Source organism: Streptomyces sp. NPDC013187, assembly GCF_042899705.1.
Lineage (GTDB): Bacteria > Actinomycetota > Actinomycetes > Streptomycetales > Streptomycetaceae > Streptomyces > Streptomyces hawaiiensis_A.
In genome coordinates, this window is the sequence record NZ_JBIBAF010000002.1 from 1 (window position 1) to 55,866 (window position 55,866).

At 70.9% G+C, this 55,866-nt stretch carries 50 protein-coding genes and 6 pseudogenes (1 of these 56 only partly in view); 33 read left to right on the top strand and 23 right to left on the bottom strand.

Going from position 1 to position 55,866, the window contains the following annotated elements:
* Positions 1–113: 113 nt before the first annotated feature.
* A complete protein-coding gene (gene ppdK, locus ACFY5B_RS03170; protein ID WP_389963721.1) occupies positions 114–2,861 on the bottom strand; it encodes a pyruvate, phosphate dikinase in 2,748 nt (915 codons plus the stop codon).
* Positions 2,862–3,267: 406 nt separating this feature from the next.
* Positions 3,268–4,494, bottom strand: coding sequence for an ROK family protein (locus tag ACFY5B_RS03175; protein ID WP_389963724.1), 1,227 nt, complete (start codon positions 4,492–4,494; stop codon positions 3,268–3,270).
* A gap of 121 nt (positions 4,495–4,615) precedes the next feature.
* On the opposite strand from ACFY5B_RS03175, the gene ACFY5B_RS03180 reads away from it, so the two are divergent.
* From ACFY5B_RS03180 to ACFY5B_RS03190, 3 genes are all read left to right on the top strand, one after another.
* Positions 4,616–6,046, top strand: coding sequence for a hypothetical protein (locus ACFY5B_RS03180; protein ID WP_389963727.1), 1,431 nt, complete (start codon positions 4,616–4,618; stop codon positions 6,044–6,046).
* Positions 6,046–7,983 (top strand): glycogen debranching N-terminal domain-containing protein, encoded by a 1,938-nt coding sequence (locus ACFY5B_RS03185; protein WP_389963730.1) that lies wholly within the window; start codon positions 6,046–6,048, stop codon positions 7,981–7,983. Before ACFY5B_RS03180 ends, ACFY5B_RS03185 begins: the two co-directional genes overlap by 1 nt.
* A gap of 153 nt (positions 7,984–8,136) precedes the next feature.
* Positions 8,137–9,966 (top strand): sulfatase-like hydrolase/transferase, encoded by a 1,830-nt coding sequence (locus ACFY5B_RS03190; protein WP_389963733.1) that lies wholly within the window; start codon positions 8,137–8,139, stop codon positions 9,964–9,966.
* A gap of 28 nt (positions 9,967–9,994) precedes the next feature.
* Here ACFY5B_RS03190 and dusB read toward each other — a convergent pair whose 3' ends face one another.
* A complete protein-coding gene (gene dusB / locus ACFY5B_RS03195; RefSeq protein WP_389963736.1) occupies positions 9,995–11,128 on the bottom strand; it encodes a tRNA dihydrouridine synthase DusB in 1,134 nt (377 codons plus the stop codon).
* Positions 11,129–11,206: 78 nt separating this feature from the next.
* Between dusB and ACFY5B_RS03200 the strand changes: the two are divergent.
* The 3 genes and pseudogenes from ACFY5B_RS03200 (at position 11,207) to ACFY5B_RS03210 (ending at position 13,212) form a co-directional block, all read left to right on the top strand.
* Positions 11,207–12,652: pseudogene (locus ACFY5B_RS03200) on the top strand (MFS transporter).
* A complete protein-coding gene (locus tag ACFY5B_RS03205; RefSeq protein ID WP_389963739.1) occupies positions 12,645–12,875 on the top strand; it encodes a hypothetical protein in 231 nt (76 codons plus the stop codon). The pseudogene ACFY5B_RS03200 and the gene ACFY5B_RS03205 overlap by 8 nt, the downstream one beginning before the upstream one ends.
* A gap of 115 nt (positions 12,876–12,990) precedes the next feature.
* Complete coding sequence (locus ACFY5B_RS03210; RefSeq protein ID WP_389963742.1) at positions 12,991–13,212, top strand: hypothetical protein; 222 nt, start codon at positions 12,991–12,993, stop codon at positions 13,210–13,212.
* 179 nt (positions 13,213–13,391) lie between these two features.
* Here ACFY5B_RS03210 and ACFY5B_RS03215 read toward each other — a convergent pair whose 3' ends face one another.
* The 4 genes from ACFY5B_RS03215 to ACFY5B_RS03230 all read right to left on the bottom strand — a co-directional run bounded on the left by ACFY5B_RS03215 (position 13,392) and on the right by ACFY5B_RS03230 (position 18,127).
* Positions 13,392–15,467, bottom strand: a complete 2,076-nt coding sequence (locus tag ACFY5B_RS03215; RefSeq protein ID WP_389963745.1) for a PA14 domain-containing protein — start codon at positions 15,465–15,467, stop codon at positions 13,392–13,394.
* A gap of 320 nt (positions 15,468–15,787) precedes the next feature.
* On the bottom strand, positions 15,788–16,381 hold the full coding sequence (locus ACFY5B_RS03220) for a TetR family transcriptional regulator (protein ID WP_389963748.1): 594 nt from the start codon (positions 16,379–16,381) through the stop codon (positions 15,788–15,790).
* Positions 16,382–16,406: 25 nt separating this feature from the next.
* Entirely contained in the window at positions 16,407–17,411 is a 1,005-nt protein-coding gene (locus ACFY5B_RS03225) for an aldo/keto reductase (RefSeq protein WP_389963751.1), read from the bottom strand.
* A gap of 98 nt (positions 17,412–17,509) precedes the next feature.
* Positions 17,510–18,127, bottom strand: a complete 618-nt coding sequence (locus ACFY5B_RS03230) for a LysE family translocator (RefSeq protein ID WP_389963754.1) — start codon at positions 18,125–18,127, stop codon at positions 17,510–17,512.
* 242 nt (positions 18,128–18,369) lie between these two features.
* Here ACFY5B_RS03230 and ACFY5B_RS03235 point away from each other — a divergent pair, with 242 nt between their 5' ends.
* On the top strand, positions 18,370–19,473 hold the full coding sequence (locus ACFY5B_RS03235; RefSeq protein WP_389963757.1) for an endonuclease/exonuclease/phosphatase family protein: 1,104 nt from the start codon (positions 18,370–18,372) through the stop codon (positions 19,471–19,473).
* 69 nt (positions 19,474–19,542) lie between these two features.
* Here the strand turns inward: ACFY5B_RS03235 and ACFY5B_RS03240 are convergent, their stop codons facing one another.
* A complete protein-coding gene (locus ACFY5B_RS03240) occupies positions 19,543–20,925 on the bottom strand; it encodes a glycine--tRNA ligase (protein WP_389963760.1) in 1,383 nt (460 codons plus the stop codon).
* Between the two features lie 228 nt (positions 20,926–21,153).
* Between ACFY5B_RS03240 and ACFY5B_RS03245 the strand changes: the two genes are divergently transcribed.
* The 5 genes from ACFY5B_RS03245 to ACFY5B_RS03265 all read left to right on the top strand — a co-directional run bounded on the left by ACFY5B_RS03245 (position 21,154) and on the right by ACFY5B_RS03265 (position 24,651).
* Entirely contained in the window at positions 21,154–22,116 is a 963-nt protein-coding gene (locus ACFY5B_RS03245) for a metal ABC transporter substrate-binding protein (protein WP_389963763.1), read from the top strand.
* A 20-nt stretch (positions 22,117–22,136) separates the two neighbouring features.
* On the top strand, positions 22,137–22,904 hold the full coding sequence (locus ACFY5B_RS03250) for a metal ABC transporter ATP-binding protein (protein WP_389963766.1): 768 nt from the start codon (positions 22,137–22,139) through the stop codon (positions 22,902–22,904).
* Complete coding sequence (locus tag ACFY5B_RS03255) at positions 22,904–23,806, top strand: metal ABC transporter permease (protein WP_389963768.1); 903 nt, start codon at positions 22,904–22,906, stop codon at positions 23,804–23,806. Before ACFY5B_RS03250 ends, ACFY5B_RS03255 begins: the two co-directional genes overlap by 1 nt.
* 58 nt (positions 23,807–23,864) lie before the next feature.
* The gene (locus ACFY5B_RS03260; RefSeq protein ID WP_389963771.1) at positions 23,865–24,284 is read left to right on the top strand and encodes a Fur family transcriptional regulator; all 420 of its coding nucleotides are present in this window, start codon (positions 23,865–23,867) and stop codon (positions 24,282–24,284) included.
* A 142-nt stretch (positions 24,285–24,426) separates the two neighbouring features.
* Complete coding sequence (locus ACFY5B_RS03265; RefSeq protein WP_389965174.1) at positions 24,427–24,651, top strand: hypothetical protein; 225 nt, start codon at positions 24,427–24,429, stop codon at positions 24,649–24,651.
* A gap of 143 nt (positions 24,652–24,794) precedes the next feature.
* Here ACFY5B_RS03265 and ACFY5B_RS03270 read toward each other — a convergent pair.
* From ACFY5B_RS03270 to ACFY5B_RS03290, 5 genes and pseudogenes are all read right to left on the bottom strand, one after another.
* A pseudogene (locus ACFY5B_RS03270) lies at positions 24,795–25,163 on the bottom strand (MFS transporter); the annotation flags it as partial.
* Positions 25,164–25,211: 48 nt separating this feature from the next.
* Positions 25,212–26,045 (bottom strand): isoprenyl transferase, encoded by an 834-nt coding sequence (locus ACFY5B_RS03275; protein WP_389963774.1) that lies wholly within the window; start codon positions 26,043–26,045, stop codon positions 25,212–25,214.
* Positions 26,046–26,106: 61 nt separating this feature from the next.
* Positions 26,107–26,853, bottom strand: a complete 747-nt coding sequence (gene recO / locus ACFY5B_RS03280) for a DNA repair protein RecO (protein ID WP_003990109.1) — start codon at positions 26,851–26,853, stop codon at positions 26,107–26,109.
* Positions 26,854–26,879: 26 nt separating this feature from the next.
* Positions 26,880–27,095, bottom strand: a complete 216-nt coding sequence (locus ACFY5B_RS03285; protein ID WP_030836519.1) for a hypothetical protein — start codon at positions 27,093–27,095, stop codon at positions 26,880–26,882.
* Positions 27,092–27,298 carry a hypothetical protein gene (locus tag ACFY5B_RS03290; RefSeq protein WP_389963777.1) on the bottom strand — a complete coding sequence of 69 codons (207 nt, stop codon included), beginning with the start codon at positions 27,296–27,298 and terminating at the stop codon, positions 27,092–27,094. The genes ACFY5B_RS03285 and ACFY5B_RS03290 overlap by 4 nt, the downstream gene beginning before the upstream one ends.
* 115 nt (positions 27,299–27,413) lie before the next feature.
* Between ACFY5B_RS03290 and ACFY5B_RS03295 the strand changes: the two are divergent.
* From ACFY5B_RS03295 to ACFY5B_RS03310, 4 genes and pseudogenes are all read left to right on the top strand, one after another.
* Positions 27,414–27,935: pseudogene (locus ACFY5B_RS03295) on the top strand (Scr1 family TA system antitoxin-like transcriptional regulator).
* Positions 27,917–28,122, top strand: a pseudogene (locus ACFY5B_RS03300) (DUF397 domain-containing protein). The pseudogenes ACFY5B_RS03295 and ACFY5B_RS03300 overlap by 19 nt, the downstream one beginning before the upstream one ends.
* Entirely contained in the window at positions 28,119–28,598 is a 480-nt protein-coding gene (locus ACFY5B_RS03305) for a GNAT family N-acetyltransferase (RefSeq protein WP_389963780.1), read from the top strand. Before ACFY5B_RS03300 ends, ACFY5B_RS03305 begins: the two are co-directional and overlap by 4 nt.
* A gap of 157 nt (positions 28,599–28,755) precedes the next feature.
* Positions 28,756–30,234, top strand: coding sequence for an alpha/beta hydrolase (locus ACFY5B_RS03310; protein ID WP_389963783.1), 1,479 nt, complete (start codon positions 28,756–28,758; stop codon positions 30,232–30,234).
* Between the two features lie 120 nt (positions 30,235–30,354).
* Here ACFY5B_RS03310 and ACFY5B_RS03315 read toward each other — a convergent pair whose 3' ends face one another.
* Positions 30,355–30,792, bottom strand: a complete 438-nt coding sequence (locus ACFY5B_RS03315; protein ID WP_389963787.1) for a protein phosphatase — start codon at positions 30,790–30,792, stop codon at positions 30,355–30,357.
* Between the two features lie 293 nt (positions 30,793–31,085).
* Here ACFY5B_RS03315 and ACFY5B_RS03320 point away from each other — a divergent pair, with 293 nt between their 5' ends.
* From ACFY5B_RS03320 to ACFY5B_RS03345, 6 genes are all read left to right on the top strand, one after another.
* Complete coding sequence (locus ACFY5B_RS03320) at positions 31,086–32,714, top strand: ABC transporter substrate-binding protein (protein ID WP_389963790.1); 1,629 nt, start codon at positions 31,086–31,088, stop codon at positions 32,712–32,714.
* 4 nt (positions 32,715–32,718) lie between these two features.
* Positions 32,719–33,681 (top strand): ABC transporter permease, encoded by a 963-nt coding sequence (locus ACFY5B_RS03325; protein ID WP_389963793.1) that lies wholly within the window; start codon positions 32,719–32,721, stop codon positions 33,679–33,681.
* A complete protein-coding gene (locus ACFY5B_RS03330) occupies positions 33,678–35,651 on the top strand; it encodes a dipeptide/oligopeptide/nickel ABC transporter permease/ATP-binding protein (protein ID WP_389963796.1) in 1,974 nt (657 codons plus the stop codon). The genes ACFY5B_RS03325 and ACFY5B_RS03330 overlap by 4 nt, the downstream gene beginning before the upstream one ends.
* Complete coding sequence (locus tag ACFY5B_RS03335; protein ID WP_389963799.1) at positions 35,648–36,667, top strand: oligopeptide/dipeptide ABC transporter ATP-binding protein; 1,020 nt, start codon at positions 35,648–35,650, stop codon at positions 36,665–36,667. The genes ACFY5B_RS03330 and ACFY5B_RS03335 overlap by 4 nt, the downstream gene beginning before the upstream one ends.
* Entirely contained in the window at positions 36,664–37,596 is a 933-nt protein-coding gene (locus tag ACFY5B_RS03340; protein WP_389963801.1) for a dihydrodipicolinate synthase family protein, read from the top strand. Before ACFY5B_RS03335 ends, ACFY5B_RS03340 begins: the two co-directional genes overlap by 4 nt.
* A 180-nt stretch (positions 37,597–37,776) precedes the next feature.
* Positions 37,777–38,415, top strand: coding sequence for a flavin reductase family protein (locus ACFY5B_RS03345; protein ID WP_389963804.1), 639 nt, complete (start codon positions 37,777–37,779; stop codon positions 38,413–38,415).
* 109 nt (positions 38,416–38,524) lie between these two features.
* Here the strand turns inward: ACFY5B_RS03345 and ACFY5B_RS03350 are convergent.
* The 3 genes and pseudogenes from ACFY5B_RS03350 to leuA form a co-directional block, all read right to left on the bottom strand.
* Positions 38,525–38,782, bottom strand: a pseudogene (locus tag ACFY5B_RS03350) (response regulator transcription factor); the annotation flags it as partial.
* A 261-nt stretch (positions 38,783–39,043) separates the two neighbouring features.
* Entirely contained in the window at positions 39,044–39,739 is a 696-nt protein-coding gene (locus ACFY5B_RS03355) for a TerB family tellurite resistance protein (RefSeq protein ID WP_104780667.1), read from the bottom strand.
* 211 nt (positions 39,740–39,950) lie between these two features.
* The gene (leuA, locus tag ACFY5B_RS03360; protein ID WP_389963807.1) at positions 39,951–41,672 is read right to left on the bottom strand and encodes a 2-isopropylmalate synthase; all 1,722 of its coding nucleotides are present in this window, start codon (positions 41,670–41,672) and stop codon (positions 39,951–39,953) included.
* 335 nt (positions 41,673–42,007) lie between these two features.
* On the opposite strand from leuA, the gene ACFY5B_RS03365 reads away from it, so the two are divergent.
* From ACFY5B_RS03365 to ACFY5B_RS03375, 3 genes are all read left to right on the top strand, one after another.
* A complete protein-coding gene (locus tag ACFY5B_RS03365) occupies positions 42,008–43,069 on the top strand; it encodes a M4 family metallopeptidase (protein ID WP_389963810.1) in 1,062 nt (353 codons plus the stop codon).
* 20 nt (positions 43,070–43,089) lie between these two features.
* A complete protein-coding gene (locus ACFY5B_RS03370) occupies positions 43,090–43,356 on the top strand; it encodes a protealysin inhibitor emfourin (RefSeq protein ID WP_389963813.1) in 267 nt (88 codons plus the stop codon).
* Between the two features lie 120 nt (positions 43,357–43,476).
* Positions 43,477–44,811: a GH1 family beta-glucosidase gene (locus ACFY5B_RS03375; protein ID WP_389963816.1), complete on the top strand. Its 1,335-nt coding sequence runs from the start codon at positions 43,477–43,479 to the stop codon at positions 44,809–44,811.
* Positions 44,812–44,827: 16 nt separating this feature from the next.
* Here the strand turns inward: ACFY5B_RS03375 and ACFY5B_RS03380 are convergent.
* Positions 44,828–45,054 (bottom strand): annotated as a pseudogene (locus ACFY5B_RS03380) (Scr1 family TA system antitoxin-like transcriptional regulator); the annotation flags it as partial.
* Positions 45,055–45,237: 183 nt separating this feature from the next.
* Here ACFY5B_RS03380 and ACFY5B_RS03385 point away from each other — a divergent pair.
* The 6 genes from ACFY5B_RS03385 (at position 45,238) to ACFY5B_RS03410 (ending at position 50,492) form a co-directional block, all read left to right on the top strand.
* Complete coding sequence (locus ACFY5B_RS03385) at positions 45,238–45,690, top strand: ATP-binding protein (protein ID WP_389963819.1); 453 nt, start codon at positions 45,238–45,240, stop codon at positions 45,688–45,690.
* A 137-nt stretch (positions 45,691–45,827) separates the two neighbouring features.
* On the top strand, positions 45,828–45,941 hold the full coding sequence (locus ACFY5B_RS03390; RefSeq protein WP_107092234.1) for a keywimysin-related RiPP: 114 nt from the start codon (positions 45,828–45,830) through the stop codon (positions 45,939–45,941).
* Between the two features lie 109 nt (positions 45,942–46,050).
* Positions 46,051–47,886 carry a lasso peptide isopeptide bond-forming cyclase gene (locus tag ACFY5B_RS03395; RefSeq protein WP_389963823.1) on the top strand — a complete coding sequence of 612 codons (1,836 nt, stop codon included), beginning with the start codon at positions 46,051–46,053 and terminating at the stop codon, positions 47,884–47,886.
* Positions 47,887–47,900: 14 nt separating this feature from the next.
* On the top strand, positions 47,901–48,239 hold the full coding sequence (locus ACFY5B_RS03400; RefSeq protein ID WP_389963826.1) for a lasso peptide biosynthesis PqqD family chaperone: 339 nt from the start codon (positions 47,901–47,903) through the stop codon (positions 48,237–48,239).
* A complete protein-coding gene (locus ACFY5B_RS03405; protein ID WP_389963829.1) occupies positions 48,236–48,709 on the top strand; it encodes a lasso peptide biosynthesis B2 protein in 474 nt (157 codons plus the stop codon). Before ACFY5B_RS03400 ends, ACFY5B_RS03405 begins: the two co-directional genes overlap by 4 nt.
* Complete coding sequence (locus ACFY5B_RS03410; protein WP_389963832.1) at positions 48,687–50,492, top strand: ABC transporter ATP-binding protein; 1,806 nt, start codon at positions 48,687–48,689, stop codon at positions 50,490–50,492. The genes ACFY5B_RS03405 and ACFY5B_RS03410 overlap by 23 nt, the downstream gene beginning before the upstream one ends.
* Before the next feature lie 8 nt (positions 50,493–50,500).
* Here the strand turns inward: ACFY5B_RS03410 and era are convergent, their stop codons facing one another.
* Positions 50,501–51,463: a GTPase Era gene (era, locus tag ACFY5B_RS03415; protein WP_107092233.1), complete on the bottom strand. Its 963-nt coding sequence runs from the start codon at positions 51,461–51,463 to the stop codon at positions 50,501–50,503.
* A gap of 153 nt (positions 51,464–51,616) precedes the next feature.
* On the opposite strand from era, the gene ACFY5B_RS03420 reads away from it, so the two are divergent.
* Together ACFY5B_RS03420 and ACFY5B_RS03425 are read left to right on the top strand one after the other, a co-directional pair.
* Entirely contained in the window at positions 51,617–52,927 is a 1,311-nt protein-coding gene (locus ACFY5B_RS03420; protein ID WP_389963836.1) for an ammonium transporter, read from the top strand.
* Positions 52,924–53,262, top strand: coding sequence for a P-II family nitrogen regulator (locus ACFY5B_RS03425; RefSeq protein WP_389963839.1), 339 nt, complete (start codon positions 52,924–52,926; stop codon positions 53,260–53,262). The genes ACFY5B_RS03420 and ACFY5B_RS03425 overlap by 4 nt, the downstream gene beginning before the upstream one ends.
* Before the next feature lie 26 nt (positions 53,263–53,288).
* Here the strand turns inward: ACFY5B_RS03425 and ACFY5B_RS03430 are convergent, their stop codons facing one another.
* The 4 genes from ACFY5B_RS03430 to ACFY5B_RS03445 all read right to left on the bottom strand — a co-directional run.
* A complete protein-coding gene (locus ACFY5B_RS03430; RefSeq protein WP_389963842.1) occupies positions 53,289–53,765 on the bottom strand; it encodes a hypothetical protein in 477 nt (158 codons plus the stop codon).
* Between the two features lie 171 nt (positions 53,766–53,936).
* Complete coding sequence (locus tag ACFY5B_RS03435; RefSeq protein ID WP_389963845.1) at positions 53,937–54,290, bottom strand: cytidine deaminase; 354 nt, start codon at positions 54,288–54,290, stop codon at positions 53,937–53,939.
* A gap of 20 nt (positions 54,291–54,310) precedes the next feature.
* A complete protein-coding gene (locus ACFY5B_RS03440) occupies positions 54,311–54,670 on the bottom strand; it encodes an MmcQ/YjbR family DNA-binding protein (RefSeq protein ID WP_389963848.1) in 360 nt (119 codons plus the stop codon).
* Positions 54,667–55,866: the 3' portion of a hemolysin family protein gene (locus tag ACFY5B_RS03445; protein ID WP_389963851.1), read on the bottom strand. The gene runs 108 nt beyond the window's last position; 1,200 of the gene's 1,308 nt are visible here — the last part of the coding sequence; its start codon lies beyond the right edge, outside the window; its stop codon occupies positions 54,667–54,669. Before ACFY5B_RS03445 ends, ACFY5B_RS03440 begins: the two co-directional genes overlap by 4 nt.

The window sequence follows — 55,866 nt, forward strand, 5'->3', positions numbered from 1 at the left end:
GACCCCCATCGCGTTGACGCCCTCCTCCGCCTTGCATCTGCACGCACCACGCCCCGCTCGGGTCGGCCGAGAGGCGCTGTCACTCCCGGCCGACCCGATCCAAACGACAGGCCCTAGCGGTGGTCGCTGCCCTGGGACTGGACCGCCGCCCGGCCCGCTTCCAGGCGGGCCACCGGGATGCGGAACGGGGAGCAGGAGACGTAGTCGAGTCCGACCTCGTGGAAGAAGTGGACCGACTCGGGGTCGCCGCCGTGCTCGCCGCAGACACCGAGCTTGAGGTCGGGGCGGGTCTCGCGGCCGGCCTTGGCGGCCAGCTTCACCAGCGAGCCGACACCGTCCTTGTCGATCGTCTCGAACGGGGAGACCCCGAAGATGCCCTTCTCCAGGTACGCCGTGAAGAACGAGGCCTCCACGTCGTCCCGGCTGAAGCCCCACACCGTCTGGGTCAGGTCGTTCGTGCCGAAGGAGAAGAACTGCGCGGCCTCGGCGATCTGACCGGCGGTCAGCGCGGCGCGCGGCAGCTCGATCATCGTGCCGATGGACAGCTTCAGCTGCGCGCCCGAGGCCGCCTCGACCTCGGCGATGACCGCGTCGGCTTCCTCGCGCACGATCTCCAGCTCCTGCACCGTGCCCACGAGCGGGATCATGATCTCGGCGCGCGGGTCGCCCTTGGCGGCCTTGCGCTCGGCCGCGGCCTCGGCGATCGCCCGGACCTGCATGGTGAACAGGCCGGGGATGACCAGGCCGAGACGGACACCGCGCAGACCCAGCATCGGGTTCTGCTCGTGCAGCCGGTGCACGGCCTGGAGGAGGCGCAGCTCGTTCTCGTGCGGCTCCTGGCGGGACTCGGCGAGGGCCACGCGGACGGACAGCTCGGTGATGTCCGGCAGGAACTCGTGCAGCGGCGGGTCGAGCAGGCGGATGGTGACCGGAAGGCCGTCCATCGACTCGAAGAGCTGCACGAAGTCCTGCTTCTGCAACGGCAGCAGCTGCTTGAGGGATTCCTCGCGCTCGGCGTCCGTGTCGGCCAGGATCAGCCGCTCCACCAGCTCGCGCCGGTCGCCGAGGAACATGTGCTCGGTGCGGCACAGGCCGATGCCCTGGGCGCCGAAGCGGCGGGCGCGCAGCGCGTCCTCGGCGTTGTCGGCGTTGGCGCGCACCCGCAGGCGGCGCTTGCGGTCGGCGAAGGCCATCATGCGGTGCACGGCCTCGACCAGCTCGTCGGCGTCGTCGGCGCCCGGGTGCATCCGGCCCTCGAAGTACTCCACGACCGGCGACGGCACGACGGGTACCTCACCGAGGTAGACCTTGCCGGAGGAGCCGTCGATGGAGACGACGTCGCCCTCCTCGACGACGTGCCCGCCCGGGACGGTCATCCGGCGGCGCTTGGTGTCGACCTCCAGCTCCTCGGCGCCGCAGACACAGGTCTTGCCCATGCCGCGCGCGACGACGGCCGCGTGGGAGGTCTTGCCGCCGCGGGAGGTGAGGATGCCCTCGGCGGCGATCATGCCGTCCAGGTCGTCGGGGTTGGTCTCACGGCGGATCAGGATGACCTTCTCGCCGGAGCGGGACCACTTGACGGCCGTGTAGGAGTCGAAGACGGCCTTGCCGACGGCCGCGCCAGGGGAGGCGGCGATGCCGCGGCCGACCTGCGAGACCTTCGCGTCCTCGTCGAAGCGCGGGAACATCAGCTGCGCGAGCTGGGCGCCGTTGACGCGGGTGAGTGCCTCGGCCTCGTCGATCAGGCCCTGGTCGACCAGCTGCGTCGCGATGCGGAAGGCGGCGCCCGCGGTGCGCTTGCCGACGCGGGTCTGGAGCATCCAGAGCACACCGCGCTCGATGGTGAACTCGATGTCGCAGAGATCCTTGTAGTGGTTCTCCAGCGTCTCCATGATCTGCATCAGCTGGTCGTACGACTTCTTGTCGATCTGCTCCAGCTCCGCGAGCGGCACGGTGTTGCGGATGCCCGCGACGACGTCCTCGCCCTGCGCGTTCTGCAGGTAGTCGCCGTAGACGCCCTGGTGGCCGGAGGCGGGGTCGCGGGTGAAGGCGACGCCGGTGCCGGAGTCGGGGCCGAGGTTGCCGAAGACCATGGAGCAGACGTTGACGGCCGTGCCGAGGTCGCCGGGGATGCGCTCCTGGCGGCGGTAGAGCTTGGCGCGGTCGGTGTTCCAGGAGTCGAAGACCGCGTGGATGGCGAGGTCCATCTGCTCGCGCGGGTCCTGCGGGAAGTCCCGGCCGGCCTCGGTCTTGACGATCTTCTTGAACTTGGTGACGAGCTTCTTGAGGTCGGCGGCCTCCAGCTCGGTGTCGACCGTGACCTTCTTGGCCGCCTTGGCCGCCTCCAGCGCGTCCTCGAACAGCTCGCCGTCGACGCCCAGGACGGTCTTGCCGAACATCTGGATGAGGCGGCGGTAGGAGTCCCACGCGAACCGGTCGTCGCCGGCCTGCTTGGCGAGGCCCTGGACCGACTTGTCGGAGAGGCCGATGTTGAGGACGGTGTCCATCATGCCGGGCATGGAGAACTTGGCGCCCGAGCGCACCGACACCAGCAGCGGGTCGTCGGCCTGGCCGAGCTTCTTGCCCATGCGGGCCTCGAGGGCGTCGAGGTGGGCGCTCACCTCGTCACGCAGTGCCGCCGGTTCCTCGCCGCTGTCGAGGTAGACCTTGCAGGCCTCGGTGGTGATGGTGAACCCGGGCGGGACCGGAAGGCCCAGGTTCGTCATCTCGGCGAGGTTCGCGCCCTTGCCACCGAGGAGGTCCTTGAGGTCCTTGTTGCCCTCGGTGAAGTCGTAGACGAACTTCACGCCCTCAACGCTCGCGGCCTGCTCGGCTACCGGGAGATCTTTGTTTTCCGACACGGGTCTCGACTCCTCGAGGACGCGGTGGCTGCCCTGACGGGCAGGAACATACCCAGATCAAAGGCGCCTGGGTACGTCCACTTGTGCGTCATGCGCCTGTAACCACTCGTCCGCCAGCGGATCGAAAGTCAAGGCTGAGCAAGCGATCGCAGCCGCATGTTTTCACTTCTTGAACGCAAGAACCTCCTTGAGGCCCTCCGAGCGCTCATATGAGCGGAGTTTCCGCACATTTGATTTCGCTCGATGAACGATCAAAGGGTGGCACTCAGTGCCACCCTTTGGAGAAGTGCAGTCGCTCAAGATCCGCTCATCTGAGCGCAGCCCTTATCAGGGGTGGCGAGAATCACGCTGCCACAGGCGCCGGGATTTCACCATGCGGACGTGTCCCGGGACCGAAACGCGGCCGTCACACCCCGAGCGCGCGCAGCCGCTCCTCGGCCCGCTCGGGCGCGTAGAGGTGCTCCACGACCATCGCACCGGCTCCGACCAGCGCGGCCCGCTCGCCCAGCCGTGCGGTCACGACATCCAGGTGGGCGGTCGAGCGGGGCAGCGCCCGCTGGTACAGCAGTTCGCGCACACCTGTCAGGAAGGGAGTTCCGGCCAGATCCCCGGCGATCATCAGGACACCGGGGTTGAGCAGTGTCACGACCGTCGCGAGGACCTCGCCGACGCGGCGCCCGGCCTCCCGGGCGAGCCCGACCGCCTCCGGATGCCCGGCCGCCAGCAGATCCCGTACGTCCGAGCCGGAGGCCGCCGGCACCCCGGCCTCCGCAAGCCGCCGGGCCACGGCGCCACCGCTCGCGACGGCGGCCAGACAGCCGTAGGAACCGCACCGGCACAGCGCCCCCGCGCCCTCCGGCACCCGGATGTGCCCGAGGTCGCCGGCGCCGCCGTCGACGCCGCGGAACACCGAGCCGTCCACCACGACCCCGGCGCCGATGCCGGTGGAGACCTTGATCAGCACGAAGGCGGAGCAGTCGGGATAGGCGGTGCGCTGCTCGCCGTACGCCATGAGGTTGGCGTCGTTGTCCACCAGCACCGGCACCTCCGCGGTGCCGGCGTGCTCGGTGAGCGCCCGGGACAGCCGGCCCCTTATGTCGTAGCCGTCCCAGCCGGGCATGATCGGCGGCTGGACGACGCGGCCGGTCTCGGTGTCGACCGGCCCGGGCACCGCGAGCCCGACCCCGCAGACCGCCTCCGCCCCCGGCCCGGCCTTCTCCAGCAACTCGGCGAACCAGCGGCCGAGTTCGCCGAGGGCGGTGTCCGGCCCGTCCTCGATGACGAGGGTGCCGGAGTGCTCGGCGAGGATCTCGCCGCTCAACGACAGGACCGCCGCCCGGGCATGCCGGGTGTCGAGGTCGGCGGCCAGGACCACCGCGTGCTCGTCGTCGAACTCCAGGGTGATGGAGGGCCGCCCGCCCAGCGGCGAGTCCACCGGCCCCCCGGCGCCCTCGCGCAGCCAGCCCGCGCGGAAGAGCCGGTCCAGCCGCTGCCCGACGGTGGCCCGGGACAGTCCGGTCGCCTGCTGCAGCGCACCCCGGGTCACGGCACGGCGACTGCGCACCAGTTCGAGCAGATCGCCGGCGCTCGCCTGACCCGCGCCTCGTCCGGTCCTCCCGGGCTGCCCGGTCATGTACACCCCCTTGTGTTTCCCAACCCTGCATTACATATTGGGTTTTGCGTGTTAAATAGACGTAACCCTACGGTAGCCCCTGCCGATCCCGGCCAGGAGTACGTCTTTGGGAGAGCCCCGAGTGGATCGCATCGCCCAGCTCACCACGCGTCCCGCGGGGCGCGAGATCGCATACGATCCGGCCGCCGAGCCGCCGTCCCTGCACGTCAGGGCCGCACAGGTCCTGGAGGGCAACTGGACGGGCCGGTCCACCGTGCCCTCGCGCGGGCTGTATCCGCACCAGTGGTCGTGGGACTCGGCGTTCATCGCGATCGGCCTCAGGCACCTCTCGCCGTTACGGGCGCAGACGGAACTGGAGACACTGCTGGCGGCCCAGTGGGCGGACGGGCGGGTCCCGCACATCGTCTTCAACCCCTCCGTCCCCCTCGACGCGTACTTCCCGAGCCCCGACTTCTGGCGTTCGTCGACCGCCGGGCGCACCGCCGGCGCCCCGCGCACCGTACAGACCTCCGGGATCGTGCAGCCACCGGTCCACGCCCTGGCGGCGTGGCTGGTGCACCTCGCCGACCCCGGCCTGTCCAGGGCCCGCGGCTTCCTCACCCGGGCATACCCCCGGCTGGCCGCCTGGCACGACTACCTCCTGCACCGTCGCGACCTCGGCGGGGACGGACTGGTGTCCGTCGTGCACCCCTGGGAACAGGGTATGGACAACAGCCCCTGCTGGGACCGCCCGTTGTCCCGCGTCACCCCCGCCCCGGCCCGCTCCTTCCGCCGCGCCGACCTCGACCACGGCGCTCCCGAGGACCGGCCGACGGATCTGGACTACGGGCGGTACGTGCGGCTGGCCACCGACTACCGGGACCGCGGATACGCCGACCTCGGAATCGGCGGCGGGAGACGGACGGGCGTTTTCGCCGTCGAGGACCCGGCGTTCAACGCCCTGCTCATCGCCTCCGAGTACGCCCTGGACCGGATCGCGCGGGAGCTGGGCGCGACGGACCCGCCCCGGCTTCGCCGCGCCGAGCGGCTGACCGCCACGCTCGTGGAGCGGCTGTTCGATCCGGCGGCGGGGATGTTCCTGTGCCGGGACGTGTGCACCGGGGAGCTGATCCCCGAGCGCGGTGTCTCCGGGCTCGTCCCCCTGCTGCTCCCCGCCCTGCCCCGCGACCTCGCGGCCACCCTGGTCCACACGATGTGCGGACCGCACTTCGGCCTCGGTGGCACGACCCGCCTGGTCCCGAGCTACGACCTGCTCGGTGAGGCCTTCGACCCGCACCGCTACTGGCGCGGCCCGGCCTGGTTCAACACCAACTGGCTGCTGGAGCGCGGGCTGCGGCTGCACGGCGAGCGCGGCCGGGCCGACGCCCTGCGCAAGGGCATGCTGCACACCGCCGGCGCCACCGGCTTCGCGGAGTACGTCGACCCGTACACGGCACAGGCCTGCGGCGTCACCGGTTTCGGCTGGAGTGCCGCGCTCACGCTCGACCTGCTGCACGACCGGCCCGCACGGGGCAGGAACGGCCTCACAGCGATCACGGAAGGGGACCGGTGATGACGGACCGGCATCATCTGCTCGTGCACGGCCGGACGTTCGCCGCCGTCGGCGACCGCGGCGACATCAGCGGCTACCGGGGCGGCAGCGCCCCGGACGGCCTGTTCGTACGGGACGCCCGGCATCTGAGCCGGTGGCAGCTCACCGTCGACGGGGCGGTGCCCGACACGCTGACCCCGGTGGCCGACGGGGACACCGCCCGCTGTGTGCTCGTCCCGCGCGGCGGCCGCGACGAACCGCCCGCGTACACGCTCTTTCGCGAGCAGGCCGTCGGGGACTCCTCGTTCGTGGAGTCGCTGCGCGTCACCAGCAACCGTCCGGTGCCGACGACGGTCCACCTCGCGGTCACCGCCGACGCCGACTTCACCGACCAGTTCGAGCTGCGCTCCGACCACCGCACCTACACGAAGCCCGGCGCCGTCCGCTCCCGCCACGTGCTCGCTCACGGCGTGGAGTTCGTCTACCGGCGCGGCGAATGGCGTTCCGTCACGACCGTGACGGCCGACCCCCGGCCGGACGCCGTGGAGGAGACCGGCACCGGTGCCCGCCGCCTGGCATGGACCCTGGACCTCGAACCGCACGGCACGGCCGAGCTGATCCTGCGGGTCATGGCCCGCCCGCACGGCGACCGGCGCGCCCTGCGCGTACCCCGCTCCCCCGCCGCGGCCCAGGAGCAACTGCGCGCCCGGGAGGACGAGTTCGTCCGGGCTGTGACCTTCCCGGCCGGCTGGCCCGAGCTGGCCGCCGCCTGCACCCGGGGGCTCGCCGACCTCGCCGCCCTCCAGGTCCCGGCCACCGGCCCGGACGGCGAGGACGTGCGCGTCCCGGCCGCCGGCGCCCCCTGGTTCCTGACGCTGCTGGGCCGGGACGCCCTGCTGACCTCGCTGTTCGCCCTGCCCTACCGGCCGGGCCTGGCCGCCGCCACGCTGCCCGCGCTCGCCGCCACCCAGGCCACCGGGAGCAGCGCCGACGGCATCGCCCAGCCCGGCAAGATCGTGCACGAGGTGCGGCACGGCGAACTGGCCCACTTCAGCCAGGTCCCCTACGGCCGCTACTACGGCTCGGTCGACGCCACCCCGCTCTTCCTCGTCCTGCTCGGCGCGTACACCGAGCACACCGGCGACACCGGCCCGGCCCGCCGCCTCGAACCCCACGCCCGTGCCGCGGTCACCTGGATGCTCGACCACGGCGGCCTGACCTCACGCGGCTACCTCGTCTACCGCGCCGACCAGGGCGGCCTCGCCAACCAGAACTGGAAGGACTCCCCCGGCGCCATCTGCTCCGCCGAAGGCACCCGCCCGCACGGGCCGGTGACGGCCGCGGGCGCCCAGGGCTACGCCTACGACGCCCTGCGCCGCACGGCGGGCCTCGCCCGCACGGTGTGGCAGGACGCCACGTACGCGCACCTGCTGGAGCAGACGGCCGGCGACCTGCGCGACCGTTTCCAGCGGGACTTCTGGATGCCGGAGCACTCCTTCCCCGCCCTCGCGCTCGACGGCCGGGGCGAGCAGGTCGACGCGCTGGCCTCCGACGCCGGGCACCTGCTGTGGTCGGGGCTGCTGGACAAGGAGTACGGCGAACTCGTCGGACGGCGGCTCCTCGAACCGGACTTCTTCTCCGGCTGGGGCGTCCGCACCCTCGCCGCCGGGCAGCCGGCGTACCACCCGCTCTCCTACCATCGCGGCTCGGTCTGGCCGCACGACAACGCGCTGATCGCCCTGGGCATGGCCCGTTACGGGCTGCACGACGAGGCCCGCGCCATCGCCCACGGCCTGGTCGACGCGGCGGGCGCGACCGGCCACCGGCTCCCGGAGGTCCTCGCGGGCTATGGCCGTGACACCCACCCGGAGCCGGTGCCGTACCCGCACGCGTGCGTGCGTGAATCCCGTTCGGCGTCGGCCCCGTTGGCGCTGCTCACGGCGGTCGGCGTGGTCTGAGGTCGGGTTGGTCCGCCGTTTGCCGGGTGTTTGCCGAGCGCTGGCCCGGCGGGCTGAACACACCCGAGGAGCCCCCCGTACGGAACGGTGGCGGACCCGCACCCCCACGCGGGTCCGCCACCTCACCGGGCTTTGAACGGGAAGGACCTCCGGGTGCCTGTCTTCACACGCTTCAGCGGGTCGTCACAGCCGGGCGACGGCGTACCCGTGGCCGAGGACGAGCCGGCGGGCGGGGAGCGGGAGGAGGCCGAGAGAGAGGCAACGGCCGCGTCCGGTCCGGCCCCGGCCGCCTCACGAGCCCCCGTCCGGCACCGCTTCACCCGCCTGCGCACCTGGCGCACCCGGCATCCCCGGACGGCCCGTGCGCTCCACCTGACCACCACCGCCCTCGCCGCCGCCCTGGTCCTCGGAGCCCTGCTGCTGCCCAACACCCTCCCCGCGCTCAAGGCGGCCGGTTTCGCGCGGATCCCGGCGGAGGCGGTCCTCGGGGCCGTCGTCGTCCTGGCGCTGCCGCGCCGGCCCCGGCTGGTGGCGGCGGTGCTGTACGGGCTCGGCCTCACCGTCCTGACCACGGTGAACCTGCTCGACATGGGGTTCAACGAGTACCTGGGCCGGGGCTTCAACGCCGCACTCGACTGGGACCTGCTGCCCGACGCGCAGGCGTACGTCGAGGACACGCTCGGCGGGGGTGTCGCGACCGCCGCCGCCGTCGGCGCGGTGGTGCTCGTGCTGCTCGTGGCGGCCGTCATGGTCGCGGCGTCGATCCGGCTCGCCGACGTGCTGGCACGTCACCGGGTGCGGGCGTCCAAGGGTGCCCTGATCGCCGGCACCGTCTGGGTCGCCTGCTCCGCGCTGGGCCTGACGCTGTTCGGCGGGCCGATCGCCTCCGAGCGCGGGGCCGGGGCCCTCAAGGTGCACGCCCAGCGGACGGTGGAGTCGCTGCGGGACGAGGCGGCGTTCGTGCGGCAGTCCAAGGCGGACACCTTCGGCGACACCCCGCCCGGTGAGCTGCTGCCCGACCTGCGCGGCAAGGACGTGATCTTCACGTTCATCGAGAGCTACGGCCGCAGCGCCATCGAGGACCCGATCATGGCCCCCGGCGTCGACCGCACTCTGGACGCCGGCACCGAGGCCCTGAAGGAGGCCGGCTTCGACGCCCGCAGCGGCTGGCTGACCTCGGCGACGTACGGCGGCAGCAGCTGGCTCGGCCACTCCACGACCATGTCCGGCCTGTGGATCGACAACCAGCGGCGCTACCGCACGGTCAGCGCCGGTGACCACCTCACCCTCACCAAGGCGTTCCAGAAGACCGGCGCCTGGGACACGGTCGGCGTCATGCCGGGCGTGCAGAAGGGCTGGCCGGAGGAGAAGTGGTACGGCCTCGACAAGCTCTACGACTCCCGGGACCTGGGCTACCGGGGCCCGAAGTTCAGCTGGTCGACCATGCCCGACCAGTACGCGCTGGAGGCGTTCCAGCGTCAGGTGCACGGGAAGAAGCGCGACAGGCCGCTGATGTCGTTCGTCATCCTGACCTCCAGTCACCAGCCCTGGGCTCCCCTCCCGAAGATGGTCGGCTGGGACGAACTCGGCGACGGCTCGGTCTTCGACGCGATCCAGAAGGCCGGCAACAAGGCCTCGGACGTCCTGACCGACACCACCAAGTCCCGCGAGGAGTACGGCAGGTCCATCCAGTACTCGGTCACCAGCCTCACCCAGTGGCTCCAGCGCTACGGCACCGACGACACCGTCCTGGTGTTCCTCGGCGACCACCAGCCCATCGCCCGGGTCAGCGGGAACCACGCCTCCCGGGACGTGCCGGTGTCGATCGTCGCGAAGGACCCGAAGGTCCTGGAGAAGGTCACCGACTGGAAGTGGACGGAGGGGCTGAAGCCGGACCGGGACGCGCCCGTGTGGAAGATGAGCTCCTTCCGGGACCGCTTCCTGAAGGCGTTCGGCTCCACCCCGCACCCGTCGAAGGGCTGATTCGGCCGCCCACCCGTCGAACGGCTGATCAGCCGCCGGACGTGTCCAGCTCGGCGTCCTCGCCGACCCCGGCGCAGTCGTAGGGGTCCTTCAGCCAGCCGTCCGGCAGCACCACCCGGTTGTTGCCGGACGTACGGCCCCGGGGCCCGTCGGCGCCGGCGGGCCAGGGCTGGTCGAGGTCCAGCTCGTCCAGGCCCGACCGCAGCTCCTCCAGGGACGAGGTGATCGCGAGGCGCTTGCGCATCTCGGAGCCGACCGCGAAGCCCTTCAGGTACCAGGCGACGTGCTTGCGGAAGTCGACGACGCCCTTGGACTCGTCGCCGATCCACTCGCCGAGCAGGGTGGCGTGCCGGACCATGACGTCGGCGACCTCGCGCAGGGCCGGGCGGGCGATGTCCTCGGTGCGGCCCTCGAAGGCGGCGACCAGATCGGAGAAGAGCCAGGGCCGCCCCAGGCAGCCGCGGCCCACGACCACCCCGTCGCAGCCGGTCTCGCGCACCATCCGCAGGGCGTCCTCGGCGGACCAGATGTCGCCGTTGCCGAGCACCGGGATCTCCGGCACGTGCTCCTTCAGCCGGGCGATGGCGTCCCAGTCGGCGGTGCCGCCGTAGTGCTGGGCGGCGGTGCGGCCGTGCAGGGCGATGGCGGTGACGCCCTCCTCGACGGCGATCCGGCCGGCGTCGAGGAAGGTGATGTGGTCGTCGTCGATGCCCTTGCGCATCTTCATCGTCACGGGCAGGTCGCCGGCGCCGCTGACGGCCTCGCGCAGGATGGCCCGCAGCAGGTTCCGCTTGTACGGCAGCGCCGAGCCGCCGCCCTTGCGGGTGACCTTCGGCACCGGGCAGCCGAAGTTCAGGTCGATGTGGTCGGCGAGGCCCTCCTCCGCGATCATGCGGACTGCCTTGCCGACGGTCGCGGGGTCCACGCCGTACAGCTGGATCGAGCGCGGCGTCTCCGTCGCGTCGAAGTGGATCAGCTGCATGGTCTTCTCGTTGCGTTCGACCAGCGCCCGGGTGGTGATCATCTCGCTGACGAACAGGCCCTTGCCGCCGCTGAACTCTCTGCACAGGGTGCGGAAGGGCGCGTTGGTGATCCCGGCCATGGGGGCCAGGACGACAGGGGGCCGGACGGTGTGCGGGCCGATCTGGAGGGGCGTGGACATGCCTCCATTGTGCCGTGCAATGAGATGGCAAAATTCATTAGTTAGCAACACTATCGAATTCGGCGTACGATGGACCGCATGCCCGAGCTCAGTCACCGCCGCCGCATGCTGGTGCTCGCGATCTGCTGCATGAGCCTGCTGATCGTCAGCCTCGACAACACGGTCCTGAACGTGGCCCTGCCGTCCATGCAGCAGGACCTGCACGCCGGTACCTCGGGTCTGCAGTGGACGATCGACGCGTACACCCTGGTCCTGGCCTCGCTGCTGATGCTCGCGGGCTCCACGGCCGACCGGATCGGCCGCAAGCGGGTCTTCATGACCGGCCTGGTCGTCTTCACCGTGGGCTCGGTGCTGTGCTCCCTCGCGCCGAACCTGGAGGCGCTGGTGGCGTTCCGGATGGTGCAGGCGGTGGGCGGCTCGATGCTGAACCCGGTCGCCATGTCGATCATCACCAACACCTTCACCGATCCGCGCGAGCGGGCCCGGGCGATCGGTGTCTGGGGCGCGGTCGTCGGCATATCGATGGCCGCGGGCCCGCTGGTCGGGGGCCTCCTCGTCGACTCCGTCGGCTGGCGCTCCATCTTCTGGATCAACCTGCCGGTGGGCCTGGCGGCCCTGCTGCTCACCCTGCGCTTCGTCCCGGAGTCCCGCGCCCCTCGCGCCCGCCGCCCCGATCCCGTCGGGCAGGTGCTGGTGATCGCGCTATTCGGCTCGCTGACGTACGCGATCATCGAGGCGCCGAGCACGCCGTTCCGGTCCCTCGCGCCGCCGGCCGTCCTGGCCCTGACCGCCCTCGCCGGGCTGCTCCTCTACGAGCCGCGCCGCACGGAACCGCTGATCGACCTGCGTTTCTTCCGCTCGGCGCCGTTCAGCGGGGCGACGGTCATCGCGATCAGCGCGTTCGCCGCGCTCGGCGGCTTCCTGTTCCTGTCGACGCTGTACCTGCAGAACGTGCGGGGTCTGACCGCCCTGGAGGCGGGCCTGTGGATGCTGCCGATGGCCGTCCCGACGTTCCTGTGCGCGCCGCTGTCGGGCCGCCTGGTGGGCACGCGTGGTCCCCGCCTGTCCCTGCTGATCGCGGGTCTGGCGATGACGACGAGCGGTGTCCTGTTCGCCGCGTTCGAGGCGGAGACCTCGAACGTCACGCTCTTCGCCGGTTACGTGCTCTTCGGTATCGGCTTCGGGTTCGTCAACGCGCCCATCACCAACACGGCGGTCTCCGGCATGCCGCGCGCCCAGGCGGGCGTCGCGGCGGCGGTCGCCTCCACGAGCCGGCAGCTCGGGCAGACGCTCGGGGTGGCCATGGTGGGCGCGGTGCTCGCGTCGGGCGTCGGCGCGTCCTAGTACCGGGAGACGTTCGTGTCCGCGGCGCGGCCCGGGTGGTGGATCCTCGCGGTGTGCGGGTTCGCGGTGCTGGCACTGGGAGCGGTGACGAACGGCCGGTGGGCGAGGGGCACGGCCGAACGGGCCGCCGCCAGGCTGGAGTCGGCGCAGGAGCGGGACACCGCCGGGGTCCGTGTCTGAGCCGACGGCGGTCCTGACGGCCGGTGCGCCTTCCGGTCGTCTGCGCCGGGACGCCCTCCGGCAGTTGACCCACCGGCCGGGCGCCACCGCGTCGTACGGTCGGCGGCCGGCCGCGGAGAAGCGGTCATGTGCCGGTGTGAACGGCCTGCCGGGCCACGGCGATCGCCCGCAGTTCCTCCAGCCGCTCCTGTTGAGCCTGCGGCTGCCCCGCACGGTGAACTGAGCTCTCTCACGGCCTGATAACGGGCTTCCGGGGAAACCCTGTTGATGTCGGTCGTGCTGCACACTCCTTGCTGTGAGCAGGCCGGGACGGCGGATTTCTCGACGCGGGAGGCGTCATGACACAGATCGACACGAGCAAGGTCAGCCGGTGGGACCAGCACGGCCGGGAGCACGTGGTGCGGGTGCACCGGACGGGTGTGCAGCGCACGATCAGATGCGACACCTGCGGCTGGCGCAGAGGCGCCCAGTTCCTGCCCTGGCTGAAGGCGGAGGAGCATCTGCTGGAGGCCCACCAGGCCACCGTGGATCCGACGGCGGCTCAGAGCGTCCGGCAGTAGGCGTTACCTCAGCTTGCGGGTGGTGGCGCGGCCGCCTTCAAGGCGATGCCGAAGGCGTTTTCGGACTTCGTCGAGGCAGCGGCTCGCGGCTCGCTCTGACGCATACAGCGGCACAAAACAGGGAGGCGCCCGGCCGGGAACTCCGGCCTGGCGCCTCCACTGCTTCCCCTGGCGGGGAGCTAATTCTCCGAGGCGAACGCCATCTCGCGGGCGGCCGTCTCCGTGCCGTCCGCGAGGGTGGCCGTCACGCGGTAGTACGTGGTCGTTCCCTTGGGCCGGGCTGTGTCCACGTACGACCAACTGGTGCTGTCACCGCGCGTCTGGACGTCGACCTTGTCGAAGACGTGGGTCGACCGGTTCCAGCGGTAGACGGTGAAGCCGGTCACCTTGCTGCCGTTGGCGCCCGTGTCGCCGCCCAGCCACCAGGCGACCCAGCCGTTCACGTCGCCGTAGAGGTGGCCGATCGGGGTGTCGCCCACGGCGGGGCCCGCGTCGGCGTCGGGGCGCAGGTCGAGCTCGGTGACGTCCTGGACGGGGGCGCCGGTCTCGACGGTGAGCTGGTTGCCGTACTGGTCGACGGCGATGACGCTGTAGCGGAACTGCTCACCGTCGGCGGCCATACGGTCGAGGTGGTGGGTCTCTGCGAACTCCTTGGGCTTGAGAGTCCAGGCGTCGATGAGCGGCTTGTAGACCCACTCTCCGTCGACGAGGGTGCCCCGCAGGATGCGGTAGTGGTCGAGACCGGGATCGTCACTGGCGTCCCAGCTCAGCGAGACGCCGTTCTCCTGGGCGGTGGCGGTCGTGCCCGTCACCGGGGGCGGCGGCGTGTTGTTTCCGGCGACCGTGACCGGCATCTCGACGGAGGGGGTGCCACCGTTCCCGGCGTCGTCCACAGCCACGACTGAGTAGTAGTACGTGGCGCCCGGCGGCGGGGCCGCGTCCGTGAAGGACGTGCCCCGGATGCCCTTGGCGACCTCCACGATCGTGCGCCCGGGCTCCGTGCGCGGCTTGTCATAGCGCAGGACCGTGTACCCGACGAAGTCCTCGCTGGTGGTCTCGGACTTGTCCCACGTCAGCGTGACCCCGCGCTCGTCCTCGACCGCCGTTGCGTTGTGCGCGGTGTCCACGGGGCCCGTCTTGTCCCGCGTGTAGAACTCCACCGTGCCGGAAGCCGCCGACTCGTTGCCGTGCGTGTCGACCGCCGTGACGACGTAGTAGTACGTGTCCCCGGTCAGCGGCAGCTGCTCCTGATACCAGGAGTAGGTGAGCGGCTTGTCACCGTTCAGCCGGTTCGCCGGGGTGAGCGCGACCGGCCTGCCGGTGGTGGAGCGATACACGTTGTACCCGGCGAGGTCCGCCTCGGTGTTCCCGTACCAGGAAAGGCTGACCTTCTCGGAGTAGTCGGGCTTCCAGGCGTCCTCGACCCCCTTCGGCGCCGCGGGAGCGCTCTCGTCGACGGTGGTGACGGACTTGTCCGCCGTACCCGCGGACTCGTTGCCCGCCTTGTCGAAGGCGCGGACCTCGTAGTAGTAGACCGCGCCGTTCTTCGGCAGCGTGGTGTCCGTGTACAACGTGGAGGTCGTCGTGGCCAGCGGCTTGGTGCCGTACGAGGTGCCCTGGAGCCGGCGGTACACGCGGTAGCCCGCGAGGTCCATCTCCTTGTTGGCCGTCCAGCGGAGGTTGGCCTGGTACGAGGAGTCGTACGTGAGGGAGGTGCCGGTGGGCACGAGGGGCTTGACCGTGTCGACGGTGGCGGACGTGCGGGGCAGGTAGTCCGCCTTGACGTCCGCGGCGCCCGTCCAGTTGACGAAGTCGAAGCGGAGGGTGTGCGTCCCGGACGGGATGGTGATGTTGACGGTCTTTGTCTGGGTCGTCGAGACGTTCTTCCAGATGTCGACCTTGCGCGTGCCGTCGAGGTAGACGCGCAGGCCGTCGCGGGTCGCGACGGGGATCGAGAACGGGCCGCCGGAGCCGAAGTCCCGGGTGACCGTCCAGCGCACGCCGAAGGAGTTGCTGGGCAGCCCGGCGGCGGGGGCGCCGGTGCCCCAGTTCTGATCAATCTTCGAATCGCAGTCGGTCTTCTTCGGCGTACCGGAGAAGGTCGTGTTCGCGTAGAACTGCCGTTTGAAGACGGGCGACTTACAGGTCACGGTCGTCGTGGCGGCACCGACGGCGGACGCGCACGTGAGCAGGGCTCCGGTCGTCGCGAGGACGGTGGTCGCGGCGAGGGCGGACGCACGAGTGGCTCGGTTCATGCCTTCCTTCGGTCTGGGTCGGGGGGGGGGGGGGGGGGGGTTGCCCCCCCCCCCCCCCCCCCCCCGGGGGGGGGGGGGGGGGGGGGGGGGTTGGGGGGTGGGGGGGGGGGGGGGGGGGGGGGGGGGGGGGGGGGGGGGGGCCGGCGGGGGGGGGGGGGGGGGGGGGGGGGGGGGGGGGGGGGGGGGGGGGGTCCGGGGGCCCCCCCCCCCCCCCGACCCAGACCCTCGGGAAGGGCGGGGGGTTGTGCGGGTTTCGAGTGTGGCGTCCCTCACATATGACATGAGGGTGGGTGCCGTGTCCGGACGGATTGCGCCGCGGACTACGGCGCCCGCCGTAGCCCCTGCACCAGCAGGTCGACGACCGCCGCGAAGTCGGCTTCGGTGCCCGGCTCCTCCCACTCCCTCGCGTAACAGGGGTCGTGGAAGCGGCCCGTGGCCTGGAAGACCGCGCGGGCCGAGGCCTCCGGGTCGGTGGCGGCGAAGTCGCCCGTCTCGACGCCGGCCTGGATGATGCGGGTCAGTTGCGTCTCCAGGTCGGTGATGTGCTCGCCCACCGCCGTGCCGTTCTCGTCGGTGAGGACCATGTACGTGGCGAACAGCTCCGGGTCCTCGCCCGCCTTGCGGCGCTTGGCGGCGAACAGCGCGGCGAGCCAGTCCCGCAGCCGGTCCTCCGGCACGCGGTCCGCGGCGACGATCCCGGACAGCTGCCCGGAGGTGCGGTCCAGCCAGCGCTTGGTGACCGCCTCGCGCAGGGCCGCCTTCGTCCGGAAGTGGCGGTAGACGCTGCCGTGGCTGACACCGAGCGCGCGCGCCACGTCCACCACGGTGGCCTTGGCCGGGCCGTGACGGCGCAGCACCTCCTCGGTGGCCTCGAGGATGCGCTCGGCGGTCAGAATCTCGCTGGTCGGTGCCATGCCCTGACCGTACCCGGAGCCCGGTTCAGCTCTCGAGGTGCGCCATCTGGGCCGCCGGGTAGCGGTCGCCCGCTGCGGCACCGGCCGGTACGGCCTCCTCGATCGCGGCCAGGTCGGCCGGTTCCAGCGTCAGGTCCAGCGCGCCCAGCGCCTCTGTGAGCCGGTCGCGGCGGCGGGCGCCGACCAGGGGCACGATGTCCTCACCGCGGGAGAGCACCCAGGCGATCGCGATCTGCGCGACGCTGACGCCCTTCTGCTCGGCGATCTTCCGCAGGGCCTCGACGAGGTTCAGGTTGTGCCGGAGGTTGTCGCCCTGGAAGCGCGGCGACATGGCCCGGAAGTCACCCGCGCCGAGCTGCCGGTCCGCGGTGAAGTGGCCGGAGATCAGACCGCGGGAGAGCACGCCGTACGCCGTGATACCGATCCCCAGCTCGCGGACGGTGGGCAGGACCGCGTCCTCGATGCCGCGGGATATGAGGGAGTACTCGATCTGAAGGTCGGACACGGGCGCGGTGGCCGCCGCGCGGCGGATCGTCTCGGCGCCGACCTCGCTGAGGCCGATGTGCCGCACATAGCCCTTCTCGACGAGGTCCGCTATCGCGCCGACCGTCTCCTCGATCGGCACGTCCGGGTCGAGGCGGGCGATGCGGTAGACGTCGATGTGGTCGACGCCGAGCCGCTGGAGGGAGTACGCGGCGAAGCTCTTCACGGCGGCGGGACGGCCGTCGTAGCCGAGCCAGCTGCCGTCCGGGCCGCGCAGCGCGCCGAACTTCACGCTGACGAGGGCCTGTTCACGCCGGGCCGCGGGGGCCGCGCGAAGGGCCTCGCCGATCAGCATCTCGTTGTGACCCATGGCGTAGAAGTCGCCGGTGTCGAGCAGGGTGACGCCCGCTTCGAGCGCCGCGTGGATCGTCGCGATGGACTCGGTCCGGTCCGCCTCGCCGTACAGGGCGGACATGCCCATGCAGCCGAGGCCGAGGGCGGAGACCTGGGGTCCTGTGGTTCCGAGGGGTCGGGTGCGCATCGTCATGCCTCCACCCTGCCATGACAGCTGACAGATTTCAATATCTGTCATTCGATACCTGTCACCCGGCCGGAATGCGCCTCAGCCCCGCTCGCCGTCCGCGACTACCGCGCCGTGAACGCCAGCTTCGCCCCCAGCGCCACGAAGGACCCCGCGAAACCCCGCCGCAGCCAGGCCGTCACCCGCGGCCGGCCCACGACATGCCGGCGCACGGACGCGGCCAGCACGCCGTAGGCGGCGAACACGACGAAGGTCGCCAGCATGAAGAACCCGCCGAGCGCCGCCATCCGCAGCACCGCGTGCGGCTCCCCGGGGCTCACGAACTGCGGCAGGAACGCGAAGAAGAAGATCGTCAGCTTCGGGTTGAGGATGTTGACCAGCACGCCACGCACGATCACCCGCCGCGCCGACATCTCCGGAGGCGCCTCCCCCTCCTCCACCACGAGCGCCTCCTTGTCCCGCGCCGTCGACCACGCCATGTACAGCAGGTAGGCGACACCCGCGTACTTCAGCACCTGGAAGGCGGTCGCGCTCGCGTGCAGCAACGCGGCGACGCCGGTGACGGTGGCCAGCAGATGCGGCACGATCCCGAGCGTGCAGCCGACGGCCGCGACGACACCGGCACGGCTCCCCCGGGAGAGCGCGGCGGCGAGGGTGTAGACCACGCCGGTGCCCGGCGTGGCGACGACGACAAGAGTGGTCAGCAGGAACGCGATGCTCATGCCGCCACCCTGACGCCGCCCCGCCCGGGCGAACAGGACCAATCGGCGTCGGCGCTCCAGGACCAATACCCCGGGCCCCCGACCTCAGGAGTTTCGCCGCTCGCCCCCCAGGGACCTCAACGGCCCCACCGTTCGACACACTTCACACGGGCTCCGACAATGGAAGTGCCGGTGAGCGGTCTCCCCGGCGGCGCCCGCCCACCGGTCGCGCGGAACTCCTGCGCCGCCCGAGGGAGCGCGTCATGACGATCCGTATCGCCACCTTCAACACGGAGAACCTCTTCCGCCGCCCCAAGGTCTTCCGCCTGCCGGACGACAAGCAGCGCCGCGAGATCCTCGACGACTACGCCGAGCTGGTGTCCCTGCTGGAGAAGAAGACCTACGACGACGTCACCAAGGTCCGCATCGCCGAACTCCTCAAGAAGCACCGCGTGCACGACTCCCGCAAGGACAGGCCGTTCTTCGTCAACGAGACGCGCGGCAAGGACACGCTGTTCGAGACGACGGGCAGCGGCGAGAACGTCAAGTTCACGATCGTCGCCAAGGGCCGCCCGGCCTGGACCGGCTGGGTGGAACTGGTCCGTGACGACCTGGACTGGGAGGTCGTGCACAACACCGGCCGGGTGATCGCCGAGGTCGACGCCGACATCCTGCTCACGGTGGAGGTGGAGGACCGCACGACCCTGCGCCGGTTCAACGAACAGGTGCTGGGCGCCGACCTGAAGAAGACGCCGTACCCCTACGACATGGTGATCGACGGCAACGACCCGCGCGGCATCGACGTCGGGATCCTCAGCCGCCACCCGATCACGTCCATGAGGTCCCACGTCTTCGACGCCGACCCCGACCGCCCGGGCAAATACCTCTTCAGCCGGGACTGCCCCGAGTACGAGATCCAGATCGGCGGGCCACCGCTGTGGCTGCTCGGCAACCACCTCAAGAGCCAGAGCGACGACAACCCGGAGCTGCGCATCGCGCAGGCCCGGCGGGTGGCGTCGATCTATCAAGCCGCCCTGGAACGCTCCCCGCACGTCATCGTGGCCGGCGACCTCAACGACGAACCGTCCAGCGAGGCGATCCGCGCCCTGCTGGGCACGGGGCTGCGGGACGTGATGAGCCACCCGGAGTACCGGGGCACCCCGGGCACCCACGGGACGGGCAAGACCGAGAGCCAGAAGCTCGACTATCTGATGCTGCCGCCGCCGCTCTGGGACCAGGTGCAGCACGTGGAGGTCGAGCGGCGCGGCGTCTGGGCGCCCTCGACGATCAAGTCCTTCGACTCGGTCACCTCGAAGTGGAACCGCGCCTCGGACCACGCTGCCGTCTACGTGGACCTCGACCTGTGAAGCCGCCGGAACACACCGGTGCCGGGCCCCTCCGAGGAGGAACCCGGCACCGCGACGCGAGGAAAGCGATCAGCAGCCGATGAGGCGGGCCGCCAGGTAGCCCTCGATCTGGTCGAGGGAGACGCGCTCCTGCTTCATCGAGTCGCGCTCGCGGACGGTGACCGCGTTGTCCTCCAGGGTGTCGAAGTCGACGGTCACGCAGAACGGCGTACCGATCTCGTCCTGGCGGCGGTAACGGCGGCCGATGGCGCCGGCGTCGTCGAACTCGATGTTCCAGTTCTGCCGGAGCGCCTGGGCGAGGCCCTTGGCCTTCGGGGACAGCTCCGGGTTGCGGGACAGCGGCAGCACCGCGACCTTCACCGGGGCGAGGCGCGGGTCGAGGCGCAGCACGGTGCGCTTCTCCATCTTGCCCTTGGCGTTGGGGGCCTCGTCCTCGATGTAGGCGTCCAGGAGGAACGCCAGCATCGCGCGGCCGACACCGGCCGCGGGCTCGATGACGTAGGGGGTCCAGCGCTCGCCGGCCTCCTGGTCGAAGTAGGTGAGGTCCTGGCCGGAGGCCTTGGAGTGGGCGCCGAGGTCGTAGTCGGTGCGGTTGGCGACGCCCTCGAGCTCGCCCCACTCACTGCCGCCGAAGGAGAACCGGTACTCGATGTCGGCGGTGCGCTTGGAGTAGTGGGAGAGCTTCTCCTTCGGGTGCTCGTACCACCGCATGTTCTCCTCGCGCAGGCCGAGGCCGGTGTACCAGTTCCAGCGCTGCTCCATCCAGTACTCCTGCCACTTCTCGTCCTCGCCCGGCTTGACGAAGAACTCCATCTCCATCTGCTCGAACTCGCGGGTGCGGAAGATGAAGTTGCCGGGCGTGATCTCGTTGCGGAAGGACTTGCCCATCTGGGCGATGCCGAACGGCGGCTTGCGGCGCGAGGTGGTCTGCACCTGCGAGAAGTTGGTGAAGATGCCCTGGGCGGTCTCGGGACGCAGGTAGGCGACGGAGCCGGAGTCCTGCGTCGGGCCGAGGTGCGTGGACAGCAGGCCCGAGAACTGCTTGGGCTCGGTGAACTGGCCCTTGTTGCCGCAGTTGGGGCAGTTGATGTCGGCCAGGCCGTTCTCCGGGGCGCGGCCCTTCTTCTCCTCGTAGGCCTCTTCCAGGTGGTCCGCGCGGAACCGCTTGTGGCAGGAGGTGCATTCGGTCAGCGGGTCCGTGAAGGTGGCGACGTGACCGGAGGCGACCCAGACCTCGGGGGCCAGGATCACGGACGAGTCGATGCCCACGACGTCCTCGCGCGACGTCACCATGTAGCGCCACCACTGGCGCTTGAGGTTCTCCTTGAGCTCGACACCCAGGGGGCCGTAGTCCCAAGCGGCGCGCTGACCGCCGTAGATCTCACTACAGGGGAATACGAAGCCACGGCGCTTGCTCAGGCTGACGATGGTGTCGATCTTGTCGGCGGCCACGGTGCTCTCTTCATTACGACGACGAATACTGATGGGGGTGGCGCGGAAGCGCCTCGATGAGGGGTGGTGGTCGGGAGACGGGCGGGCGGAGCGAGTTGCTTCCAGCGAATGCTTCAGGTTACCGGCGGGGGCGCCCCCTCAATCAAATCGCTCCCCCTCCGGCGACCTCAAGGCCCAGCTCGGACGGTTTGTTGACAACCGTTTCCATATTTGTTGAAAATGAGTGTCATGAACGTACGACGACGCCTCATACCCGCCGCCGCGGCCGCCTCTCTCGGCCTCGGCGCCCTGACCGCCTGCTCCAGCGACAGCGCGGCGACGGGCAACACGGACAAGTTCGACGTCGTCGCGTCGTTCTACCCGATGGCCTTCCTCGCCGAGCAGATCGGTGGCGACCACGCGAACGTCACCAGCCTGACCGAGCCCGGCCAGGAACCGCACGACCTGGAGATCAGCACCCAGCAGCGCGCGCAGCTGGAGGAGGCCGACGCGGCGCTCTACCTCAAGGGCCTGCAGCCCGCCGTCGACAAGGCCTTCGACCAGACCGGCATCGAGACCAAGATCGACGCGGCCACGCTGACCCACCTCGAGGACCACGGCACCGGCGGCCACAGCCACGAGGGCGAGGAAGGCCACTCCGAGGAAGGCCACTCCGAGGAGGACGAGCACGGCCGCGACCCGCACGTCTGGCTCGACCCGGTGAAGTACGCCGAGATCGCCCAGGGCGTCGGCAAGGCCTTCGAGAAGGCCGACCCGCAGAACGCGGCCGACTACAAGAAGAACACCGCGGCCCTGGTCACGAAGCTGAAGGGCCTCGACGGCGACTTCGAGAACGGCCTGAGGAACACCAAGTCCAAGGTCTTCTTCACCAACCACGCCGCCTTCGGCTACCTCGCCGAGCGCTACGGCCTCACCCAGGAGGCCATCTCCGGCGTCGACCCCGAGAGCGAGCCGAGCGGCGCCCGGGTGCGGGAGCTCCAGCAGGAGGCGAAGGCCGACGGCGTCACCACCGTCTTCTACGAGACACTGGTCTCCGACAAGACCGCGAAGACCCTGGCCCGCGACGCGAACCTCAAGACCGACGTCCTCGACCCGATCGAGGGCATCACGGACAAGTCCCGCGGCGACGACTACTTCCAGGTCATGGAAGCCAACCTCAAGGCCCTGCAGACGGCCCTGGGAGCCAAGTGATCGACCCATCGGAGGACGGCATGACCGAGCCCGTCGTATCCCTGCGCGGCGTCCGCGCGGACCTGGGCTCGCGCCCCGTGCTGCGCGGCATCGACCTCACCGTGCACCGTGGCGAGGTCGTCGCGCTGCTCGGCGCGAACGGCTCGGGCAAGTCGACGGCCGTGCGCAGCGTCATCGGCCAGGTGCAGACCGGCGCCGGCGACATCGAGCTGTTCGGCACGGACCGCAGGCGGTTCCGCGACTGGCACCGCGTGGGCTACGTCCCGCAGCGCACCACGGCCGCCGGCGGCGTGCCCGCCACGGTGACCGAGGTGGTCTCCTCCGGCCGCCTGTCCCGGGCCCGCTTCGGCGTCCTGCGCAAGGCCGACCACGCGGCCGTACGACGCGCCCTGGACCTCGTCGGCATGGCCGACCGGGCCAAGGACTCCGTCGACGCCCTCTCCGGCGGCCAGCACCAGCGGGTCCTGATCGCCCGTGCGCTCGCCTCCGAGCCCGAACTGCTGATCATGGACGAGCCGATGGCCGGGGTCGACCTGGCCAGCCAGGAAGTCCTCGCGCACACCCTCACCGAGCAGGTCTCCCAGGGCGCGACCGTGCTGCTCGTACTGCACGAACTGGGCCCCCTGGAGCCCCTCATCGACCGGGCGGTCGTCCTGCGCGACGGCTGCGTCGTCCACGACGGGCCACCCCCGAAGGCCGTCGGCCAGCACGCCCTGCCCGGCCACGACCACGTACACCCGCACGCACCGGCGGGCGCCGAACCGATCCGTACGGGACTGCTGAGCTGATGGACTTCCTCGACTACGCCTTCATGCAGCGGGCCCTGCTCGCCGCCGTCCTGGTCGGCATCACGGCCCCCGCGGTGGGGATCTACCTCGTGCAGCGCCGCCAGGCCCTGATGGGCGACGGCATCGGCCACGTGGCGATGACCGGCGTCGGCCTGGGCTTCCTGCTGACCTGGTCCCCGGTGTGGATGGCGACCCTGGTCTCCGTCCTCGGCGCGGTCCTCATGGAGCTGATCCGCTGGTACGGCAAGACCCGCGGCGACATCGCCCTCGCGATGCTGTTCTACGGCGGCATGGCCGGCGGTGTGATGTTCATCAACCTCGCGCCCACCGGCTCCAACGCCAACCTGACGTCGTACCTGTTCGGCTCCCTGTCGACGGTGTCCGAGTCGGACGTCACGGCGATCTGCGTCCTGGCCGCGTTCGTCGTCCTGGTCACCCTCGGCCTGCGGCGGCAGCTGTTCGCGGTCAGCCAGGACGAGGAGTTCGCCCGGGTGACGGGGCTGCCGGTGCGCGTGCTGAACCTGCTGACGGCGGTCACCGCCGCCGTCACCGTGACGGTGGCGATGCGGGTGGTCGGGCTGCTCCTGGTCAGTGCGCTGATGGTGGTGCCCGTCGCGGCCGCCCAGCAGATCACCCGCAGCTTCGCCGCCACCTTCGTGATCGCCGTGGCCATCGGCGTGAGCGTGACGATCGGCGGCACCGTCACCTCGTACTACCAGGACGTGCCGCCCGGTGCGACGATCGTGCTGCTGACCATCGGCGCGTTCATCGCTCTGACGGCGCTCGCGGCGCCGCTGGCCCGCCGCCGCGCCCGGGCCCGGGCGGCCGCGGACGGCGCGACCGACCCCGGGGACTGCACGATCCCGGGCAGCCGCCGGGCGGCCGACGAGGTCGGCGTCTGACCGCCCCCGCGCCGGGCTGGCACAATGGCCCGGGCAAGGCAGACGTGAGGAGGCAACGGTGACGACCGCTGGACCGTCCGTGAAGGGCCGCGCCACCAAGCAGCGGGCCGCTGTGGCGGCGGCCCTGCAGGAGGTCGACGAGTTCCGCAGCGCGCAGGAACTGCACGACATGCTCAAGCACAAGGGCGACTCGGTCGGGCTCACCACGGTCTACCGCACCCTGCAGTCCCTCGCCGACGCCGGTGAGGTCGACGTCCTGCGGACCGCCGACGGCGAGTCCGTCTACCGCCGGTGTTCCACCGACGACCATCACCATCACCTCGTGTGCCGGAGCTGCGGCAAGGCCGTCGAGGTCGAGGGACCGGCCGTGGAGAAGTGGGCGGAGTCCATCGCGGCGGAGCACGGGTATGTGAACGTGGCTCATACGGTGGAGATTTTCGGGACCTGCGAGGACTGTGCGAAGGCCGCCGGCGGTTGAGCCGGGTTTCGCTCTCCGCCGTGGGGGTGAGGCCTCCTTGCCGGGTACCGCTGTGTGGGGGTTGTTCGCGCAGTTCCCCGCGCCCCTGAGTCGGTGACCTCCAGCTTCGTTCGAAGCACCGCTCCAGTCTCAGGCGGACGGCATGAGGCCCTGGGGGGCTGAGCCCGCGCCGGACGAGCAGCGGCAGGGCGGTGGAGGCCAGGATCACGGTGCCGCCGATGCGCAGGACGAGGTCGTAGGCGCGTTCCGGGCCGGTCTCGGGGGTGAGCGAGGTGATGGCCGCCGCCACGGCCGCGAGGCCGATCGCGCCGAGCGTGACGAGGGCGGTGAGGACGACGCCCGAGGCCTCTCCGGCGCGGGCGGGTGAGACGACCTGCTGGGTGGCCACGCTGGCGAAGGTCCAGCCCAGGCCGGGCCCGAGCGCGCACCAGGTGAAGACGGGCAGGTAGACCCACCAGGACAGGCCTGGTGATCACGGAGACCGACACGGGGAAGATCAGTGCCGCGCCCCGCGCCCTGCACGATCCGGTCCACGACGAGCACGCCGAGGCTCGGCGCGAGGGCGCAGCCGACGGAGGCCGCGGCGAACAGCCCCGTCCCGGTCAACAGGATCGGGCGCCGCCCGAGGAGATCACCCAGCCGCCCCCCGACGATGAACAGGCAGCCGACGGCGAGCATGTACGCGGACAGCGTCCACTGCGCCGCGGAAACGGTCGTGTCCAGCTCGTCGGAGATCCCGGGGACGGCCAGGTTGAGCGCGAAGAAGTCCAGCTGGATGCAGAACAGAACAGGGCCAGCGAGGACGCGATGAAGACCCCGGTCCGTCGTGAGGCCCGGCGAGGTGCGTCGACGGCGCTGGAACCCGTGCCACCAGCACACGGCCGCCCTGGCCCGGCTGCCACCGGAAGGCCGCCGGGCCGCTGCTCGCTACGGCTGCTCGCCCTCCATGGCCAGCAGCTCCTCGTTCGGGACCGCCCCGCCGAAGCGGCGGTCCCGGGATGCGAACTCCAGGCACGCCCGCCACAGGTCACGCCGGTCGAAGTCGGGCCACAGCACGTCCTGGAAGACCATCTCGGCGTAGGCGCTCTGCCAGATCAGGTAGTTGGAGGTGCGCTGCTCACCGCTGGGCCGCAGGAACAGGTCCACGTCCGGCATGTCCGGGTAGTACATGTACTTCGCGAAGGTCTTCTCGTTGACCTTGGACGGGTCGAGCTTGCCGCTCTTCACGTCCGCCGCCAGCGCCTGCGCCGCGTCGGCGATCTCGGCCCGCCCGCCGTAGTTCATGCAGAAGTACAGCGTGAGCTTGTCGTTGCCCTTGGTCTGCTCCTGGGCGATCTGGAGCTCCTTGGCGACGGAGCGCCACAGCTTCGGCATCCGCCCGACCCAGCGCACCCGGATGCCCAGCTCGTCGAGCTGGTCACGGGTCTTGCGGATGAAGTCCCGGTTGAAGTTCATCAGGAAGCGCACCTCGTCGGGCGAGCGCTTCCAGTTCTCGGTGGAGAAGGCGTACAGGGAGATGGCGCCCACGCCCATCTCGATGGCTCCCTGGAGCACGTCCAGCACGCGCTCGGCGCCGACCTTGTGCCCTTCGGTGCGCGGCAGGCCCCGGTCCTTGGCCCAGCGGCCGTTGCCGTCCATGACGATCGCCACATGCTGCGGTACGAACTCCCCGGGGATCTTCGGGGGCCGCGCGCCGGACGGGTGCGGCTCCGGCGTCCTGTACTCCCGGCGCTGGCGCCCCAGGATCCCGCGTACGGCCATGTGTCTCTCGTCTCCTCGTGCTCGCTTGCTTCTGTGCTGCTCTGCTTGTGCGCTGCTCGCGCTACTTCTCGACGTAGCGCAGGGAGCGCAGCCCGCGCTCCATGTGCCAGTGCAGATACGCGGACACCAGCCCGCTGCCCTCCCGGACATAGCGCGCCTCGCACGCGTCCGCGGTCTCCCAGTCTCCCGTCAGCAGGGCGCCGAGGAGCTCCAGGGCCTGGGGCGAGGGTACGACGCTGCCGGGAACTCGGCAGTCCACGCAGACGGAACCGCCCGAGGCGACCGAGAAGAACCGGTTGGGTCCGGGCATCCCGCACTTCGCGCAGTCGGTGAAGCTCGGGGCGTACCCGTTGACGGCGAGGGAGCGGAGCAGGAACGCGTCGAGCACGAGATGGGGTGCGTGCTCGCCCCGGGCGAGGGTCCGCAGCCCGCCCACCAGCAGCAGGTACTGCTGCACGGCCGGCTCCCCTTCGTGGTCGGTGAACCGCTCGGCGGTCTCCAGCATGACGGTTCCGGCCGTGTACCGTGCGTAGTCGCTGACGATGCCGCCGCCGTACGGGGCGATGGTCTCACTCTGTGTACACAGCGGCAGACCGCGCCCGACCAGCTCGCTCCCCTTCGCGAAGAACTGCACGTCGACGTGGGAGAACGGTTCGAGGCGCGCACCGAACTTCGACTTCGTCCGGCGCACGCCCCGGGCCACCGCGCGTACTCGACCGTGACCGCGCGTGAGCAGCGTGATGATCCGGTCCGCCTCACCCAGCTTCTGGGTGCGCAGCACGATGCCGTCGTCGCGGAACAGACTCATGGCGCCATTCTCGCAGGGTCACCGCCTCACGGGACCTCGCCCCTGCTGCGTGCGTTGGCGTACGCCGTCGCCGCGCGCAGCCGCTCGGCCGGGGTGGCGTGCCGGACGGCTCCGGGGTCGGCGTCCCACTCCCTGCCGCCGCCGTACGGCCTCAGCTGCACGTAGGGCCCCTCATGCCCCATGACGATGCCGATGCGGCCGCTGCGGGTGTCCACGACATAGGCGCCGACCGGTGGCTTCATCGCAGCACCGCCGCGAGTCGCCGGGCGGTCTCCACGGAACACCGGCCCAATTCCACGAGCGGACAGGGTGCTTCCCGCGCAAGACTCACCGGGTCGAGCCCCAGTGACGGCAGGATAATTCCCGCCTCGGCGAGTTCTGCCCGCAATTCTTTCACCACGTCCTCCGCTTCTTCGACGCAGAGCGCCGAGTGTCGTACCTCCACGTGCTCCCCTCCCTTTCACGGTTTCACTCTTCGCGTCCCCACGGTGACGCTCCGCTTCTACAATCAGGAAGGGTCTGTGCCCTACAACTGCGGGGCAGTACAGAGGGGTTCGGTAATGGCCAACGGTTCTCGGCAGGCGGCGTGGGAGCTCTTCGGCGCGGAGCTCAGGCCATTCGCAAACCACAGTTGGATGTGGCGCAGCGGATCGACGGGGTGCTGCAAATCGACGGTATTTTCGAGCGGTTGTGCAGGATGCTGATTGACGATAAGCGGTACGCAGATTACTTCGCGGAGGTTGTGGAGCTGGAGAGGCTGGCGACGCATCCATTCGCAGCGGACGAGTTCCTCGAGGATCGCGTCGCCGCCCGCGTGGAACGCGCCCACTGCAGGCGCTCCCGTTCTCGGCGGGGGCTCCCGCGAACAACGGCTCGCTACGGCCATGGAGTTCGATGAAGCGCCGCCCGTCGCCTATACGGAAACGTCGTATTCGGGGACGTTGGTCGATGACCCGGCCATGGTGAAGCGGGCACAGCGCGCCTACGATCTGCTCAGGGGCGCCGCACTGTCGCCGGAGGCGTCCCTCGCCCTGGTCCGATCGGCGGCTGAGGAATTGCGACGATGCACTCCTACGACCTGAGCAACGCCCGCTGGCGCAAGAGCAGCTACAGCAACGGCGACGGCGGCAGCTGCGTCGAGGTCGCCGACGGAATACCGGGGCCGTTCCCGTCAGGGACAGCAAGCTGGCCGACGGCCCTGTGGTTCTGATCGGGGCGGATGCGTGGAGAGCGTTCCTGCGCACGGGCGGGGCCGCCCGCTTCCCATGACGGGCCACCAGCTCACCGAACCAGGGCCGGCATGGTCGATGCGTCCGGCACGGCCGATGGACGTCGACGCGATAGCGGAACTGCGAGCGACGGTGATGCGCCCGGACTTGGAGCGTCTGGGCCGCTACGACGAACACCGGGTGAGGCAGCGTCTTCGCGACGGCTTCTCCCCGCAGCACACGTCGATCATCACGGCCGCCGGATCCTTCGCAGGCAGCGTGACCTTGCGCCCGGCCGAGGACGGCCACTGGCTGGAGCACTTCTACCTCAGCCCGGACGTCCAGGGCAGGGGCCTGGGATCGGCAGTCCTCCGAACCCTCCTGACCAGGACGGACACTGCCGCCGAACCCGTCCGCCTGAACGTCCTCCAGGGCAGCCCCGCCCGCCGTCTCTACGAACGCCACGGCTTCATGGTGGAATCCCAGGACCCGATCGACGTCTTCATGCTGCGCCTGCCCCTGACGAACTGCCCCTGACGAACCGAACCCGCCGAGGGCTCGTGCAGGCCCGCGCCTGGAGCGTTCGGGCCGCCGTTCACGCCGATCGGCGACTCTGCAAGGGGGGGTAAACCCCCTGAGCAGTAGGGCAGTTGACTGGATGGGGTCAGGACCGGAAAGCCGTCAGGCTCGTCCCATGAAGCAGATCAAGCGCAACGCCTCCCTGATCGCGGCCTCCGCCCTCCTGTTCGGGCTCGCCGTCCCGCTGACCGCTTCCGCCGCCGGTGCCGCGCCGCTCGAATGGACGAAGTGCGAGGGCACCGGCCTCGACCCCCGTCAGCAGTGCGCGGTGCTCTCCGTGCCGATGAACTACGCCGATCCGGGCGGCCGGAAGATCGACATCGCCCTCTCCCGCCTCCCCAGTGAGAAGCCCTCCGCCCGCCGGGGCGCGTTACTCATGATCCCCGGCGGGCCCGGCGGGGACAGCCTCGCCGGGCCCTCCGAGAAGGGCAGGCAGCTGCCCCGGTCGGTACGCGACGCATACGACCTCATCGGCCTCGCCCCGCGTGGCAACTCCCCGTCCACGCCCGTGAGCTGCGGCTTCGACCGCTCCGACCTCGCCCGCACCAAGCTGCTCCCCTGGCCCGCAGCGGGCGGATCCGTCGCTGAGAACATGGCCGCCGCCCGCCGGATGTCGAACGCCTGCGCCCGCGCCGGCGACGAACTGCTGCAGCACATCAGCACCAAGAACAACGCCCGCGACATCGACCGCATCCGCGCCGCCCTCGGCGAGCGCAAACTGTCCGCCTGGGGCGTCTCGTACGGCACATACGTCGGCGCCGCCTACCGGGAGATGTTCCCGCGGCGCACCGACCGCGTCGTGCTCGACAGCAACGACCACCCCGACCCGGTGCAGGGCCAACGCGCCTGGCTCGCCGCGTTCGAGGTCGGCGTCGAGGACAACTTCCCCGAGTTCGCCAAGTGGGCCTCCAGGCCCGGCAACCCGCACCGGCTGGCCCGCACCGCGGCCGAGGTGCGCCCGCTCTTCTCGCGCCTCGCCGCCCGCCTGGACCGCACGCCGATCCCCTGGCCGGGCGCCAACCCCGGGGAGCTGAACGGCAATGTCCTGCGCCAGACCATGCTGGACGGCTTCTACGACCCCGCCGACGGCTACCCCGTCCTCGCCGAGCTGATCCTGGCGGCGAAGAAGGGCACGGTGCCGCCCGCCCCCCAGGCGCCGCCGGACCCGGTGCTGCGGAACTATGCCGCGGTCGTGGCCGCCACCGTCTGCAACGACGCCGCCTGGCCCCGGTCGGCCGCCGTCTACCGCAAGGACGTCGCCGCCGGCCGCCTGAAGTACCCGCTGACCGCGGGCATGCCGCGAAACGCGATGGTGTGCGCCGCCTGGCCGTGGCAGCCGAAGGAGCCGCCGCTGCGCGTCACCGACCGGGGCCCGTCCGACGTCCTGCTCATCCAGAACGAGCGGGACGTGGCGACCCCTCTCAGTGGTGCGCTGAAGCTGCGCGAGGCCCTGGGCCGGCGAGCCGTGATGGTCACGAACGACGCCACCGGCCACGGCGCCTACCTGGACAACGGCACCGCGTGCGGCGACACCCTCGTCTCCCGCTTCCTGGCCACCGGGGAACGGCCGCGCAAGGACACCCACTGCCGCTGACCGGCCTGGCCCGCCCGGGCGTACCTGCCCGCGAGGCCGCAGTCCGGGTCGTCGACCCGGTGTCTCCCCGCCCCGACGGTGTGCCTGGTCGATGCCGCGCACGTACCGCCGAGGCGGGATTCACCCCTCGCCGAACCCGCGCACGTACCGCCGCTGCCAAGGCGTCTCCACAGCATGCCGGTCGTAGTGCCGCCGGACGTATCCCACCGCCTCCTCCCCCGGCACCCCGTCCAGCACCGCCAGGCAGGCCAGTGCCGTGCCGGTGCGGCCGCGGCCGCCTCCGCAGGCGAGCTCCACCCGTTCCCCGGCGGCCCGCTCCCATACCTCGGCCAGTACCGCTCGGGCGGCCGCCCGGTCCGCCGGGAGACGGAAGTCGGGCCAGCGGATCCAGCCCGACTCCCAGGGGACCTCGGGCGGTCGCCGGCCGAGCAGGTAGACACCGTAGGAGGGGAGGGGCGCGCCGGGGTCCAGGGGGTGGCGCAGGCCTCGGCCGCGTACCAGCCGGCCGGACGGCAGTCTCAGGACGCCGGCGTCACTCTCGCTCCACAGCTCGGTCATGCTCCTCATCATGGTCCGCTCCCGCCCACCCGGTGACGGATTCGGCGACAGGGCCCGGGCGTCCTGACGTCCCGCCCCCGGCCACTCGTCCGGTGCTGCGACAGGTCCGACGCACCGTCAACTCAGCCGGTCCGGCGACGACGTCGGTCCGGCTTCCGGCGGATGGGCCATTCGTGTGCGAGCCCTTGACCGCCCCCACGGCCCCTCCTATGGTCGCGCTGACCACCGGACGTAGGACGTCGTATCTCCGCTGCCAGTCCCCCCTCCCCCCCCCAGACCTCGCTGGAGGACCCGTGCGCGATGTGACCCCCGCCGTGCTCGCGCTGCACCGCCGGTCGTTCCTGAAGCACACCGGCGCACTGGGCGCGGCCGCCGCCGTCTCCGCGTCGCTGTCGGCCTGTTCCGCGGGTCCGGAGTCCACCAACGACACCGGCAGCGGCGGCGGCGCGGACCGGACGCTCACCGCGGTGATCGGCTACGGCAACGACGGCAGCTGGGACCCCACCCAGACCGCGTCAGCGTTCTGCATGGCCGCCAACCACCACATCTACGAGGGGCTGCTGGACACGGACCCGATCTCGCGCGAGCCGTACGCCGCGCTGGCGACCGAGGTGCCGAAGGACCCGGGCAGCACGACGTGGAGGTTCACGCTGCGAGCGGGTGCGACGTTCCACGACGGCAAGCCCGTCACCGCCGACGATGTCGTCTTCGTCTTCGAGCGGATCCTCGACCCGGACACCCAGACCCTCGCCAAGGGCTTCTTCGCGAGCTGGCTGAAGGAGGTCCGGAAGGTCGACGCGCGGAACGTGGAGCTCGTGCTGAAGTTCCCCTTCCCCGACGGGCTTTCGCGGCTGACACTCGCCAAGATCATGCCCAAGCACGTGTTCTCCCGGCCCGGAGCCTGGGACGACGCCGTCAAGGGCAAGGCGATCGGCTCGGGGCCGTACCGGCAGACCGCGCACCATCCGAAGTCGAACACGACCTTCGAGGCGTTCGACGGCTACAACGGCCCCCGCAAGCCCGCCTTCCGGAAGATGAACTGGCTGACGATCGTGGACGCGGCTCCCCGCGTCGCGAAGATCTCGGGGTCGAGCGCGGGCGCGCAGATCGCCGACAACATCCCGTACGCCAACATCGGGCAGCTGGAGAGCGGCGGGATGACGGTCGCCGGCGGGGCCGGGATGAACAACCTGTTCCTGATGTTCAACACCGCGCACAAGCCGTTCGACGACGTGCGGGTGCGCCAGGCACTGCACTACGCCATCGACACCGAGAAGATGGTGGAGGTCGCGCTCAAGGGCCACGGCAAGCCGTCCAGTTCCTTCCTCGACGAGGCCAACCCGTCCTACCGGCGGGCGAAGACCGTCTACGACCACGACCCGGACAAGGCGAAGGCGCTGCTGGAACAGGCCGGGGTCAAGGGGCTGAGCATCGAGATCCTGGCCGTGAACGTCAGCTGGATCGTCGACTGCCTGCCGACCGTCAAGGCGTCCTGGGACGCGATCGGGGTGCAGACGACCCTGTCGCCGCAGGAGACCACGGCCGTGTTCACCAAACTGGACCAGAAGCGGGACTACCAGGTCGTGGCCGCCGCCTCGAACCCCAACCAGTTCGGCCTCGACGCCGATCTGATCATGCACTACAACCACGGTCCCGAGAACCTGTGGATGCAGTACACCCGCTGGGCCGCCGACCCCGTCGCCAGGCAGCTCTTCAAGGACATGGACCGGGCCACCCGGGAGCCCGACCCGGCGAAGAAGAAGGCGATCGTCCAGGACTACATCGACGTCGTCGCCGAGCAGGCCGTGCTCTACCCGGTCGTCCACAATGAGCTGATGACGGCCTGGGACCCGGCGCGGCTCAGCGGCATAAGGGCCCAGCCGTACCCGGGCATCAACCTCCTCCAGGCCAAGTGGGCCTAGCGCCATGACGGCCGTCCTGCGGATTCTGCTGCGCCGGGTCGCCCTCCTCGTGCCGCTGATGCTCGGCATCGTGCTGTTCGTCTTCCTGGTGATGCGGTTCTCGGACGTCGACCCGGCGTCCGCGTTCTTCCAGGGCGCCAACCCGACACCGCGGCAACTGCACGACTTCCGCGAGGAACACGGCCTGCTCGACCCGCTGCCGGTGCGTTACGCCGCCTTCGTCGGCGACCTGCTGCACGGCGACATGGGCACCAGCGCGCTGACCCGGGCGCCGGTGATCGACCAGGTGACGACCGCGCTGCCGCTCACCCTGCAACTGACCTTCCTGGGTCTGGGTATCGCGGTCGTCCTCGCCCTGATCGGAGGTGTGACCGCGGCGATCCACCGGGACCGGCTGCCCGACCAGCTGATCCGGATCGTGTCGCTGACCGGCGTCGCCGCGCCCGGCTTCTGGCTGGCGCTGCTGATGATCCAGTATCTGGCGGTCGACCTCGGCTGGTTACCGACCGGCGGCTACATCAACCCGGCGGACTCCTTCACCGGCTGGCTCAGGACGATGACGCTCCCCGCGCTCGCCCTCTCCCTCCCGGTGGCGGCGCAGCTGACCCGGATCGTGCGCACGGCCGTCGTGGAGGAGCTCGACAAGGACTACGTACGGACGGCGATCGGGAGCGGGCTGCCGCCCCGGGTGGTGGTGGGGCGGAACGTCCTCAGGAACGCCCTGATCAATCCCCTCACCGTGCTCGGCCTGCGCGTCGGCTACCTCCTCGGCGGGGCGGTCGTCATCGAGACGATCTTCTCGCTGCCGGGCATGGGCAAGCTGATGATCGACGCCGTCAAGAACGGCGATCCGGCCGTCGTCCAGGGCGTCGTACTGACCACGGCGGCCGGGTTCGTCGTCGTGAACCTCGTCATCGACGTCCTCTACCTGCTGGTCAACCCGCGACTGAGGGACGCCACCCCATGATGACCCGCAAGAGTCTCACCGCGGCCCTGTCGCGGCCCGGCGTGCGGCTGCGCGGCCTGCGCCGGCTGCCGTTGCTGTCCAAGGTCGCCGTCGGCTTCCTGACGGTCGTCGTCCTCATGGCGCTGCTCGCGCCGCTCCTCGCCCCGCACGACCCGCTCGACCAGCAGCCGCCGGTCGACGGCACCGGTCACCCGTCCGCCGCGCACTGGATGGGCCAGGACAGCCTCGGCCGGGACATCCTCAGCCGGCTGATGTACGGGGCGCGCTGGTCGCTCGCGATCGGCCTCGGCGCGACCGGGCTCGCCCTGGTGGCCGGTGCGCTGCTCGGTGCGGTCGCGGCGACCTCGCGCAAGGCGGTCGACGAGACGCTGATGCGCTGCCTGGACGTCGTGATGGCGTTCCCGGGCATCGCGCTGGCCGCCGTGCTGGTGGCGGTGTTCGGCGGTGGCATCACGGTGCTGATCTGCGCGATCGCCTTCCTGTTCACACCGCCGGTGGCGCGGGTGGTCCGGGCGAACGTCCTCGATCAGTACGGCGAGGACTACGTGACGGCGGAGCGGGTGATCGGCGCGCGGACACCGTACATCGTGCTGCGGCACGTGGCGGTCAACTGTGCCGCGCCGGTCCTGGTGTTCTGCACGGTCCAGGTCGCCGAGGCGGTCGTGTTCGAGGCGTCGCTGTCGTTCATCGGGGCGGGCGTACGGCCGCCGGACCCGTCCTGGGGCAGCGTCATCGCCGACGGCAAGAACATGGTGCTGACCGGCGGCTGGTGGGCGACGGTGTTCCCCGGGCTGCTGATGCTGGTGACGGTGCTGTCGCTGAACATCCTGTCCGAAGGGGTGTCGGACGCCTGGGCGGCCCCGTCGGCGCGGGAGGTGGACGTACCGGACGACGACCGGCTTCAGCGGCCGGAGCCCGGCGGCGGGGAGGTCGTGCCGCTGCCCGGTCTGGCGGAGGCCGCGAGCCGGTTGCGGGCCCGGGCGCGCCGACTGCCCCGGGACGGGCAGCCGGTGCTCGCGGTGGAGAACCTCGCCATCGGCTTCGACCGGCGGCACGGCGGCGTCGACATCGTGGACGGCATCAGCTTCGAGGTGCATCCCGGGGAGGTGCTCGGGCTGGTCGGCGAGTCGGGCTGCGGCAAGTCGCTCACCGCACTGGCGATCATGGGCCTGGAGCCGAAGGGGGCGCGGGTCGGCGGCCAGGTCCGTTTCCGGCAGCGGGACCTGCTCGCCGAGCCGATGCGGGTACGCCGCAAGCTGCTCGGCCACGAGATGGCGATGATCTACCAGGACGCGCTGTCGTCGCTGAACCCGGCGATGACGATCCGCGCGCAGCTCGGACAGGTCGTCCGGCGCGGCGGGCACCGCAGCCCCGCCGAGCTGCTGACGATGGTCGGCCTCGACCCCGGGCGGACCCTGCGCAGCTACCCGCACGAACTGTCCGGCGGGCAGCGCCAGCGCGTCCTGATCGCCATGGCTCTGTCCCGCGACCCGAAGCTCATCGTCGCCGACGAGCCGACGACCGCCCTGGACGTGACCGTGCAGGCGCAGGTCGTGGAGCTGCTGCTGCGGCTGCGCGAGGAGCTCGGCTTCGCGCTGATCCTCGTCTCGCACGACCTGGCGCTGGTCGCGGACGTCACCGACCGGGTGGTGGTGATGTACGGCGGGCAGATCGTCGAGACGGGCGTGACCGCCGACCTGGTGGAGGCGCCTGCGCACCACTACACGCGCGGCCTGCTCGGCAGTGTGCTGTCGCTGGAGTCGGCGCAGGAGCGGATGACGCAGATCAGCGGCGTCGTACCGTCCCCGGCCGACTTCTCCGCGGGGTGCCGCTTCGCCGACCGCTGCCCGCGCGCGAGCGAGATCTGCCGTACGACGGTCCCGGTCCTGGCCGGTCCTCCCGAGCACACGGCGGCCTGTCATCACCCGGCCGTGGAGCTGTCGGCCACCGAGAGCGAGGCGGTGTCATGAGCGCGCTGGTGGAGCTGGCGGGCACGCACGTCGTCCACAAGGCCCGCAGCGGCGGCCTGTTCGCCCGGGACCGGGTGTACGCGCTGACCGGCGTCGATCTGGCCGTCGCGCCCGGCGAGACCGTCGGCGTGGTCGGTGAGTCCGGCTGTGGGAAGTCGACGCTGGCGAAGGTGCTGGTCGGGGTGGAGCGGCCGACACGGGGGACGGTGTCGTTCCGGGGCCGGGACCTGTGGGCGATGCCGGCCGCCGAGCGCCGCCGGGCCGTGGGCGGCAGCACCGGCATGATCTTCCAGGACCCGTCGACGGCCCTGAACCGCCGCCTGACGGTCCGGCAGATCCTGCGGGACCCGCTCGACGTCCACGCCCGGGGCACCAGAAGCCGACGCGAGGAAAGGGTCCGCGAGTTGATGTCCCTCGTGGGTCTTCCCCCGGCCCTCGCCGCCGCCCTGCCGGCCCAGCTGTCGGGCGGGCAGCGCCAGCGCGTCGCGATCGCCCGGGCACTCGCGCTGGACCCGGACCTGGTCGTGGCCGACGAGCCGACGAGCGCCCTGGACGTGTCGGTCCGCGCGCAGATCCTCAACCTCCTGCTCGACCTGAAGGAACGCCTGGGCCTGGCCCTGGTGTTCGTCTCGCACGACATCCAGACGGTACGGCGGATGAGCGACCGCGTGATCACCATGTACCTGGGCCGGGTCGTGGAGGAGTCCCCGGCCGCCCTGGTCACCGACCGGGCCCGGCACCCGTACACCCGCGCCCTGTTCTCCGCCACGCCCGGCCTGCTCCACCCGATCGACCCGATCCCGCTGGTCGGGCCGGTGCCGTCGGCGACCCGCCCGCCGAGCGGCTGCCCCTTCCGCACCCGCTGCTGGAAGGCGGACGGGACCTGCGCGGAGCAGATGCCGGGCTTCTCGGCCGCGTCGGCGCCCGCGCACCGCTTCCGCTGCCACCATCCTGTGCGGGAGGACGAGTCGACCCGCGACCTCGTCCACCGGCACGACCCGATGGAGGCTCCATGACTCTCGCCCCGCTGACCGGTGTCATTCCGCCCGTCTGCACGCCTCTGACCCCGGACGGCGAGGTGGACGTCCCCTCGCTGCTCTCGCTCGTCGACCATCTGGTGGCGGGCGGGGTGCACGGGCTGTTCGTGCTCGGCTCGACCTCGGAGGCGGCGTTTCTGCCGGACCGGCAGCGCGGGCTGGTCGTCGAGTCGGTCGCGGGGCATGTGGGCGGGCAGCTCCCGGTGCTGGCCGGCGCGATCGACATGACGACGCCCCGGGTCCTGGACCATGTCGCGTCGGTGACGGCGGCGGGCGCGGACGCGGTGGTCGTCACGGCCCCGTTCTACACCCGCACCCACCCCGCGGAGATCGCCCGCCACTTCCGCGCGGTCGCCGCCGCGAGCCCGGTCCCGGTCATCGCCTACGACCTTCCCGTCGCCGTCCACACCAAGCTGCCGGCCGACGTCGTCCTGGAGCTGGCCGCCGACGGGGTCGTGGCCGGGCTCAAGGATTCCAGTGGTGACCTGGCCGCCTTCCGCCAGGTGGTGACCGGCGTCCGGGAACGCGGGGGGGTCACCGGCTTCAGCGTGCTGACCGGGTCCGAGCTGATCGTCGACGCGGCCCTCGCGATCGGCGCGGACGGCACGGTGCCGGGCCTCGGCAACGTCGACCCGCACGGCTACGTCCGCCTGGACCGGCTGTGCCGCGCCGGGGACTGGGACGGGGCCCGTGCCGAACAGGAGCGCCTGTGCGCCCTGTTCGGCATGGTGACCGTCGGAGATCCGGACCGCATGGGTCCGAACTCCTCGGCGATCGGGGCGTTCAAGGCCGCGCTGCATCTGCGCGGCGTCATCGCCTGCCCGGCGACGGCACAGCCGCAGATCCCGCTGTCCCCGGGCGAGGTGGAGCAGGTCGGGAAGTACCTCGCGGCGGCCGGGCTGCTCTAGGAGCGTGTCCCCGTAATCGGCAACCGGATGGGTGTCCGTAGTCGGGGAGATCGATCCGACCTGCCGGAACGCAACGTCCGATTGCCGCCAGCAGCCTTCGCTTGCTTCAGGGAGAGTCGGTGACGGCTCGTGCACCGCAGGGCGAGTCTCTCCAGCTCACATCCCGCGAAAGGCGAACGAATGCACGTGGTCCCCGGGCTCAAGGTGCTGTACTTCGGGACACCGGTGGTGCTGATCAGCTCACGCAACGAGGACGGCACCGCGAACCTCGCGCCGATGTCCTCCGCCTGGTGGCTGGGCCAGTCCTGCATGCTCGGTCTCGGCAACAGCGGCCAGACGACCGCGAACCTGCTGCGCGAACGCGAATGCGTGCTCAACCTGCCCTCATCGGCGATGGTCGACGCCGTCGACCGGATCGCGCTCACCACCGGGACATCGGCCGTGCCGGACCACAAGGTGAAGCAGGGCTACCGATACGAGCCGGACAAGTTCTCGGCCGCGCAGCTGACCGAGCAGGCATCGGAGCTGGTTCGGGCGCCTCGGGTCGCGGAATGTCCGGTCCAGCTGGAGTGCAGGGTCGTCTCGGCGCACCCCTTCGGCGGTCCCACTCCTCATGCCACCGCCTTCCAGGTCGAGGTCCTTCGCGCCCACGTCGAGGAGGATCTGATCATCCCGGGGACGCACTACGTGGACCCGCTCGGATGGGACCCGCTCATCATGAAGTTCTGCGAGTTCTTCGGCGGTGGACACAACATCCATCCGTCGAAACTCGCCGAAGGCTGGAACATGCCGCATCAGCTCCAGCCAGCGGCCCTCTGAGCTGGTACCGCACCCGCGGCCGGGCCGCTCTGGACCCGCGGCCGGGCCGCGTAGCGCCGCGGCCGGGCCGCGTAGTGCCGCGGCAGGCGCTGGAAAGGAGCCCGGTCCGTCAGACGCCGCCGGGCGTCACCATCCCCGACTCGTACGCGACGATGACCAGCTGGGCCCGGTCCCGTGCCGCCAACTTGCCCATGATGCGGCTGACGTGCGTCTTCGCGGTGAGCGGGCTCAGGCCCAGCGCGTCGCCGATCTCCGTGTTGGTGAGGCCCCGCGCGACCAGACCGCGACCAGGCCTGGATCCTCGCCACCTGGGTGGAGTCGGCGCTGTCGGGCAGGTAGTCGACCGCGCGGTTCTGCTGGATGTCGGCGAACTTGCCCGCGAGCGGCCCGACCAGCACGAGCGCGGCGAGCCACAGCCCGACCACCACCCAGGGCACGGCCCGTTTCCGCCCGCTGCGCGTCCTTACGGCCCCCATGGGTCCGGCTCCCTCCGGTCGGGTGCCTGGATCGGTCTCCAGACTCCCGCCGGGCGCGGGCCCGTTCGTCGGGCGTGGGGGCGAGTTGGGCGCTACTGCCGGGGGCGGTCCCGGCCTGCCGTTACTCCCCGGGGAGTAACGGCAGGTGTGCCCTACGAAGGCGTACGCGCCGCCGCGAGCAGCCGGGTCACGTCGTCGGAGCAGATGGTGAGTGCCGCTCCCACCGTCGCCAGTACGTCCCGCTCCGCCGTGGTGTACGGGCCGTCCGCCAGGGCGATGCGGGCGCCCTGCAGCAGGATCGATTCGCGGCCGACGGCGGCGAGGTGCGGAGTGAGCGGGTCCAGCGCCTCGTGGAGCTCTATGGCCAGCCCCGCGCCGCAGGGTTCGCCGGCGATCCGGCCGGTGTCGGCCTCCAGCGCCTCGACGAGTGCGGCCAGCTGCTCTTCCGTGCAGTCGTCGAAACCGGCCGCGCGGACGGCGAGGACGGCGGCCTCCAGTGCCGTACGGGCCCCGGCGCCGCCCGCCGCCAGCACCGCGAGGGCGACGGTGTGGACGGCGTCGCGGAGCATCGCGGAGAAGCGGGTGGTGGTCGGATGGTCGAGGACGTCGGTGCCGAAGTGGCGGCGGCAGGCCGCGCACTCCACGACCGGGCCGGTCTCGCCGCGCGGCAGCACGGGCAGACCGAGCAGGGTGAAGCGGCGTTGCCCGGTCAGCCGCTGGTAGTTGCGGTCGCCGCCGCAGCCGGGGCAGAAGAACTCTCCGTCACCGGCGGCCGTCCACGCGGTTCGGGTGCCCAGGATGCGCGAAAGCCTGGCGGCATGGCCGTTTCGTCCCCGTCCTGGCAGCACGTCGCACCTCCGTCACGCCGCACGGCAACGTCGCCGCGCTTGCGTGATGTTAGCCACATCAGAGACGAGGAGTCAGCACCCCGGAGGAGACCTTTCCGTGACCTCCACAGCAAATGGCCGGTATACGACGGGGCTCCACCCGCCGTACATCGGCGGACGGAGCCCCTGTGGCACCGGTGAGCGGCCTACGGCCGCGAACCCGTACGGCTGGTCAGCGAGCCGCGCGGTTGACGGCCGAGACGACCGCCTTCAGCGAGGCCCGCGTGGTGTTCGCGTCGATTCCGATGCCCCACAGGACCTTGCCGTCGATCGCGCACTCGATGTAGGAGGCGGCCTGCGCGGAGGCCCCCTCGCTCATCGTGTGCTCCTGGTAGTCCAGCAGGCGTACGTCGATGCCGACGGACTGCAGGGCGTCGAAGAAGGCCGAGATCGGACCGTTGCCCGTACCGGTCAGGACGGTGTCCTGACCGTCGACCGTGGCCTCCACCTTCAGCGTGTCCACACCGTCGGTGTCGGTGGTCGACTGGCCGTTGCGGACCTGGATGCGGCCCCACGGGTTCTCGGGGTTCGGCAGGTACTCGTCCTGGAAGACCGCCCAGATGTCCTTCGGCGTGACCTCGCCGCCCTCGGCGTCCGTCTTGGCCTGGATGACCTTGGAGAACTCGACCTGCATACGGCGCGGCAGGTCCAGGCTGTGGTCGTTCTTCAGGACGTAGGCGATACCGCCCTTGCCGGACTGCGAGTTGACGCGGATGACCGCCTCGTAGGAGCGGCCGACGTCCTTGGGGTCGATCGGCAGATAGGGGACGGCCCACTCGATGTCGTCGACCGTGACGCCCTTGGCGGCCGCGTCGGCCTCCATGGCGTCGAAGCCCTTCTTGATGGCGTCCTGGTGGGAGCCGGAGAAGGACGTGTAGACCAGGTCGCCCACGTACGGGTGGCGCGGGTGGACCTCCATCTGGTTGCAGTACTCCCACGTGCGACGGATCTCGTCGATGTCGGAGAAGTCGATCTGCGGGTCGACGCCCTGCGAGAACAGGTTCATGCCGAGGGTGACCAGGTCGACGTTGCCGGTGCGCTCGCCCTGGCCGAACAGGCAGCCCTCGACGCGGTCGGCGCCGGCCATCAGGGCCAGCTCGGCGGCGGCGACGGCGGTGCCGCGGTCGTTGTGCGGGTGGATCGACAGGCAGACGTGCTCGCGGCGGGACAGGTTGCGGCCCATCCACTCGAAGCGGTCGGCGTGCGTGGACGGCGTGGAGCGCTCCACGGTGGCCGGCAGGTTCAGGATGATCTCGCGGCCCGGGCCGGGCTGCCAGACGTCCATGACCGCCTCGCAGACCTCCAGCGCGAAGTCCAGCTCGGTGTCGGTGAAGATCTCGGGGCTGTACTGGTAGCCGAACTCGGTCTCGGGGCCCAGCAGCTTCTCGGCGTACTCCATGACCAGGCGGGTGCCGTCGACGGCGATCTGCTTGATGTCGTCCTTGGAGCCGCGGAAGACGACCCGGCGGAAGACGGGGGCCGTGGCGTTGTACAGGTGGACGGTGGCGCGCTTGGCGCCCTTCAGCGATTCCACCGTGCGCTCGATCAGGTCCTCGCGGGCCTGGGTCAGTACGGAGATGGTGACGTCGTCGGGGATCGCCCCGGGCTCCTCGATGATGGAGCGCACGAAGTCGAAGTCGGTCTGGCCGGAGGCCGGGAAGCCGACCTCGATCTCCTTGTAGCCCATCTTCACCAGCAGGTCGAACATGGCGCGCTTGCGGGCGGGCGACATGGGGTCGATCAGGGCCTGGTTGCCGTCACGCAGGTCGGTGGAGAGCCAGCGGGGGGCGGTGGTGATGCGCTGCTCCGGCCAGGTGCGGTCCGGGATGTCGACCTGCTCGTAGCGGCCGTACTTGTGGATCGGCATGGAACTGGGCTGCTGGCGGTTCGCCATGATGCTTAGGGCTCCTCAGAGGGTGTCCGGAAGGACGGCCGACGACGCAGCACCAAGCTCCGCGGGGAGGGAGTCGGCCTCGACTACAGGCCCTCGCCGCGGCAGCTAAGGAGAAGCAGCCCGAAACGCATGATGCGCAGCATGCTAGCCGAGCCGCTCCCCGGCGCGTGGGGTCGTATCAGTATGCGGGACCGGACGCCCAAACGGGACAAAAAGTGCGCTATGCCACGTCGCCATAGCACTCAGCACGGAGCGTGAGGGGCGTTGTCCCGGTATTTCACCAATCATGGTGGCGGCTAGTGACAGTTTCGTCACTCAGTGCAAGGGTGCCGGGCATGACGACTCACGGGGGCTTCGAGCCCGTCTTCTGCACCATCGTTCCGCCCCATGTCCTCGACCGGCTCGCCCAGGCCGAGGACCCCGCGCTCGCCGGTCCCGCCCGCCGCACCCTGCAGCGCGACGCCTTCGAGCGCACCCAGCGCCGCCTCACCACGGTCATCGGCGCGACCGCCGTCGCCGCGGTGGCCGACGGCACACCGCAGCGCACGATCCACGACGCCCGGCACGGCACCGACCTGCCCGGCCACAAGGTCCGCGGCGAGGGCGACAAGCCCGGCAAGGACGCCACCGTCAACCGCGCCTACGCGGGTCTCGGCGCCACCTTCGAGCTGTTCCTCCAGGCCTACCGGCGCGACTCGATCGACGGCGACGGCCTCCCGCTGAACGCGACGGTGCACTACGACCGCGACTACAACAACGCGTTCTGGAACGGCGAGCAGATGGTCTTCGGCGACGGGGACGGGGAGATCTTCCTCGACTTCACCATCCCGATCGACGTCATCGGCCACGAACTCGCGCACGGGGTCACGCAGTACACGGCCAACCTCACCTACTTCGGGCAGCCCGGCGCGCTCAACGAGTCCCTGTCGGACGTCTTCGGCGCCCTGATCAAGCAGTACACGCTCGGCCAGACCGCCGCCGAGGCCGACTGGCTGATCGGCGCGGGCCTGCTCGCCCCGCGGGTGACGGGCGTGGCGCTGCGCTCCATGAAGGAGCCCGGCACGGCGTACGACGACGACGTCCTCGGCAAGGACCCGCAGCCGGCGACGATGGACGACTTCGTGCGCACCGGCCGGGACAACGGCGGTGTCCACATCAACTCCGGCATCCCGAACCACGCCTTCTACCTCGCGGCCACGGCCCTCGGCGGCCACGCCTGGGAGCGGGCGGGGCAGGTCTGGTACGACGTGCTGACCGGCGGCGAACTGAGGCAGGACGCCATGTTCGTCGACTTCGCGACGCTCACCGTCAAGGCCGCCCGGGAGCGCTTCGGCGACGGGGAGGAGCTGGACGCCGTGTCGAAGGGCTGGGAGCAGGTCGGGGTGCGGACCCTGTAGTTCCGTACTAGACAGGTGCCATGCGGATTCAGGTGAGGCGCACGGGCGGGTTCGCGGGCATCGAGCGGTACGCCGAGGTGGACACCTCGGAACGGCCCGATGCCCCGGAATGGCACGCCCTGGCCGATCAGGCCCTGGCCGCCGGCCGGAGCACGCCGCCGGTCGGGGTCCCGGACGGGTTCAGCTACCAGCTCACCGTGGACGGCAAGACGGTGTACTGCGCTGACCCCCGGCTGACGGAGGAGCAGCGCAGACTGATCTCGCGGGTGCTGAAGGAAGGGGCGTAGCGGCGGGAGCACAGCGGGTCGGCGGCGCGCGAACAGCAGGGCGTAGCGCCGGGCGGGTGACAGTCCGCGCGTAACAGCTCCTTCCCGCCCGGGCGTTGACTTCCGTTACCGCCGGTACCGATGATCCAGCGCATGGCGACTGACGCAGGCAACCCGATCCCCCGCTTCCCGGCCGGCTTCCTCTGGGGCGTGTCCACCTCCGCGCATCAGATCGAGGGCGGCGTGAACGAGCGCGAGCCGTCCGTGTGGGACGCCTTCACGGCCGAGCCGGGACGGGTGAAGGACGGCTCGACGGCGGCGGTTGCCTGCGACCACGTCCACCGCCACCACGAGGACGTGGCCCTCCTGGCCGGCCTGGGCGTCAACGCCTACCGCTTCTCGATCTCCTGGCCGCGGGTGCGCTCCGAGAAGGGCCTGGACTTCTACGACCGGCTGGTCGACGACCTGTGCGCGGCGGGGATCCGCCCGGTGCCGACCCTGTTCCACTGGGATTTGCCGGCGGACCTGGACTGGCTGGACCGGGACACGGCCGAGCGCTTCGCCGAGTACGTGGCCCGGGTCGCGGGCCGTCTCGGCGACCGCGTGACGAAGTGGATCACCCTGAACGAGCCCGCCGAGCACACCCTGCTGGGCCACGCCCTGGGCGTGCACGCACCGGGGAAGCAGCTGCTGTTCGACGCGCTGCCGGCCGCCCACCACCAACTGCTCGCCCACGGGCTGGCCGTCCGGGCCCTGCGTGCCTCGGGCGCCGGCGACATCGGCGTCGCCAACTCGCACGGCCCGACCTGGGCGGCGTCGACCGAGGCGCCGGACATGGAGGCGGCGGACTTCTACGACCTGCTGCTGAACCGCCTGTTCGCGGACCCGCTGCTGCTGGGCCGCTACCCGGACGGCATCGGCGAGCTGATGCCGGGCGATGTCGAGGCGGACCTGAAGGTGATCGCCGAGCCGCTCGACTGGTACGGGATCAACTACTACGCACCGACCCGGGTCGGTGCCCCACAGGGAGCGGAGATCGAGTTCGGCGGCATCACCATGCCCGCCGAACTGCCCTTCTCCGTCCGGGAGATCGAGGGGCACCCGGTCACCGACTTCGGCTGGCCGGTCGTCCCCGAGGGCCTCACCGAAGTCCTCACCACCTTCCGCGACCGCTACGGCGACCGGCTCCCGCCGGTGATCATCACCGAGAACGGCTGCTCGTACCCGGACGTCGACGACCAGGACCGCATCGCCTACCTGGACGGCCACGTCCGGGCCCTGCACCGGGCGGTGGAGGCGGGCGTCGACGTGCGCGGCTACTTCGTGTGGTCCCTGCTCGACAACTTCGAGTGGGCGGAGGGCTACGCACGCCGTTTCGGCCTGGTCCACGTCGACTTCGACACCCTGGAGCGGACCCCGAAGGCCTCGTACGACTGGTACCGGGAGTTGCTGCGCTCGCAGCGGCCTACGGCTTGATGCCCACCCCGATCCACAGGCTGACCTCGGCGTCCGTCGGGGCGTCGCCCCCGGTGGCGTTCGGGAAGCCGCCGCGCAGCACGGCGCGCGCGTATCCGGGTGTCCGGAGCAGGCCCGTGACGTACTGCGGGTCACAAGTGCGCAGGGTTCTCGCGCCGGTCTCCAGGCTCACGTGGGCGGTGAACCAGGACGGCATCACGTCGCGGTAAGGGTTCCACAGCCGGGCTCGTCGGCCCGCTCGGCCTTAGTGGTGTGCTGAGCGGCCTGCGCCCCAATTATCAGGCAGATAGTTGCAGCGTGAACTGCTTTGCGAGCATAGTTACTTGGGTGACCAGGGTTCCGGAAGCAGCAACTCCCCCACCCGGCCGGTCCGTTGTCCGCTCGCCCCTTCCTTGACTTCGCCCACCCCCACGGAAGGCGATCGCCGTGTCCCCCCACACGACATCCACTCCCCGGTTCCTGGACACCGTGCGCCCGTACCTCACCGACTGGCTGGAGCTGCCCCCGCAGCGGACCAGCGTCAGAGCCGCCCGCCACGCCCTGCGCGCGCGGCTGGACACGTGGCAGGTGCCCGACGAGGTGTGCGCGAACGCCGTGCTGCTCGTGTCCGAGCTGGTGACCAACGCCGTGCTGCACACGCTCAGCGAACGGATCCTGTGCGGCGTCCAGCTGATGACGAAGGCGCGCTTCCGGCTGGAGGTCCACGACGGCGACCTCACGGGTCGCGGCATCCCCGACCGCTGCCCCGGCCCCGACGAGGAGGGCGGCCGCGGCCTGCTGCTCGTACGCGAGATGGCGGACAGCTGGGGCATCACCCGCTCGACCCTCACAGGCGGCAACGCGGTGTGGGCGAGCCTGGGGGCAGCGCAACACCCCTGAGAATTCCTAAGTGTTGAACCAGTAACGTAATGGGCGCCTTCAGAACAAACGGGCCCATTTGGTGATTAACCCCCTTTGGTGCCTATGGTGGAAGGGATAACCGATAGCGACGCGCGCAGTTCAGGAGGTGCAACGACATGCGCACCTACGAGCGTCCGACGCTGACTGCGGTCGGCTCCTTCCGCAAGACCGGTCTGGGCTTCAGGGCTGGGCCGGAGAGGTTCTGGTTCTTCCGGAGGAGGTTCTTCTGATCCGCCGGGCACGTCGCCGGCGCAGGATCTCCGAGGGGCGGTGGGACGTCGGTCCTGCCGCCCGCATCTCTTGATCGCCTCATGGCTCGGCGTACAGGAAGGGACCGGCATGGTCGATTTTCCTGATTCCGGTGAGGGGCCGGGGTGGTTCGTCGTCCTTCCGGACTGCGCTTCGGCGGCCCGGGCGTCCGCCGCGCTCCGCATGCGCGAGGTCCAGGAGGTCAGCCACCCGTCGGGACGGCCGTGGCTGCTCGGCCGCTGGTCTCCCGGTGCCCTGACCATCGGTGAGGCGGGCCGGACGAAGATCGCAGTCGTCGGTGAGCACGCCGTCACCGCCGACCGGCTCACCCCGGCGGCCGCCCGGGCCGGGACGATCACCGGCCTGGACGGGCTGGCCCGGGGCATGGCCGGCAGTTCGCATCTGATCGCTTCGGTCGCCGGACGGGTGCGTGTCCAGGGAAGCGTCACCGGCTTTCGCCGGGTGTTCCACGCCACGATCGGGGACGCCACCGTGGCCGCGGACCGGGCCGACGTGCTGGCGGCTCTGCTCGACGCGGAGGTCGACGCGCAGCGGTTGGCGACCCGCCTGCTGAATCCGTGCGCGCCGCACCCGCTGGCCGGCGAACCGGTCTGGCGTGGCGTGGGCGCCCTGGGGATCGGCCAGTACCTCGCCCTCGACGCCGACGGCCGGGGGCACCCCGTCGGGTGGTGGGCGCCTCCCGAGCCGGTGGTGCCGATGGCGGAGGGCGCGTCGGCGTTGCGGGAGGCACTGTCGGCGGCGGTGGACGTCCGGGTCCGGGGACGGAACGTGGTGAGCTGCGATCTGGGCGGCCTGGACTCGACCTCGGTGTGCGCTCTGGCCGCACGCGGCACGGCGAGGGTCATCGCCTACACCGCCGACGGTCTGGATCCCCTGTGCGACGACGCGACCTGGGCGCGGCGCACGGTCGCGGGGCTGGGCGACGTCGGCCACCACGTCATCGCCGGAGACCGGTTGCCCATGGTGTACGAGGGCCTGCGGGACGTGGACCAGCACTTCGACGAACCGTGCCCGGCGATGATGCATCCCAGCCGCTGTCTGCTCATTCCGCGGCTGGCCGCGGCACAGGGCTCCCGCATGCACCTGACGGGCTTCGGCGGGGACGAGTTGCTCTCCGGCTCGCCGGCCCATCTGCACTCGCTGGCCCGGACCCACCCCAGGACGGCGCTGCAGCGCCTGCGCGGCTTCGCCGCCCAGGGGCCGTGGCCGTACCGGGAGACGCTGCGGCAGCTGTGGGACAACAGCCCCTACCGGACGTGGCTCGCCCGAGCCGGCGGCCTCCTCACCGCCGCACCGCTGCCCTTGGAGACGCCGGCGCTGGACTGGGGGACACCGCCGCGGCTCCCCCCGTGGGCGACGCCGGACGCCGTCGCGGCCGTACGCGAGTTGATCCGCACCGCGGCGCATACCGCCGAACCGCTGGCGGAAGGGCGCGGACAGCACGTCGAGCTGGACGCCCTGGGAAACAACTCCCGCATGGTCCGGCAGGTGAGCCGGCTGGCCGGCCGCACCGGGATCACCCTGACCGCCCCCTACTACGACGACCGGGTGATCGAAGCGGCACTGGCGGTACGGCCGCAGGACCGGATCACCCCCTGGCGGTACAAGCCGCTCATCGTGGAGGCGATGCGCGGCATCGTCCCCGACGAGAGCCTGACCCGCCACACCAAGGACGAGGGCTCCTACGAGGCGGAGGCCGGGATGCGGGAACACCGGGCCGAGTTGCTGGCCCTGTGCGAGGACTCCCGCTTGGCCGGGTTGGGTCTGATCGACGCGAAGGCGTTGCGCGAGACGTGCAGTCGGCCCCTGCCCCCGGACCTGCCGTTCGACGCGCTGTACCAGACCGTGGTGTGCGAGACGTGGCTGCGTTCGCTGGAAGCCGCCACCACCGCTGTTCCGGGCTGAAATGGAGACGGCCGATGGCGTTCAAGCTGCGTGAGGGTGTGTTCACGGCCGAGACCGACTTCGGAATGACGCTCCTCGACGAGGACCACGACCAGTACTGGACACTCAACCCCAGTGCTGCCGTCGCCTTTCGGACGTTGCTGGAGGGCGGCAGCGAAGCCGATGCCGCGCAGCGGCTCACCCAGGAGTACGCGGTGGACATCGGCACCGCGCGACAGGACGTCCGGGACCTGGTCGGCGGACTGCACTCGGCGGGCCTGGGCGGCGAGGACACCGGCGGGCCGGAAGAGAGCACCGCGCGCGGCCGTTGGCCGCACCTGCGCGGCCGCCGTGCGGGGAGGAAGCGGCGATGACCTCACCGGAGGCGATCTTCCACGACCCGCGCTCGGTGCCCCTGCGGCGCCGGATCCCGGTCCGGCTCGCCGTGGGCGCGGCGCGGCTCCTGGCCCGTCGGCGCCCCCGGCGCATACGGGCCGCGCTGCAGTGGCTGCGCCGGGGCGCCCGTCCGGCAACGCTCGAGCAGGCGCGGGCCGCCCGGGACTCCGTGGTCACGGTCAGTCTGGCGTGCGGGGGTCGGGAAGGGTGCCTGCCCCGGTCCCTGGCCACGGTCCTGCTGTGCCGCCTGCACGGTCAGTGGCCGACCTGGTGCGTGGGCGCGCGGCGTCTGCCGCCCTTCGGCGCGCACGCCTGGGTGGAGGCTGAGGGGGTGCCGGTGGGAGAGAATCACCCGCCGGACTACTTCCGCCCCCTGTTCACCGTGCCCTGCGCTCCTGGTCCCGTCAGCCGTGAGGCCGTGATCCATGAAGCCCGAAGCGACGGATGAGACCGGCGAGCGGAGCCGGAAGGCCCCGTGGGACTTCCTGCGCCTGCTGTACGGCCACCGGCGGTGGGTCGCCCTCGCGGTCCTGCTGACGCTGGGAGCCTCGGCTCTGAGCCTGGCCCAGCCGTTGCTGGTCAAGCAGGTGATCGAGTCGACCGCGTCCGGCACCTCGATCGGGCCCGCACTCGCGCTGCTCGTCGTCCTCTTCCTCGCCCAGGCGCTGGTCCAGGGCCTCGCCCAGTTCGTCCTGGCCCGGACGGGCGAGGGGATCGTCCTCGGGATCCGGCTCGGCCTGATCAGGCATGTGCTGCGGCTGCCCATGGCCGTCTACGACCGCCACCGCATAGGCGATCTCATCTCGCGCACCAGTACCGACAGCACGACGTTGCGGCTGCTCGTCGCGGAAGGCTTCACCGAAGCGGTGACCGGCGCCATCGGGTTGATCGGCATCGTGGTGCTGATGGTCTGGCTCGACTGGCTGATGTTCCTCGTCGTGCTGGGCATGGTGGCGATCGCCACCGTGATCGTCGTCTCGGTGCTGCACGGCATCGAGGTGGCGTCACTGACCACGCAGCGGGCGACGGGTGCGATGACCGCTGATCTGGAGCGCGCGCTCGGTGCCATCCGCACCGTCCGGGCCAGCCGCGCCGAGCAGCGCGAGACCGACCGCATCGCGGGTGGCGCCAGATCGGCCTACGTGGGAAGCGTGCGGATGGCGAAGCTCGACGCCGTGGTGGCACCGGCGATCCAGCTGGCCGTCAAGGGGTCCTTCGTCGTCGTGCTGCTCATCGGCGGCATGCGGGTCGCCGACCGGCAGGGTTCGGTCGCCGATCTCGCCGCTTTCCTGCTGTACATGATCTACCTGGTCGAGCCGATCGGCATGCTGTTCCAGTCCCTGAGCACCATGGAGCAGGGCGTGGGCGCGTACCGCAGGGTCACGGAGGTGCTGGAGCTGCCCACGGAGCAGGACGCCGTGTCGGGAGCCGGCGTTCCGGCGCGCTGCGCGGCGAGGGACGGCGTCGGCCCGTCACGGGCGCCCGCGCTGGAGTTCCGCGACGTCTGGTTCGGCTACGAACCGCGACGCCCCGTCCTTCGCGGCGTGACCTTCGAGGCGCCGGAACGGTCCCACGTCGCCCTGGTCGGCAGCTCAGGGGTCGGAAAGTCCACCGTCTTCGCACTGATCGAGCGGTTCTACGACCCGGATCACGGCCACATCCTCTTCGACGGCCGTGACATAGGAGTGATCGGCAGGGCCGAACACCGGGCCCGGGTCGGGCTGGTGGAACAGCATGCCCCGGTGCTCTACGGCACGCTGCGGGAGAACCTGACCTACGCCGTCCCGGACGCCGGGCCGGAGGAGCTGGACCGGGTGGTCGAGCTGGCACACCTCACGGACCTGATCGCCCGTCTGCCACGGGGTCTGGACAGTGACGCCGGGGAGCACGGTATGGCTCTCTCCGGTGGCGAGCGCCAGCGGATCGCGATCGCACGTGCTCTGCTGGCCCGGCCGCGTCTGCTCCTGCTGGACGAGCCGACCGCGCATCTGGACGCGGTCAGCGAAGCGGCGCTGCGCCGGTCGATGCGGGAAACCGCGCGGGAGTGCACGCTCGTCGTGATCGCGCACCGCATGTCGACCATTCGCGCCGCGGACCTGATCGTGGTCCTCGACGCCGGCCGGGTCGTCGCCACCGGCAGTCACCGGGAACTCGTCGACAGCAGTGAGCACTACCGCTCGCTCATCCTCGCTCAGCAGACCGGGGATCTCCGCGTCCCGCGCACGGCCTGAAGAACGCCTCAGAACCCCAGCTTGCGCAACTGCCTCGGATCCCGCTGCCAGTCCTTCGCCACCTTCACGTGCAGGTCCAGGAAGACCGGTGTGCCGAGCAGTGCCTCGATCTGCTTGCGGGACTTGATGCCGACCTCCTTCAGGCGCTTGCCCTTGGGGCCGATGACGATGCCCTTCTGGCTGGGGCGCTCGATGTAGACGAAGGCGTGGATGTCGAGGAGGGGCTTGTCGGCGGGGCGGTCCTCGCGGGGGAGCATCTCCTCGACGACGACCGCGATGGAGTGCGGGAGCTCGTCGCGGACGCCCTCCAGGGCCGCCTCGCGGATCAGCTCCGCGATCATGACCTGCTCGGGCTCGTCGGTGAGCTCCCCGTCGGGGTAGAGCGCGGGCCCCTCCGGCAGCAGCGGGACGATCAGGTCGGCCAGCAGGCCCACCTGCTGGTCACCGACCGCCGACACGGGCACGATCTCCGCCCACTCGAAGCCGAGTTCCTTGCCGAGCTGGTCGATCGCGATGAGCTGCTCGGCGAGCGTCTTGCCGTCCACCAGGTCGGTCTTGGTGACGATCGCGATCTTCGGCGTCTTCTTGATGGACGCCAGTTCCTTCGCGATGAAACGGTCACCCGGGCCGAGCTTCTCGTTCGCCGGCAGGCAGAAGCCGATCACGTCGACCTCGGCCCACGTCGTGCGCACCACGTCGTTGAGCCGCTCGCCCAGCAGGGTGCGCGGCTTGTGCAGGCCGGGGGTGTCGACCAGGATCAGCTGGGCGTCCGGGCGGTGCACGATGCCGCGCACGGTGTGCCGCGTCGTCTGCGGCTGGTTCGCCGTGATCGCCACCTTCTGGCCGACCAGAGCGTTCGTGAGGGTGGACTTGCCCGCGTTGGGACGGCCCACGAAGCAGGCGAAGCCGGCGCGGTGGACGGTCTCGCCCGACTCTTCGGATGACTGCATACGAACGCTCATGCCGCCCATTCTCCCTGATCCCTGAAGCGGCCCCGCACCGGACGTCCTCGGTGAGCTTCTTGAAACCCTCACGCAACGAAACGTCACGGAAACACACCCGTACGCAACCGGAAACGAGGGCCGGTGAACCTCTGACGAGCCCCCGCACCGTTGGAGACGACCGTGACCCTCGCCGCCGCAAGCGCCGACACCGGTGACACCGCCTGGCTGCTCGCCGCCACCGCCCTCGTCCTGCTGATGACCCCGGGTCTGGCCCTCTTCTACGGCGGCATGGTCCGCACGAAGAGCGTGCTCAACATGCTGATGATGAGCTTCGTGTCGATCGCCCTGGTGACGGTGGTGTGGCTGGCGGCCGGCTACTCCCTGGCCTTCGGCGAGGACGCCGCCGGCGGTCTCATCGGCGGACTGGAACACGCCGGCATGAGCGGCCTCGGCCCGGACAGCGTCCAGGGCACGGTCCCCACCCTCCTCTTCGCCACCTTCCAGCTCACCTTCGCGATCATCACGGCCGCGCTGGTCAGCGGTGCCGTCGCCGACCGGGCGAAGTTCGGGGCGTGGCTGGTCTTCGTGCCGGTGTGGGCGTTGCTCGTATACGTTCCGGTCGCGCACTGGGTGTGGGGCCCGGGCGGCTGGATCCTGGAGAGGCTGGGTGCCCTGGACTTCGCCGGCGGGCTGCCCGTGGAGATCGTCTCCGGCGCCTCGGGGCTGGCGCTGTGCCTGGTCCTGGGCCCGCGCATGGGCTTCAAGAAGGAGGCCATGCGCCCGCACAACCTGCCCATGGTGGTGCTGGGCGCCGGTCTGCTCTGGTTCGGCTGGTTCGGCTTCAACGCCGGATCCGCGCTCGGCGCCAACGGGCTCGCGGCCGCCGTCTTCCTCAACACCCTCGCCGCGGGCTGCACCGGCCTGCTGGGCTGGCTCTTCGTGGAGCAGAAGCGCGACGGCCACCCCACGACCCTGGGCGCCGCGTCCGGCGCTGTCGCCGGTCTGGTCGCCATCACCCCGTCCTGCGGGTCCGTCTCACTGCTCGGCGCGCTGGTCGTCGGCCTCGCCGCCGGTGTCGTCTGCTCGTACGCCGTGAGCTGGAAGTTCAAGCTGAACTACGACGACTCGCTGGACGTCGTCGGTGTCCACCTGGTCGGCGGTGTCATCGGCACGCTCCTCATCGGCGTCTTCGCCGTCGAGTCGATGACCGGCGGCGCCGAGGGCCTCCTCTACGGCGGCGGCCTCGGCCAGCTGGGCAAGCAGCTGGTGGCCGTGGTCGTGGTGGCGGTGTACGCGTTCGGTGTGACGTACGGGATCGGCAAGCTGATCGACGTCACGATGGGCCTGCGCGCGAGCGAGGAGCAGGAGCAGACCGGCCTGGACCTTACGGTGCACGCAGAGACGGCCTACGATCACGGGGTCCTGGGCCACGGCGCCCCGGTCTCCTCCTCCGTCGTCCCCCACGCCCAGAAGGTCACCCCCCAGGCATGAAGCTCATCACCGCGATCGTCAAGCCGTACCGCCTCGACGAAATCAAGAACGCCCTGCAGGAGCTCGGCGTGCACGGCCTGACCGTGAGCGAGGCCAGCGGCTACGGCCGGCAGCGCGGCCACACCGAGGTGTACCGCGGTGCCGAGTACCAGGTCGACCTGGTGCCCAAGGTCCGGATCGAGGTCGTCGTCGAGGACGCGGATGCCGAGGCCGTCATCGACGCGGTCGTGAAGGCCGCGCACACCGGCAAGATCGGCGACGGCAAGGTGTGGGCGCTGCCCGTCGACACGGTGGTGCGGGTGCGGACGGGCGAGCGCGGCCCCGACGCGCTCTGACGCACCGGGCCGCGCCGCTTTCGTTCTCAGTCGAACACGAACGGGCCCGGTGACTGCGGCCCGGCCGCCGTGCAGGTGATGGTGATGCCGAAGACGGTCATCTTCAGCGAGCCGCCGAAGGCCTCCAGGCTGTCGCCGGAGGCGACGGTGCCGCTGAGGGGACCGACCTCGACCGGGGCCCCGGCGGCTATCGCCGGGTTCTCCGTGCCGGTGAAGTCGACGGTGCCGCCGCCGCTCTTCACCAGGGTGAGGGTGGACGCGATCGAGTCCTCTCCCAGCGCGATGGGCGCCGTGATCGCGGAGGACTTGACGGTGAGCGTGGCGGCGGTGCCGTCCTGCGTGGCCGTGAGCGTGGCCTCGCCACTGCCGAAGGCACCGCAGTCCGCGCTGATCGTCGCCGTCTGGGGGGTGACGGCGAGTGCCGCGGGGGCGACGGCGAGACCGGTGACCGCGAGGGCCCCGGCCGCCAGTGCCGCACCTGCTCCGATTCGCTTGCATCTCATGGGATTCCGGCTCCGTTTCCGTGGGGGGCGGACCGCTCGGCGCATGGATGCGGGCACACCGCCGAGAGTCGAACCTGACGGTCCGTCGGAATGGACGGTTCCATTGATGCGTGTGGGGCAGGCGGCGGCAAGGTTGAAAACTGGCCTAATTACCGGCGGTTACAGCGAAGTTCAGCCGGCGGTGACGGTGGTCCGGACCGTTCCGTCGAACCCCGCCACCAGCACGGGCGTCTGCGCACCGCCGAGGTCCCGTACGGCAGCCCGGTCCGCGTCGGACGCGGTGTCCGCCTCCGTCACGACCGCCGCGGCCTCCAGGGACGTCGCGCCCGAGGCCACCGCCATCGCCACCGCCGTCTGCAGGGCACTGAGCTTCAGGGAGTCGAGGGCCACGGTGCCCGCGACATAGGTGCGTCCGGTCTCGTCCCGTACGGCCGCCCCCTCGGGCACGCCGTTGCGGGCCCGCGCGGAGCGGGCCAGGGTGACGATCTTGCGGTCCTCGGGGTCGAGCGCGCTGCTGTCGGTCATGATCCGAGCATACGGAAGCGTCAGGCGCGGTCGAGGCGCAGGCGGTCCGCTCGGGGCAGGCCCGCGACGACCAGGTCGTACGAGTCCTCGATGAGCTCCCGGACGAGTTGGTCGGGAAGTCCGCCGTCCACCGTCACCGTGTTCCAGTGGCGCTTGTTCATGTGCCAGCCGGGGACGATGAGGCCCTCGTACTCGCCGCGGAGGCGGACCGCGTCGTCCGGGTCGCACTTGAGGTTGGCCTTGAGGGGCCGCGCGTCGAGGTGCGACAGGGCGAAGAGCTTCCCCCGCACTTTGAAGACCGAGATCTCCGGGCTGAACGGGAAGTCCTCCACCGCCGCGTCGAAGGAGAGACAGAACGCGCGCAGCTCCTGCGGGGTCACTCCGGCTTCTCCTCCTCCGAGGGCCGTTCCGCCGGGCCCAGCGGCTCCGCCAAGACCGTCACGATCTTGTTCCGGCGGCCGGCCGCGGCCTCCGCTGTCAGGCGCAGCTCCCGGCCGTCGGGCAGGTCCACGACGGACGAGGCACCCGCGATGGGGACCCGGCCCAGCGCCTTGGCCAGCAGTCCGCCGACCGTCTCGACGTCCTCGTCGTCGAACTCCTCCAGGCCGTACAGCTCGCCCAGGTCGCTGATGTCGAGGCGGGCCGTGACGCGGAAGCGGTCCTCGCCGAGCTCCTCGACCGGCGGCAGTTCACGGTCGTACTCGTCGGTGATCTCGCCGACGATCTCCTCGAGGATGTCCTCGATGGTGACGATGCCGGCCGTGCCGCCGTACTCGTCGATGACGACGGCTACGTGGTTGCGTTCCTTCTGCATCTCGCGCAGCAGGTCGCCGGCGTTCTTGGTGTCGGGGACGAAGAAGGCCGGGCGCATGGCCGTGGACACCTGCTCGGACTCGGCCTCGCGGCTGATGTGCGTCTTGCGGACCAGGTCCTTGAGATACACGATGCCGACGATGTCGTCCTCGCTCTCGCCGGTGACCGGGATGCGCGAGAAGCCGGAGCGCAGGGCGAGGGTGAGGGCCTGGCGGATGGTCTTGAAGCGCTCGATGACCACGAGGTCCGTGCGCGGGACCATGACCTCGCGGACGAGGGTGTCGCCCAGCTCGAAGACGGAGTGCACCATGCGGCGCTCCTCGTCCTCGATGAGGGACTCCTTCTCGGCGAGGTCGACCAGGGCGCGCAGCTCCGCCTCGGAGGCGAAGGGACCGCGGCGGAAGCCCTTGCCCGGGGTGAGCGCGTTGCCGATGAGGATCAGCAGCGACGGGACCGGACCCATGATTTTGGCCAGGGGCACCAGGACGTACGCCGAGACCGTCGCGGTGTTCAGCGGGTGCTGGCGGCCGATGGTGCGCGGGGAGACCCCGACGGCGACGTACGACACGAGGACCATGACCGCGATGGCGATCAGGAGGGCCTCGGTGGTGCCGTCGAACTCCTTCAGACAGCCGTAGGTGATCAGCGCGGCGGCTGCCATCTCGCAGGCGACGCGGACCAGCAGCGCCACGTTGAGGTAGCGGGTCGGGTCGGCGGCGACCTGGGAGAGCTTGGCGCTGCCGCGGCGGCCGGAGCGCACGGC

Coding starts and splice junctions, on each gene's coding strand:
- ACFY5B_RS03175 (WP_389963724.1), bottom strand. CDS start 4,494: ATGACCGGGCAGCCCGGGAGGACCGGACGAGGCGCGGGTCAGGCGAGC.
- ACFY5B_RS03185 (WP_389963730.1), top strand. CDS start 6,046: ATGACGGACCGGCATCATCTGCTCGTGCACGGCCGGACGTTCGCCGCC.
- dusB (WP_389963736.1), bottom strand. CDS start 11,128: ATGTCCACGCCCCTCCAGATCGGCCCGCACACCGTCCGGCCCCCTGTC.
- ACFY5B_RS03210 (WP_389963742.1), top strand. CDS start 12,991: ATGACACAGATCGACACGAGCAAGGTCAGCCGGTGGGACCAGCACGGC.
- ACFY5B_RS03215 (WP_389963745.1), bottom strand. CDS start 15,467: ATGAACCGAGCCACTCGTGCGTCCGCCCTCGCCGCGACCACCGTCCTC.
- ACFY5B_RS03220 (WP_389963748.1), bottom strand. CDS start 16,381: ATGGCACCGACCAGCGAGATTCTGACCGCCGAGCGCATCCTCGAGGCC.
- ACFY5B_RS03225 (WP_389963751.1), bottom strand. CDS start 17,411: ATGACGATGCGCACCCGACCCCTCGGAACCACAGGACCCCAGGTCTCC.
- ACFY5B_RS03230 (WP_389963754.1), bottom strand. CDS start 18,127: ATGAGCATCGCGTTCCTGCTGACCACTCTTGTCGTCGTCGCCACGCCG.
- ACFY5B_RS03235 (WP_389963757.1), top strand. CDS start 18,370: ATGACGATCCGTATCGCCACCTTCAACACGGAGAACCTCTTCCGCCGC.
- ACFY5B_RS03245 (WP_389963763.1), top strand. CDS start 21,154: ATGAACGTACGACGACGCCTCATACCCGCCGCCGCGGCCGCCTCTCTC.
- ACFY5B_RS03250 (WP_389963766.1), top strand. CDS start 22,137: ATGACCGAGCCCGTCGTATCCCTGCGCGGCGTCCGCGCGGACCTGGGC.
- ACFY5B_RS03255 (WP_389963768.1), top strand. CDS start 22,904: ATGGACTTCCTCGACTACGCCTTCATGCAGCGGGCCCTGCTCGCCGCC.
- ACFY5B_RS03265 (WP_389965174.1), top strand. CDS start 24,427: ATGAGGCCCTGGGGGGCTGAGCCCGCGCCGGACGAGCAGCGGCAGGGC.
- ACFY5B_RS03275 (WP_389963774.1), bottom strand. CDS start 26,045: ATGGCCGTACGCGGGATCCTGGGGCGCCAGCGCCGGGAGTACAGGACG.
- recO (WP_003990109.1), bottom strand. CDS start 26,853: ATGAGTCTGTTCCGCGACGACGGCATCGTGCTGCGCACCCAGAAGCTG.
- ACFY5B_RS03285 (WP_030836519.1), bottom strand. CDS start 27,095: ATGAAGCCACCGGTCGGCGCCTATGTCGTGGACACCCGCAGCGGCCGC.
- ACFY5B_RS03305 (WP_389963780.1), top strand. CDS start 28,119: ATGACGGGCCACCAGCTCACCGAACCAGGGCCGGCATGGTCGATGCGT.
- ACFY5B_RS03310 (WP_389963783.1), top strand. CDS start 28,756: ATGAAGCAGATCAAGCGCAACGCCTCCCTGATCGCGGCCTCCGCCCTC.
- ACFY5B_RS03315 (WP_389963787.1), bottom strand. CDS start 30,792: ATGACCGAGCTGTGGAGCGAGAGTGACGCCGGCGTCCTGAGACTGCCG.
- ACFY5B_RS03325 (WP_389963793.1), top strand. CDS start 32,719: ATGACGGCCGTCCTGCGGATTCTGCTGCGCCGGGTCGCCCTCCTCGTG.
- ACFY5B_RS03330 (WP_389963796.1), top strand. CDS start 33,678: ATGATGACCCGCAAGAGTCTCACCGCGGCCCTGTCGCGGCCCGGCGTG.
- ACFY5B_RS03335 (WP_389963799.1), top strand. CDS start 35,648: ATGAGCGCGCTGGTGGAGCTGGCGGGCACGCACGTCGTCCACAAGGCC.
- ACFY5B_RS03340 (WP_389963801.1), top strand. CDS start 36,664: ATGACTCTCGCCCCGCTGACCGGTGTCATTCCGCCCGTCTGCACGCCT.
- ACFY5B_RS03345 (WP_389963804.1), top strand. CDS start 37,777: ATGCACGTGGTCCCCGGGCTCAAGGTGCTGTACTTCGGGACACCGGTG.
- leuA (WP_389963807.1), bottom strand. CDS start 41,672: ATGGCGAACCGCCAGCAGCCCAGTTCCATGCCGATCCACAAGTACGGC.
- ACFY5B_RS03365 (WP_389963810.1), top strand. CDS start 42,008: ATGACGACTCACGGGGGCTTCGAGCCCGTCTTCTGCACCATCGTTCCG.
- ACFY5B_RS03370 (WP_389963813.1), top strand. CDS start 43,090: ATGCGGATTCAGGTGAGGCGCACGGGCGGGTTCGCGGGCATCGAGCGG.
- ACFY5B_RS03375 (WP_389963816.1), top strand. CDS start 43,477: ATGATCCAGCGCATGGCGACTGACGCAGGCAACCCGATCCCCCGCTTC.
- ACFY5B_RS03390 (WP_107092234.1), top strand. CDS start 45,828: ATGCGCACCTACGAGCGTCCGACGCTGACTGCGGTCGGCTCCTTCCGC.
- ACFY5B_RS03395 (WP_389963823.1), top strand. CDS start 46,051: ATGGTCGATTTTCCTGATTCCGGTGAGGGGCCGGGGTGGTTCGTCGTC.
- ACFY5B_RS03400 (WP_389963826.1), top strand. CDS start 47,901: ATGGCGTTCAAGCTGCGTGAGGGTGTGTTCACGGCCGAGACCGACTTC.
- ACFY5B_RS03405 (WP_389963829.1), top strand. CDS start 48,236: ATGACCTCACCGGAGGCGATCTTCCACGACCCGCGCTCGGTGCCCCTG.
- ACFY5B_RS03410 (WP_389963832.1), top strand. CDS start 48,687: ATGAAGCCCGAAGCGACGGATGAGACCGGCGAGCGGAGCCGGAAGGCC.
- era (WP_107092233.1), bottom strand. CDS start 51,463: ATGGGCGGCATGAGCGTTCGTATGCAGTCATCCGAAGAGTCGGGCGAG.
- ACFY5B_RS03425 (WP_389963839.1), top strand. CDS start 52,924: ATGAAGCTCATCACCGCGATCGTCAAGCCGTACCGCCTCGACGAAATC.
- ACFY5B_RS03430 (WP_389963842.1), bottom strand. CDS start 53,765: ATGAGATGCAAGCGAATCGGAGCAGGTGCGGCACTGGCGGCCGGGGCC.
- ACFY5B_RS03435 (WP_389963845.1), bottom strand. CDS start 54,290: ATGACCGACAGCAGCGCGCTCGACCCCGAGGACCGCAAGATCGTCACC.